Source organism: Streptomyces sp. NPDC020801 (assembly GCF_044334385.1).
In the GTDB taxonomy this organism is placed as follows: domain Bacteria; phylum Actinomycetota; class Actinomycetes; order Streptomycetales; family Streptomycetaceae; genus Streptomyces.
Genome location: NZ_JBIRST010000032.1, coordinates 1 through 56,017 on the forward strand (window position 1 = coordinate 1; position 56,017 = coordinate 56,017).

The 56,017-nt window shown below is 69.3% G+C and carries 60 protein-coding genes (1 of these 60 cut by a window edge); 11 read left to right on the forward strand and 49 right to left on the reverse strand.

Features of this window, described 5'->3' with window-relative positions:
* Positions 1-230 precede the first annotated feature (230 nt).
* The 5 genes from ACH4UM_RS37695 to ACH4UM_RS37715 all read right to left on the reverse strand — a co-directional run bounded on the left by ACH4UM_RS37695 (position 231) and on the right by ACH4UM_RS37715 (position 3,330).
* Positions 231-608, reverse strand: a complete 378-nt coding sequence (locus tag ACH4UM_RS37695) for a PIN domain-containing protein (RefSeq protein ID WP_398189873.1) — start codon at positions 606-608, stop codon at positions 231-233.
* Positions 605-868, reverse strand: a complete 264-nt coding sequence (locus ACH4UM_RS37700) for a hypothetical protein (RefSeq protein ID WP_398189876.1) — start codon at positions 866-868, stop codon at positions 605-607. The genes ACH4UM_RS37695 and ACH4UM_RS37700 overlap by 4 nt, the downstream gene beginning before the upstream one ends.
* A 177-nt stretch (positions 869-1,045) precedes the next feature.
* Positions 1,046-1,843: a hypothetical protein gene (locus ACH4UM_RS37705; protein WP_398189879.1), complete on the reverse strand. Its 798-nt coding sequence runs from the start codon at positions 1,841-1,843 to the stop codon at positions 1,046-1,048.
* A gap of 924 nt (positions 1,844-2,767) precedes the next feature.
* Positions 2,768-3,034, reverse strand: a complete 267-nt coding sequence (locus ACH4UM_RS37710; protein WP_398189881.1) for a hypothetical protein — start codon at positions 3,032-3,034, stop codon at positions 2,768-2,770.
* On the reverse strand, positions 3,031-3,330 hold the full coding sequence (locus ACH4UM_RS37715; RefSeq protein ID WP_398189884.1) for a hypothetical protein: 300 nt from the start codon (positions 3,328-3,330) through the stop codon (positions 3,031-3,033). Before ACH4UM_RS37715 ends, ACH4UM_RS37710 begins: the two co-directional genes overlap by 4 nt.
* A gap of 729 nt (positions 3,331-4,059) precedes the next feature.
* On the opposite strand from ACH4UM_RS37715, the gene ACH4UM_RS37720 reads away from it, so the two are divergent.
* Complete coding sequence (locus ACH4UM_RS37720) at positions 4,060-5,517, forward strand: hypothetical protein (protein WP_398189887.1); 1,458 nt, start codon at positions 4,060-4,062, stop codon at positions 5,515-5,517.
* A 4-nt stretch (positions 5,518-5,521) separates the two neighbouring features.
* Here the strand turns inward: ACH4UM_RS37720 and ACH4UM_RS37725 are convergent, their stop codons facing one another.
* From ACH4UM_RS37725 to ACH4UM_RS37775, 11 genes are all read right to left on the reverse strand, one after another.
* Positions 5,522-6,532, reverse strand: a complete 1,011-nt coding sequence (locus ACH4UM_RS37725) for an NAD(P)H-dependent glycerol-3-phosphate dehydrogenase (RefSeq protein ID WP_398190076.1) — start codon at positions 6,530-6,532, stop codon at positions 5,522-5,524.
* Between the two features lie 62 nt (positions 6,533-6,594).
* The gene (locus tag ACH4UM_RS37730; RefSeq protein ID WP_398189891.1) at positions 6,595-7,380 is read right to left on the reverse strand and encodes a class I SAM-dependent methyltransferase; all 786 of its coding nucleotides are present in this window, start codon (positions 7,378-7,380) and stop codon (positions 6,595-6,597) included.
* Entirely contained in the window at positions 7,373-8,518 is a 1,146-nt protein-coding gene (locus tag ACH4UM_RS37735; RefSeq protein ID WP_398189894.1) for a YcaO-like family protein, read from the reverse strand. Before ACH4UM_RS37735 ends, ACH4UM_RS37730 begins: the two co-directional genes overlap by 8 nt.
* Positions 8,515-9,699: a TfuA-like protein gene (locus ACH4UM_RS37740; RefSeq protein ID WP_398189897.1), complete on the reverse strand. Its 1,185-nt coding sequence runs from the start codon at positions 9,697-9,699 to the stop codon at positions 8,515-8,517. The genes ACH4UM_RS37735 and ACH4UM_RS37740 overlap by 4 nt, the downstream gene beginning before the upstream one ends.
* A gap of 76 nt (positions 9,700-9,775) precedes the next feature.
* Positions 9,776-9,907: a hypothetical protein gene (locus ACH4UM_RS37745; protein WP_398189900.1), complete on the reverse strand. Its 132-nt coding sequence runs from the start codon at positions 9,905-9,907 to the stop codon at positions 9,776-9,778.
* A 411-nt stretch (positions 9,908-10,318) separates the two neighbouring features.
* Positions 10,319-10,774, reverse strand: coding sequence for a hypothetical protein (locus ACH4UM_RS37750; RefSeq protein WP_398189903.1), 456 nt, complete (start codon positions 10,772-10,774; stop codon positions 10,319-10,321).
* Entirely contained in the window at positions 10,752-11,336 is a 585-nt protein-coding gene (locus ACH4UM_RS37755) for a hypothetical protein (RefSeq protein WP_398189906.1), read from the reverse strand. Before ACH4UM_RS37755 ends, ACH4UM_RS37750 begins: the two co-directional genes overlap by 23 nt.
* Positions 11,333-11,992, reverse strand: a complete 660-nt coding sequence (locus tag ACH4UM_RS37760; protein WP_398189908.1) for an ATP-binding protein — start codon at positions 11,990-11,992, stop codon at positions 11,333-11,335. The genes ACH4UM_RS37755 and ACH4UM_RS37760 overlap by 4 nt, the downstream gene beginning before the upstream one ends.
* 142 nt (positions 11,993-12,134) lie before the next feature.
* The gene (locus ACH4UM_RS37765) at positions 12,135-12,263 is read right to left on the reverse strand and encodes a hypothetical protein (protein ID WP_398189911.1); all 129 of its coding nucleotides are present in this window, start codon (positions 12,261-12,263) and stop codon (positions 12,135-12,137) included.
* Positions 12,260-12,631 (reverse strand): recombinase family protein, encoded by a 372-nt coding sequence (locus ACH4UM_RS37770; protein WP_398189914.1) that lies wholly within the window; start codon positions 12,629-12,631, stop codon positions 12,260-12,262. The genes ACH4UM_RS37765 and ACH4UM_RS37770 overlap by 4 nt, the downstream gene beginning before the upstream one ends.
* Positions 12,632-12,923: 292 nt before the next feature.
* A complete protein-coding gene (locus ACH4UM_RS37775) occupies positions 12,924-13,805 on the reverse strand; it encodes an ATP-binding protein (RefSeq protein WP_398189917.1) in 882 nt (293 codons plus the stop codon).
* A 301-nt stretch (positions 13,806-14,106) separates the two neighbouring features.
* Between ACH4UM_RS37775 and ACH4UM_RS37780 the strand changes: the two genes are divergently transcribed.
* The 3 genes from ACH4UM_RS37780 (at position 14,107) to ACH4UM_RS37790 (ending at position 15,494) form a co-directional block, all read left to right on the forward strand.
* Positions 14,107-14,967 (forward strand): helix-turn-helix domain-containing protein, encoded by an 861-nt coding sequence (locus tag ACH4UM_RS37780; protein WP_398189920.1) that lies wholly within the window; start codon positions 14,107-14,109, stop codon positions 14,965-14,967.
* Between the two features lie 2 nt (positions 14,968-14,969).
* Entirely contained in the window at positions 14,970-15,185 is a 216-nt protein-coding gene (locus ACH4UM_RS37785) for a DUF397 domain-containing protein (protein ID WP_398189923.1), read from the forward strand.
* A gap of 105 nt (positions 15,186-15,290) precedes the next feature.
* Entirely contained in the window at positions 15,291-15,494 is a 204-nt protein-coding gene (locus ACH4UM_RS37790; RefSeq protein WP_398189925.1) for a DUF397 domain-containing protein, read from the forward strand.
* A 27-nt stretch (positions 15,495-15,521) separates the two neighbouring features.
* Here ACH4UM_RS37790 and ACH4UM_RS37795 read toward each other — a convergent pair whose 3' ends face one another.
* Entirely contained in the window at positions 15,522-16,253 is a 732-nt protein-coding gene (locus ACH4UM_RS37795; RefSeq protein WP_398189928.1) for a prepilin peptidase, read from the reverse strand.
* 301 nt (positions 16,254-16,554) lie between these two features.
* On the opposite strand from ACH4UM_RS37795, the gene ACH4UM_RS37800 reads away from it, so the two are divergent.
* Positions 16,555-17,451 (forward strand): hypothetical protein, encoded by an 897-nt coding sequence (locus ACH4UM_RS37800; RefSeq protein WP_398189931.1) that lies wholly within the window; start codon positions 16,555-16,557, stop codon positions 17,449-17,451.
* A 340-nt stretch (positions 17,452-17,791) separates the two neighbouring features.
* Here ACH4UM_RS37800 and ACH4UM_RS37805 read toward each other — a convergent pair whose 3' ends face one another.
* From ACH4UM_RS37805 to ACH4UM_RS37910, 22 genes are all read right to left on the reverse strand, one after another.
* Positions 17,792-21,142: a LysM peptidoglycan-binding domain-containing protein gene (locus ACH4UM_RS37805; RefSeq protein WP_398189934.1), complete on the reverse strand. Its 3,351-nt coding sequence runs from the start codon at positions 21,140-21,142 to the stop codon at positions 17,792-17,794.
* Between the two features lie 7 nt (positions 21,143-21,149).
* Positions 21,150-21,593: a pilus assembly protein TadG-related protein gene (locus tag ACH4UM_RS37810; RefSeq protein WP_398189938.1), complete on the reverse strand. Its 444-nt coding sequence runs from the start codon at positions 21,591-21,593 to the stop codon at positions 21,150-21,152.
* Positions 21,590-22,033 carry a TadE/TadG family type IV pilus assembly protein gene (locus tag ACH4UM_RS37815; RefSeq protein WP_398189941.1) on the reverse strand — a complete coding sequence of 148 codons (444 nt, stop codon included), beginning with the start codon at positions 22,031-22,033 and terminating at the stop codon, positions 21,590-21,592. The genes ACH4UM_RS37810 and ACH4UM_RS37815 overlap by 4 nt, the downstream gene beginning before the upstream one ends.
* Complete coding sequence (locus tag ACH4UM_RS37820) at positions 22,033-22,446, reverse strand: TadE family protein (protein ID WP_398189944.1); 414 nt, start codon at positions 22,444-22,446, stop codon at positions 22,033-22,035. The genes ACH4UM_RS37815 and ACH4UM_RS37820 overlap by 1 nt, the downstream gene beginning before the upstream one ends.
* Positions 22,447-22,457: 11 nt before the next feature.
* Positions 22,458-22,697 carry a hypothetical protein gene (locus ACH4UM_RS37825; RefSeq protein WP_398189947.1) on the reverse strand — a complete coding sequence of 80 codons (240 nt, stop codon included), beginning with the start codon at positions 22,695-22,697 and terminating at the stop codon, positions 22,458-22,460.
* A gap of 52 nt (positions 22,698-22,749) precedes the next feature.
* Complete coding sequence (locus ACH4UM_RS37830) at positions 22,750-23,622, reverse strand: type II secretion system F family protein (protein WP_398189950.1); 873 nt, start codon at positions 23,620-23,622, stop codon at positions 22,750-22,752.
* 2 nt (positions 23,623-23,624) lie between these two features.
* Positions 23,625-24,542, reverse strand: coding sequence for a type II secretion system F family protein (locus ACH4UM_RS37835; RefSeq protein WP_398189953.1), 918 nt, complete (start codon positions 24,540-24,542; stop codon positions 23,625-23,627).
* Positions 24,539-25,972: a CpaF family protein gene (locus tag ACH4UM_RS37840; protein ID WP_398189954.1), complete on the reverse strand. Its 1,434-nt coding sequence runs from the start codon at positions 25,970-25,972 to the stop codon at positions 24,539-24,541. Before ACH4UM_RS37840 ends, ACH4UM_RS37835 begins: the two co-directional genes overlap by 4 nt.
* 49 nt (positions 25,973-26,021) lie before the next feature.
* On the reverse strand, positions 26,022-26,879 hold the full coding sequence (locus ACH4UM_RS37845; RefSeq protein WP_398189957.1) for a hypothetical protein: 858 nt from the start codon (positions 26,877-26,879) through the stop codon (positions 26,022-26,024).
* Entirely contained in the window at positions 26,879-27,598 is a 720-nt protein-coding gene (locus ACH4UM_RS37850; RefSeq protein ID WP_398189960.1) for an SAF domain-containing protein, read from the reverse strand. The genes ACH4UM_RS37845 and ACH4UM_RS37850 overlap by 1 nt, the downstream gene beginning before the upstream one ends.
* A gap of 36 nt (positions 27,599-27,634) precedes the next feature.
* Complete coding sequence (locus tag ACH4UM_RS37855; RefSeq protein WP_398189962.1) at positions 27,635-28,564, reverse strand: ATP/GTP-binding protein; 930 nt, start codon at positions 28,562-28,564, stop codon at positions 27,635-27,637.
* Positions 28,513-29,136 (reverse strand): hypothetical protein, encoded by a 624-nt coding sequence (locus tag ACH4UM_RS37860; protein WP_398189965.1) that lies wholly within the window; start codon positions 29,134-29,136, stop codon positions 28,513-28,515. The genes ACH4UM_RS37855 and ACH4UM_RS37860 overlap by 52 nt, the downstream gene beginning before the upstream one ends.
* A gap of 426 nt (positions 29,137-29,562) precedes the next feature.
* The gene (locus tag ACH4UM_RS37865; RefSeq protein ID WP_398189968.1) at positions 29,563-29,928 is read right to left on the reverse strand and encodes a hypothetical protein; all 366 of its coding nucleotides are present in this window, start codon (positions 29,926-29,928) and stop codon (positions 29,563-29,565) included.
* A gap of 275 nt (positions 29,929-30,203) precedes the next feature.
* On the reverse strand, positions 30,204-31,289 hold the full coding sequence (locus ACH4UM_RS37870; RefSeq protein ID WP_398189971.1) for an NlpC/P60 family protein: 1,086 nt from the start codon (positions 31,287-31,289) through the stop codon (positions 30,204-30,206).
* Complete coding sequence (locus ACH4UM_RS37875) at positions 31,286-33,574, reverse strand: hypothetical protein (RefSeq protein ID WP_398189974.1); 2,289 nt, start codon at positions 33,572-33,574, stop codon at positions 31,286-31,288. Before ACH4UM_RS37875 ends, ACH4UM_RS37870 begins: the two co-directional genes overlap by 4 nt.
* Positions 33,571-34,053: a hypothetical protein gene (locus tag ACH4UM_RS37880; protein ID WP_398189975.1), complete on the reverse strand. Its 483-nt coding sequence runs from the start codon at positions 34,051-34,053 to the stop codon at positions 33,571-33,573. The genes ACH4UM_RS37875 and ACH4UM_RS37880 overlap by 4 nt, the downstream gene beginning before the upstream one ends.
* Positions 34,054-34,255: 202 nt before the next feature.
* On the reverse strand, positions 34,256-36,880 hold the full coding sequence (locus ACH4UM_RS37885) for an ATP-binding protein (RefSeq protein ID WP_398189978.1): 2,625 nt from the start codon (positions 36,878-36,880) through the stop codon (positions 34,256-34,258).
* On the reverse strand, positions 36,877-37,479 hold the full coding sequence (locus tag ACH4UM_RS37890; protein WP_398189981.1) for a hypothetical protein: 603 nt from the start codon (positions 37,477-37,479) through the stop codon (positions 36,877-36,879). Before ACH4UM_RS37890 ends, ACH4UM_RS37885 begins: the two co-directional genes overlap by 4 nt.
* A complete protein-coding gene (locus ACH4UM_RS37895; protein WP_398189984.1) occupies positions 37,476-37,808 on the reverse strand; it encodes a hypothetical protein in 333 nt (110 codons plus the stop codon). Before ACH4UM_RS37895 ends, ACH4UM_RS37890 begins: the two co-directional genes overlap by 4 nt.
* The gene (locus tag ACH4UM_RS37900; protein ID WP_398189987.1) at positions 37,805-38,905 is read right to left on the reverse strand and encodes a conjugal transfer protein; all 1,101 of its coding nucleotides are present in this window, start codon (positions 38,903-38,905) and stop codon (positions 37,805-37,807) included. The genes ACH4UM_RS37895 and ACH4UM_RS37900 overlap by 4 nt, the downstream gene beginning before the upstream one ends.
* Before the next feature lie 894 nt (positions 38,906-39,799).
* Positions 39,800-41,299, reverse strand: a complete 1,500-nt coding sequence (locus tag ACH4UM_RS37905; RefSeq protein ID WP_398189989.1) for a DUF2637 domain-containing protein — start codon at positions 41,297-41,299, stop codon at positions 39,800-39,802.
* Positions 41,300-41,429: 130 nt separating this feature from the next.
* On the reverse strand, positions 41,430-43,709 hold the full coding sequence (locus ACH4UM_RS37910; protein ID WP_398189991.1) for a hypothetical protein: 2,280 nt from the start codon (positions 43,707-43,709) through the stop codon (positions 41,430-41,432).
* Positions 43,710-44,134: 425 nt separating this feature from the next.
* Between ACH4UM_RS37910 and ACH4UM_RS37915 the strand changes: the two genes are divergently transcribed.
* Both ACH4UM_RS37915 and ACH4UM_RS37920 read left to right on the forward strand, forming a co-directional pair.
* Positions 44,135-45,289 (forward strand): ParA family protein, encoded by a 1,155-nt coding sequence (locus ACH4UM_RS37915; protein ID WP_398189994.1) that lies wholly within the window; start codon positions 44,135-44,137, stop codon positions 45,287-45,289.
* The gene (locus ACH4UM_RS37920; RefSeq protein ID WP_398189997.1) at positions 45,286-46,578 is read left to right on the forward strand and encodes a ParB/RepB/Spo0J family partition protein; all 1,293 of its coding nucleotides are present in this window, start codon (positions 45,286-45,288) and stop codon (positions 46,576-46,578) included. The genes ACH4UM_RS37915 and ACH4UM_RS37920 overlap by 4 nt, the downstream gene beginning before the upstream one ends.
* A gap of 185 nt (positions 46,579-46,763) precedes the next feature.
* On the opposite strand, the gene ACH4UM_RS37925 is transcribed toward ACH4UM_RS37920, so the two are convergent.
* Both ACH4UM_RS37925 and ACH4UM_RS37930 read right to left on the reverse strand, forming a co-directional pair.
* Positions 46,764-47,231 (reverse strand): hypothetical protein, encoded by a 468-nt coding sequence (locus tag ACH4UM_RS37925; protein WP_398190000.1) that lies wholly within the window; start codon positions 47,229-47,231, stop codon positions 46,764-46,766.
* A gap of 80 nt (positions 47,232-47,311) precedes the next feature.
* Positions 47,312-47,554 carry a hypothetical protein gene (locus ACH4UM_RS37930; protein WP_398190002.1) on the reverse strand — a complete coding sequence of 81 codons (243 nt, stop codon included), beginning with the start codon at positions 47,552-47,554 and terminating at the stop codon, positions 47,312-47,314.
* Positions 47,555-48,061: 507 nt separating this feature from the next.
* On the opposite strand from ACH4UM_RS37930, the gene ACH4UM_RS37935 reads away from it, so the two are divergent.
* A complete protein-coding gene (locus ACH4UM_RS37935) occupies positions 48,062-48,223 on the forward strand; it encodes a hypothetical protein (RefSeq protein WP_398190005.1) in 162 nt (53 codons plus the stop codon).
* A 344-nt stretch (positions 48,224-48,567) separates the two neighbouring features.
* Here the strand turns inward: ACH4UM_RS37935 and ACH4UM_RS37940 are convergent, their stop codons facing one another.
* The 7 genes from ACH4UM_RS37940 to ACH4UM_RS37970 all read right to left on the reverse strand — a co-directional run bounded on the left by ACH4UM_RS37940 (position 48,568) and on the right by ACH4UM_RS37970 (position 52,673).
* Positions 48,568-49,038 carry a hypothetical protein gene (locus ACH4UM_RS37940; protein WP_398190008.1) on the reverse strand — a complete coding sequence of 157 codons (471 nt, stop codon included), beginning with the start codon at positions 49,036-49,038 and terminating at the stop codon, positions 48,568-48,570.
* A gap of 14 nt (positions 49,039-49,052) precedes the next feature.
* Positions 49,053-49,688: a hypothetical protein gene (locus tag ACH4UM_RS37945; protein WP_398190014.1), complete on the reverse strand. Its 636-nt coding sequence runs from the start codon at positions 49,686-49,688 to the stop codon at positions 49,053-49,055.
* Between the two features lie 409 nt (positions 49,689-50,097).
* Positions 50,098-51,270, reverse strand: coding sequence for a DUF2637 domain-containing protein (locus tag ACH4UM_RS37950; protein WP_398190017.1), 1,173 nt, complete (start codon positions 51,268-51,270; stop codon positions 50,098-50,100).
* A gap of 30 nt (positions 51,271-51,300) precedes the next feature.
* Positions 51,301-51,729, reverse strand: coding sequence for a hypothetical protein (locus ACH4UM_RS37955; protein WP_398190020.1), 429 nt, complete (start codon positions 51,727-51,729; stop codon positions 51,301-51,303).
* Between the two features lie 127 nt (positions 51,730-51,856).
* Positions 51,857-52,201, reverse strand: a complete 345-nt coding sequence (locus tag ACH4UM_RS37960; protein WP_398190022.1) for a hypothetical protein — start codon at positions 52,199-52,201, stop codon at positions 51,857-51,859.
* Positions 52,202-52,335: 134 nt separating this feature from the next.
* Positions 52,336-52,509 (reverse strand): hypothetical protein, encoded by a 174-nt coding sequence (locus ACH4UM_RS37965; RefSeq protein WP_398190025.1) that lies wholly within the window; start codon positions 52,507-52,509, stop codon positions 52,336-52,338.
* Positions 52,509-52,673 carry a hypothetical protein gene (locus ACH4UM_RS37970; RefSeq protein WP_398190028.1) on the reverse strand — a complete coding sequence of 55 codons (165 nt, stop codon included), beginning with the start codon at positions 52,671-52,673 and terminating at the stop codon, positions 52,509-52,511. The genes ACH4UM_RS37965 and ACH4UM_RS37970 overlap by 1 nt, the downstream gene beginning before the upstream one ends.
* A 319-nt stretch (positions 52,674-52,992) precedes the next feature.
* On the opposite strand from ACH4UM_RS37970, the gene ACH4UM_RS37975 reads away from it, so the two are divergent.
* From ACH4UM_RS37975 to ACH4UM_RS37985, 3 genes are all read left to right on the forward strand, one after another.
* Positions 52,993-53,190: a hypothetical protein gene (locus ACH4UM_RS37975; protein WP_398190030.1), complete on the forward strand. Its 198-nt coding sequence runs from the start codon at positions 52,993-52,995 to the stop codon at positions 53,188-53,190.
* A gap of 478 nt (positions 53,191-53,668) precedes the next feature.
* Entirely contained in the window at positions 53,669-54,712 is a 1,044-nt protein-coding gene (locus tag ACH4UM_RS37980; protein WP_398190032.1) for a hypothetical protein, read from the forward strand.
* Between the two features lie 11 nt (positions 54,713-54,723).
* Entirely contained in the window at positions 54,724-55,377 is a 654-nt protein-coding gene (locus ACH4UM_RS37985) for a hypothetical protein (protein WP_398190035.1), read from the forward strand.
* Between the two features lie 23 nt (positions 55,378-55,400).
* On the opposite strand, the gene ACH4UM_RS37990 is transcribed toward ACH4UM_RS37985, so the two are convergent.
* Positions 55,401-56,017, reverse strand: partial view of a hypothetical protein gene (locus tag ACH4UM_RS37990; protein ID WP_398190037.1) — the 3' portion only. Its footprint extends 241 nt past the window's final position; the window shows 617 of its 858 coding nt (coding positions 242-858); its start codon lies beyond the right edge, outside the window — the gene reads right to left on this strand; it ends in the stop codon at positions 55,401-55,403.

Sequence of the window (56,017 nt, forward strand, 5' to 3'; positions counted from 1 at the left end):
TGAGTCGCTGACCTGCGGTGATCAAACTCCGATGACACAAACTCGCGTCCGTCAAAGTCCGATGGCAAACGGTCAAGATCCAGTGGCACGGGACATCCATAGTCTGCGCCTGATTCTGATCATCTTCGCCTCAAGGGCATCGAAACGGTCGTTGACCTTGGCAAACCCCTCGCGAACCTCACAGTGCAACACCGTCTGGCCCTCGCTGATCCGCGCGAGATTCCAGCCCGTCATGAGCCCATCGGGTTCAGCGGGCTGACCCCGGTACCCGCGTACAAGTCGGGGTCCAGGGACAGCAGGGTGGCGTCCTCCCCCGCCTGCCGTGCGACGATCACCGCGGCTGCGGGATGCAGCACGCGCCAGTCCGACTGGCGCCATGCGCCGGCCACCAGGGCGTGTGCTGGGGTGAAGTCGGCGGCCGTGGTGAAGCGGCGCTGCAGGATGTGCTGGCCGGCGCCGGGGCGTTCACGCTCGGCGACCGTGGCGGACAGGGCGGGAATCACGATCTCGGCGTATCCGTAGCTGGCCTCGACGTACAGGCCGTTGAGGAATTCGTCGCCTTCGGCGAGCGCCTTGATACAGGTGTGGTCGAGCAGGACTCGGATCACGCGGCGTGGTGCTCCTGTCCGAGGCTCTGCAGGAAGGCACGAGCCCTGGTCCGCGCGCTGTCAGAAACGGTCACTCCGGTCGTCTGCCTGATTTCCTCAAGGGCCTGCTGCGCGCGCTGCTCCTTCTCCTCCTCGGTCAGCTCGCGCGCCACCAGCTCCGCCAGCAGGTCGTTCATGGTGGTGCCGCGTTCGCTGGCCAGGATCCTCAGGCGGTCGCGGACGTCCCTGGTCGTCTTGATGCTGGTGTCCTTCTCTCCCATGCGTCCACTCTACCGTCAGTAGAACAGCAGTGGGGCGGGGAGCGTCAGGCTCGGGTCGAGCCGCCTGCGCCAGCCAGGTAGTCACCGACGGCAGCACCAGTCGACGGATCCCGGAAAGGGCGATCTAGACAACGCGGCCCAGCCATCTGGCCAGCGGTGAAGTCGGGACGGGCATGGTCACCGGCGGAGGCGCAGCCGATGCGGGCGGGCACCGCGGACGGCGGGCAGGGGCTGGCGCAGTCGATCCGGTCGCTGCTGGCCGATGAGCGCTCCGGGATGCGGGAGTCGGCGGCTGCGGCTACCGCGACCGGAAGGATCGATCAGGTCCAGCTCGTGGACGACCTCGTGCCGGGCGTTGAAAAACGGCTGATGGCCCTTGAGTATCGCGTCATTCAGGTCCGGGTCGCTCTTTAGGCCGAGGGCGTTGCGGCAGCGGATCAGGTCGGCGCCGCCCTGGATACTGGAGCCGGTCAGGTCCTGGACGTAGAGGTCGATCAGGGCGGAGCGCGGGTCGATGTCGACGACGGCCTTCTTCGTGGCGTTGGTCATCTCGCCGGCGAGGCGGTTGGCCATGAAGTGGGCGACGAAGGCGCCGTGTGCGTCACCGGCGGTTGACAACAGGGTGGGCAGGGCGTCGCGCAAGAGCGTGCGCAGGCAGGCATCGATGCCGGCTGCGGTAAAGACGATGGCAGCGCGGGCCTGGTCGCGGTGGGTCTCGGACACGGCTCCGCGCATGTCATCCTGCGCGGCCCGAAGCTCGTTGAGCGTGGTGAACAGCCCGGCCACGGACTTGTGGGTGGCCACCAGCCGGGCCCAACTCCGTTCCACCTCCGGGGGGCAGCCATGCGGCTTACGGGGAAGAGCACTCAGCTCGACGAGGGTCAATCGCGACAACGTCTCTCCTTTGCAGAATCCGCGCGGTGCCTGCGGCGCGGCGGGCCGCGTCCGGGCCAGCTCGCGGACGATCACCGGCACGGGTGACTGCCGGGGACGCAAGGGCGATCTCGCAGGGCGCACCGTAGCGCGGGCGGGGCCTCTTGGGGGTCAGTTCGGAGCCTCCAGTGTCGGGCGGAGGCCCCGAACCGGTGGAGCTACGCAGCGGACTGTCTCGGGAGTTGGGGGGCGGGGAGAGCCACGGTTGCGTTGGTAGGACGGTCTGGCCGCGGGCGTTCGACTCGCTGGAGGACTTCGATCCGCGGCTTGCGCGGCTTTGCCCGCCTCCGTGTATGACAGGGGTTGGCTTGCTCCTAGCAGAAGCGCGAGGCCGGTTCAAGCACTCGCGAAAACACGCTCCCATAGCGGGACCGCGCGCCCCATTCAAGGGCCAGGGCTCACAAACTCGCAGGTCAGAACACGTGAATGAACGCCGCGAGCGGTAGAAGCTGGGAGCACGCCAGCGGGCCACTGCCGAAATTCGCGAGATCTCGCATCGGCACGAACCGCGGTGCACTCTCCTCCCTGTCCGGGCGGCGCCCCCGGACAGACCAGGGCTTGCGGAGCTAACACCTCCGCGGCCCAGGGTTCGACCGTTCGTTCATCCACACGTGGCTCCGCCACACCCAAGACAAGGAAGTGTCATGCCTGCAACGCGGGTGGCAAAGAAGCCTCCGACGACTCGACGGCACGCTCCCCGGTTCCTGCTCCCGGCGACCGGTGCGATCGGCGGCGCCTCCGCCGCCGGCGGCCTCGCCTACGCCGGAGCCCCCTGGTGGGTGGTCTTGCTGTGCTCCATGCTGTGTGCAGCGATCGCCAGCCTCCCCGCCCTACTCCCGCAAGAGTCCGAGCACCGGCGAGACGTGCTGCGGGACTTGTTCCGCCACCGCGAGCGCATGTACGAGCTACGACGTGAGCCGCCCCAGCAGCAAGCAAAGGACGCTCGCGCCCGACATGAGCGCGACGTCAGGGACCGGCGATCAGCCAAAGGATCAGGGCGGCGTCGAGATCCTGGGAGTATCGGTACACCACGCTGATCCCGCAGCCGCCGGTCTGCTCGGGCAGCAGCTCGACGACGCGCGACTCGCTGCGCGGGTCGGCGTCCGGGAGGCGGCGCCCCTGCTTGGGGTCTTCTTCGAGTGCTCGGCGGACGGACTCGACGGCCAGCTGCTCGGACCGGCTCAGCTCCTGGCAGACCTTCGCCGCCGCGTCGGAGTAGAAGGCGTGAGTCACCGGAGGCCGGCCTCCGTGATCTTCTGCCGCAGCTCGGCGTCGACGTCGGCGGTCGTCCGGGCGAGTGCGGCCATGCCCTGGGCGTCGTAGCGGAGCAAGACCCGGTGCCGGTACGCCTGGGTGAGTTCGCGGACGGCAGTGAGGTCGTCGAGGTCGAGGGCGTCCAACTCCTCCTCGAAAGCATGCCGGTCGCCGGGGAAGCCCCACGTCGACAGGGCCTCGCGCAGCTCGGCGAGCGTGCCCATGGGCGGCCTGAAGCCGGGCTGGTCGGCCGGGTGGTCGGGCTGTGCGGTCACGGTGACCTCCTCCTTGCTCTGGTCTCGACGCTACCGCCTACCGCCCCGACGCGGCACGGCGGAATCCGCACGCCCTTGTACCCGGGGCCGAGGCCACGGCGGACGCGTCCCCGCCGGACCGGGACCGGCGGAGCAATGACCTCCTGGTCCTCGGCGGCGGGGGCGGCCTGCTCATCGCGCGGCGGAAGGCCGAGTTCCTATCGGAGCTGGGCCAGGCCCTGGCGCAGAGTGCGCGCCGCGGTGGCGGCGACGGAGTGGGCGGTGGCCGGGGCAAGCAGCGTGGTCTCGATCGCCTCGATGGCGTCCTCGGCTGCATCGGCGCAGCCTCCCGGAGTGCTGGCGGCGTCGTGCAGTGCGACGCGGTGTCTGCCAGGGCCTCGGCCCTGTCGGCGACGCCCGGTGCCGCAACCGTGGGCATCTCCATGACCTGTCGACGATCACGGAATTACGTGATCGTTCACAACCTGATCAACGACTTCAGGGGACGAGGGAACGACTCCATGTAGGGGCCCTGGGGGCGGGCGCATCGGCTGGGCGCCGCCCCCAGGGCACTGGGCCAGTCTCCCCTACGCGGCGACGTCGCCCACAGCTGCCAGGATGCTGGCCGAGTGGTTGCGGCTGTGGCGCGGTACCGAACTGCTGCTTGGCCGTCCCCTGGGGACGGCAGCGCTCGGTCGTGGACGGAAAGGGACTGTCGGGACACGCACCGTACAGGCATGATCACATGCCATGAGTGACACCGCCCTGGACCGCAAGACCCGCCGGATCATCGAACTGCCCGGTCCGACGGCTGGTTTGGAATCCGGGCTGGCCCGCGGCGTGTACGACGACTCAGGGAGGGTGCAGGGCCGTTATCGGTGCGAGGCCTGTCACCAGGACCTGATCCTGCGCGCGGTGAAGCCCACCGCGAAGCAGCAACCACACTTCCGGCATCAGAACACCCAGGAATGCCCCGCCGCCCCGGAGCGGCGTCGCCAGATCGACCAGGACCTCAAGGTCGTCATCGACCTGCGCGACCAGATCATCCGGGCCTGGCCCGGCGTCACGGTCACCATCGAGCAACCCGACGGCGACGACACCGACGCGCCCGGCGGCACGAGTGCACCCACGAGCTGGATGCCACCAGCCATCGTCGCGTGCGGCCCCGGCGAGACCGTCGTCATCGAACGCCCCCGCACCCTGCCCGGCCCCGAGCAGATCCAGCAGCGCACCCGTGCGGTCCGGGCCCGCTACGGCCAAGGCGCCAACCACGTGTGGTTCCTTGCCAAGGACCCGATGCAGTTCGCTAAGTGCGGGCGCCTGGAAGTCAAACCCCGCGGCGGTGAGAAGGACCACCACCTCACCATCGCCCCCACCGAGCAGCAGCTCGCTGTCATCGCCGCCGGCGGCGGGGTGTACTTCCTCGACGGCCAGCAAGTCCTCATCCCTTACGGCGTCCACGATTTCACCCACCAGGCGTGCCAAGAGACCTGTCACGCATCAGGCGACAGCGAGGACTGGAACTTCACCGACTGGCGCCGGACCAAGAACTGGCGGCGCGACTGGCGTATCAGCCACCCCATCCCCGACCCGGCCGCCACCCGGTGGGGCCTGGTAGCCACCTCCCTCAACCTCATCGGAGCCACCAAGGCCACCTTTGACCTCTCTGAATCCCGCGACCTCATGCAACGCCTAGCCGACGTCCAAAAGGCACGCTGGCGACGGCGCCACGCCGACGCCCGGGAGCTCTACGCTGCCCGGCACGCTCCACCACCACCGGCCGTGCCACTCCCCGGTCCAACCCAACCTCCGACCCGGCCCACGAACGCTGCCGCGCCTGAGCCCGTTGCCGACAACGACCATGCCGTCGGCCACCTGCCCGAGCCGAAACCGCCCAAGCAGCCCTCCACTGAACCCGAGGCCGTCGTTCCACCCCCCGCCTCGCCGAGTCCGGACAATGTCGCCACCGCAGCCGCTTCCGAGTCCAGGCCGACGCCGCCCACACCGCCGCAGGCCACCGCTGCACCGCAGCCTCTTGCCCCGCGCGGCCTCAAGCCCGAACCGCCCGCCCGGCCGCCAGCCGGGCCAGTGGTGCCGCCGCCTCCCCAGTACCCACCGCGCGTGCCAACTGCTCAGACTCCGCCGGTGACCGCGCCTCGGCAAGGAGGCCTGCGCAGCGTGCTGCGGCGCATCTTCGGCAACCGATAACGGGTCAGCGGTAAGGAGTTTCGCGCTTGGTAGCGCGGGCCATCAGCTCCCGCACGGCGTTCTTGGGGTCTTGGCCGTTGTGGATGATGTCGACCACGGTGTCGGCGATGGGCAGCTCGACTCCATAGCGCTGTCCGAGACCGCTAATGGCTTTGCAGGAAGCGACGCCTTCGGCGGTCTGCTTGGTCTGCGCTTGGGCCTCTTGGACGCTTAGGCCCCGGCCGAGGTGGGCGCCGAAGGTGTGGTTCCGCGACAGCCTCGACGAGCAGGTGGCAACCAGGTCGCCCATGCCGGCCAGCCCGGAGAGGGTGAGCGGGTCGGCACCCATCGCGACACCGAGCCGGGTCGCCTCGGCAAGTCCCCGGGTCATCAGCGCCGCCTTAGCGTTGTCGCCGAGCCCCATGCCGTCAGTGACGCCGACAGCCAGGGCGACGACGTTCTTGATGGCGCCGCCGAGCTCGCAGCCGATCACGTCGGTATTCGTGTACGGCCGGAAATACGGGGTGTGGCAGGCGGCCTGGACCAGCGCGGCTGTGTCCTCGTTGGTGCAGGCGGCGACACTCGCGGCCGGATTCCGGGCGACAATCTCCCCGGCGAGGTTGGGCCCGGACACTACGGCGATCCGCTCGGGCCCCGCGCCCGTCGTCTCGGCGATGACCTCGCTCATCGTCCTGCTGGTGCCCAGTTCGATGCCCTTCATCAGCGACACGAACACGGTGCGCGGCTCCCACAGCGCCTGCCAGGTTTCCAGCAGCGGGCGGGCGCTCTGGGCGGAGACCGCGAGGACGACGATGTCGGCGCCGCACGCGGCTTCGGCCGGGTCGGACGTGGCCGTCACGCTTACCGGCAGCTTCACCTCCGGCAGGTAATCGGGATTGCTGCGGGTCTCATTGATCGTCTCGGTCAGGGCGGGGCGCCGGCCCCAGAGCGTGACCTCGCATCCGGCGTCGGCGAGGACGAGGGAGAACGCGGTTCCCCAGGAGCCGGCTCCGTAGACGGCGACACGACGGGACATGCGATGGATCTCCTTGCAGGTCGGCCCGTAGAGCGGGCGCTGCGTCCTGGTCACGGGGAGGTTCACTCCTCGGGGCGCTTCAATGTAACGGTGAGTGAGCAGCGGTCATCGAGCGTGGCGCCGCGCGTGCGGGCCTCGATGAGCATGCTGTCGGTCGGCTCGTCGCCGAGCTGCTTGCGCAGGTCGGTCTCGTGCTCGATCCACAGCCAGTAGAGGCGCTGCCACAGCAGCGGCTCGTGAGGGCGTTCCTCCTCCGATTCACAGATCAGACCGGCGTAGGCGGCCTGCTCGGGCCACGGCGGCAGTACCGGGTGCGTGCGTCGGCGGCCGGAAGTGACGACGGCCCGGGCACCGGGCCGCAGGATGCGGTAGATCTCGCGCAGCGCGGCCGTCCGGTCGAGTTCGAAGCCCAGCGCATCGACGCATACCAGGCCATTGGCGTGCCGGTCCGGGAGGCCGGTCGCGCGGAGCGAGCCCACCGTGAACCTGGCGCGCCCTGCGGGGAGGAACCCCCGAGCGCGGCCGGTGGCGATACGCACGGCTGTGGCGGATATGTCGATGCCGGTCACGTGCGTGGCGAGTGCGCGGGCCAGCCACAGGCCGATGCCTCCCGTGCCGCAGCCGAGGTCTACAAGCTGGTGTCCGGGTTCCAGGCGCAGGGCGCCGACGATCGTTCCGATCAGTGGCCAGTCGACTACGCCGGCCGCGTTGATCTCGTGCGGGTAGGTGTCGCCCATGGCCTGGGCGTACAGGTCGCTGACGATGGTGGCGGTTTCTCGGGCCGCGTGCAGTTTGTCGTACACGGCGGCGAGCCGCTGCTCCCGCTCGGTGAAGTCCGGGCTAGCCACGGCGGCTCCCGGGACGCGGGATGGAACGGATGATGCGCATCTCCAGACCAGGACTGACGACCTTGACGGCCGCGTACGCGGGCGAGTTGTGCAGCGGGAAGGCGATCGGCTCGTGCCCGATGGTGGCGGCGACGTCGGCGGCGATGGCGGCCAGGTTCAGGCCTAGGTCGTCGTCCTGTTCCAGGTGGTGGATCAGGTTGTTCCAGTCGCCGACCGGGAGGTCCGCCGGTGCGGGACGCTCGGGGTCGGCGTCGAAGGCGTTCTCGTAGATGTCGAGATCGTCACGGGTGCCGGCGATACACGTCAGCCGGGACTGCGCGGCCTCGGTGAGTGCGCGGGACAGCGCAATCTGTGGGGCGAAGTGGCAGCCGGACCCGGCGAAGACGACCGGATAGTCCTCCGACCAGATGTAGGCGGCGCACACCGGCACGCCGTAGGCGTTGTCGACCCACGCGATCTCCAGCCACATCCCGGCACCGAGGAATCGCCCGATCAGGTCACGGCAGTACGGGTCGGTCACGGTGGCCGGTTCAACGAGCGTCCTGAACCGGCTGCCGCTGACGTAGTCGTCGTGCAGCACATCGCGCTCGACTGTCTCCAACAGCGCGTGCAGTGTGGCCTCGGGCAGCGTGTTGCCGCAGGCCAGTCCGTTGCTGGTGACATGGAAGACTTCCGGTTCCGCCGTGCTGGGGTGGGCCCTGCGTCGTACGACGTCGGCCGGGATGAGTACCGGTTCTCCGGTGACCAGCCCATGGCCGGTGACCCAGTCCAGTGGGATGTCCGCGAGCGAGGGGTGGTCGATCTTCACGGGCAGCGCGTGCATCGGGTATGGCAGGTCCAGGTCGCGGTGTGTCGCGCGAATGTCCGCATTCAACGGCTGCTCGGCGTGCCAGAGTTCGGCGGATTCCAGGACTGCGGAGATCTTGGCGAGAGTGTCGGTGGCGCCCTTGCCCTGGGAGGTGACCAGCGTGTGGGCATCGGGCCGTACGGCTGTCCACACGGGGATGCCGAGGTGGTCGAGACCCGTGAGCCGTGCGACGCGGCTGATGCCAAGCCGTGCGATCTGCGGCTTCAGCGCGTCCCAGGTGTCCTCGGGGGCGCGGACGCGGACGGTGCCAGTCAGGGTGATCGAGGTCATCGACGGGCCGCCTCCTGATCCTTGAGAAAGCCGAGGACGAACGGCCGCGCCGCGTCGACGGCTTCACGGGCGCCGTGCAGGCCGCGCACCCACGCCTCCTCTTCCACCCCGTCCGGGCCCGTGCCCCACACTGCGGCCAGCATGTCGCGCACCACGCTCTCCTTGATCGCCTCCGGGAAAAAGCCGCGGTTTGCCTCGCGGGCCTGGTCGTTGACGGCCGAGTACCGGGCGACGTCGGTGCGATCGGCTGGCGTCTCTCGGATCAGCAGCCGGGCGGCGGTCTGTTCGTCGGACAGGTCCACGCGGGGGTTGATCACTGCGCAGGCGACGGTCGAGGGCAGGTCGGTCGTGCCGAGGCTGATGAGGTACTCCCACCACACCTGCTGGAACCGCGGGTCGAAGATCTGCTGGAAGGTCACCCGCTCCAGCGTGCGGAGCGGGCCGTGTTCTGTGTCGAGCGCGGCGAAGGAGTTGGCCCACTGCCGGAAGCAGCGCGTCGACCATGTCAGGCCCTCGACCGGTTCGGCCGGGGTCTTGGCCATCTCGCACGCCAGGTCGAGGGCGTCGAGGGCGTCCTGCCGCTTCACGTCACCGAAGTGCACGTCGGCGGCCAGCTCGCGCGTGAGCCAGTCGGCGAGACCGGGCAGGTTCTCGCGTCGGCTGACCTGCATGACCGCATCCAGCGACCGGTGCGCGTAGTACACCTCGGCGAGAGATCCGACCAGCCGGTCGGCCTGGGCGGTGTCGACGACGCGCTTGCGGAGGGCGCGGCTGAGGACCTGGCGCACCCGGACCAACGGCCATGTGCAGGCCCGCGGGTCACCGCCGGCCAACTGGGCGACGGCCACCTCGTCGTCGCCGTCGAGCTGACCCGTGGTGTAGTCGTGCCAGACGGAGCCGATGCCGATCATGCCGCAGTCGGCCAGTTCGGCCGCCCGAAGGGCGCCGATGCTGGCCGCGCCGATGACGCGGACGCCCCGGGCGAGCGTCCAGATGATCTCCTTGTGCCGGACGGCCGGCGCATGGTGGTAGACGCCGTCGATGATGACGACCGTGTCACCGGTCATGATCTGCGGATCGAACAGGTCGCCATGGCGGATCTGTGGCCGCAGCCGTAAGTCCGGTTTCTTCAGGGCTGGTTCGTCCGGGCTCAGCGTGGGCCCGGTGAAGACGTGGATCACGTGATCTCCAGAATGGGACGCGCATGAGAGGCGGGCGTCCGGCCACCGCAGCGGCCGGACGCCCTTCGAACCTGGATCAGAAGGTGTAGCACTCGTCCTGCTCGACGTCCTCGGACCGCACAACGGCCGAGCTGTCCACCAGGTCCTCGATGTCGGCCGAGTCAGCGACGACCACGGTCGACTGCGCGGCTTCCTGTGCCTTGGACATGTACCTCCCCTCCCTTCGCTGATAGTCGGGTCCGCCCGGAGGACACGTCGTCTTCCGGGTCTTGCACCCGGCGCTGGCCTTTTTCGCGTCGGCGCCGGGGTCCTGCCCGCTTCCCGATGGCCGGCCCGTCATGGGTGTGCGGCCCGAAAGCGGTGTTCATGGCCGTCCCCTGTGGACATCCGGTGAGCCCGGGGAACGGGATGAGTCAGTGTGTACGGAGTGCGCTGCCGGCTCCTCCGCGAGGCGAGCGATGGCCGACAGGCTGTATTCGCAGAATTCGTCGTCGTTGCACGGCGCAGAGTCGCCCGGGGCACGAGCGAGGGAAGGGGAGTCCCGGTGACTGCCGCCCGTCTACGCGCCCGGCCAGCCAGGGCTCCTGGCCCTCAGGCCGGGTCTGATGTCTCGGGCAGTTCAGGTCACCAGGCGGGCCACCACCGTGACGGCGAGACCTACCACCAGCGCGTAGGCGGTGGTGACGGCGCAGGTGAGGCGCGGGTGCCGACGGCGCATGATCCGCCACGCCTCCCGGCCGGTCCGGCCATCAGCGTGCGCCCGGATTCCGAGGCCGGTGAGAACGATCGACACGTACTGAACACGCGAAGGCGAAGACGGTTCCATCGGGCTCCTCATCAGGATGATGGGGTCAGTGGGCGGTTCGTGATGGCGCAGGGTGACCAGGGCGCCGGAGGGCTGGAACGTACGGCGCGCGAAGTGGGCCTGGGCCTTGCGCTCTATCGCGGTCAGGCATGGCTCGCACAGCCGGACCGGGGCGTGCTCGCCGTCCCACTGGACGGGGCCCACCCACGTCACGGGCACGCCCGGCGCATCGCAGCGCCAGCACTCGTCAACGGTCCACGCGACCAGCACGGGGGCTCCCTGGGTCCGCGAGACGGGCAGCGTCCGCAGCGGCCTGGACCGCCGCGAGGTACGGCCGGAGGAGGTCATCGCCGCAGGGCAACCCGTCCCCCGGCGGGGTGCTCGCCGCCCGTTGCGCCGGCGGTATGAGCCAGCCGCGGGCGGCCATCATCTTTGGTGCACGGACGGTTGGAGGCGGCAGGAGAAGCAGGGCGCCGCGCCGCAGGAGCAGGGAGTCCGGCGCACACCAGGCGGGTGCGGAGCCCAGACGGATGATGACCTCGGCGCCGGACGGTCCGAGGATGACTGGGCCGGGCTGGATTCGCGCCGCTCGCACACGGTCGAGGACGTCCCGGGCCAGGGCACTGGGCACGAGGAGGACGTCGAAGGACAGGCCCACGGGGACTTCGGCCAACTGCCCGCGGCCCCATGCAGTCAGAACGCGGTCCCGGCGCCCGGTGGGCTCCAGCCAGTTGTAGGGCACGGGCCCCACGGCGGCGGCCGTCAACTCCTGAGCAGGAGCAGAGCGCGGCCCCGGAAGCGCCGGCGCGTACATCACCGTACGGGTGCTCACCGGATGCCCCCTTCCGTCTGGTGGCCGTGCACGATGAGGATCACGAGCGCACCCATCACGGCCAGGAGGACCAGGAGATAGAGAGCCTGGGCACGGTGGGTATGCCATATACGCACCTCACCGGGCCGCCAGTGCGGCTGGCTCTGCTCTGAAGACTCCGCCGCTTCCAGGTCGGCCCAGACGCGCTTGCCCCATCCCAGAGCGTCAGTCCCCCACTCGTGGGCGACTGTGGCAACCAGAGCCAGCCCCCGGCCCTCTTCAGCCTCGTCGTCCATGGGGCGTAGCGCCGGCTCAGCGGTGCTCTTGTCGATCACAGCCAGTCGTACGCGGCCGTCGTGGCCGCGCTGCACCTTCACGCGGAACACCGGGTACCGAGTGTGCTGAACGGCGTTGGTGCTCAGCTCGGAGATGATCAGCTCGGCCGCGTCCGTGAGATGCGTCAGCTCCCAGACCGCCAGAGCCTCCCTCACGAGCTGGCGGGCCTTCGGCACGGAGCTGGGCGCACGCGGCAGCACCTCGGTGACCACCGGCGTGCCGTCGTCCGCCTCCAGCACCCGAATGGCACGGCGATGACGGTTCCTGAGCATGGCGTCACTCACTGAGCGCCCTTTCGCGGTGCGCGAGCTTGAAGCAACGAGCGGGGTCTGCGGGTGCATGGGGGTGAATCCAGGTCGTCGGCGTGCGCTTGTGCGCATGGCACGACCTCCTCTGTGAGGGGTATTGGCGAGCGAGCGTCAGAATCGGACCTCGCGGTGCGTGAGCACCGGTTCGGCGACAGCGGAAGGTCACGGTGTGCGCCTAGCCCCAGTGGCTCCGAAGCGTGTGGACCAGCGCGATGCCGAAGGCGAGGGCCACGAGGCTGGCCAGCGCGATCGTGATGACCGCTCCGGTGATCCGGGTCCGCAGCGGCGGCTTCGGTGAGGTCATGGGCGGTGCCCTCCGTGGTCGTTGGTGACGTTGCCGGGGTTCTGGCGCCACTGAGTTCTCCCTGTGGTCGGCTGGAGGAAGGCGATGAAGGCGTAGTGGCGGCGCAGCCAGTGCAGGTACGCCTCGTACGCCTCGTCAGTGCTGGGCATGGCGTCGCGGCCCATCGCGAGGACGCCGTCGACGAAGCCCGACCCGGCACGGCGGACCGCAAGGTTGAACTGAGGACGGGCGGAGGCCGGGCCGCCCGTTGGTTCGTCGGTGAACCGCTCTCGATCGATGACCCACCCACGGTCGCGCGCATGCTCCGCCAGGAAGGCGTGCGTGCCGTCGGTGTCCACTCCCAGGCCCGCGCAGACGTAGGTGGTCACCTTGACGGGCCGCCCAGGTTTGATGGCGGCTAGAGCGTCTTCAAAGACGCTGCGTCGTAAGGCAGTCAACCTGCCGCCAGAGGTCGGACGGAACCGGGGCTCCCCAGGCCTCCACCTCAACCACGACTCGTCGAGCTCGTCGGCCGGAACGGGCTGAAGCCTCATGACGCCCTCCTGCACAACTCGGCGAAGCGTCGGCCTTCTTCGTTCGATAGCCGCGCCATGAGGACCGGGTGGTGCACGAGGTGCACGGGGTACACGAGAGCGGCGTCGGCGAGGCCGAGAGGGCTGGTCATGCGGGCACCTCCCCCGGCACCATGCGGGCTCGGACCGTCTTGCTGCGCCCGTCCCCGGCCAAGCTCCAGGTCGCCTCCGCCCCAAGCAGGCGCGCCTCCAACAGGCCGCGCCCCTTCTCACCGTTGAGCGCCGCGGCACTGTCGCGGAACCCGGGAGACGGGTCCTGAACGTCGATGCGTAGTTCGTCGCCCTCCGTCACCGCCAGGACCACGGTCATCTGCGCGTCGGTCCTGCGGCCGGGCGTGGCGTGGACGACGGCATTGGCCGTGAGAATCGCGAGGACGCGGACCGCCGTCAGGATGTTCCCCGGCCAGCCCAGGACGGTGAGATGGGTGATGGCGTCCGTCCTCACCTGGCGCAGGCTGGCCGGGTTGAGTCGATACGAGCGGGACAGCTGGCGGTCGACGGACGCGCTGGCACCGGAAGGCAGCGCGCCGGCCCCTGCCGTGTCGGGTGTGCGCAGGCAGACTCCGGCCTGCGGATACACGGCGAACGCCGGGATGCCCAGCAGCCAGGCCCGTAAGGCGATGCGGTCCCCGGGGTACCAGGCGATCTCCTGCTCGGCGGGGGCTACGACTCCCGTCGCGGCGCCGCTGGTCAACTCGTGTTCGACGGTGTGCCAGCCGGTGCGATGTTGGCGCGGGGTGTCGAGCGGGGCCAGGTCGTACAGTTCGTGCGCGACGGTCCAGCCCCTCTGGGCGGCGAAGTCGTGGAGGACCGCCAGCGCACGGTTCGCTATCTGCGAGTTGAACGCGCACGTGTAGAGCACGACGCTCGCGCTGTTGCTGGAGGTCTCGCCAAGAGGCGGTACAGGCAGCTCTCCCCAGACGACGGCGGGCGCATCGCTCTGAAGGCCGGATGCGAGCTGTGCGGTCATGGCTGCCGTCATCGACAACGGGTCGAAAGCGCACGCGTGTAGGTCGGCGGCCGCGGGCCGGTTCGTGGACAAAGCTCCGCCCCTTTCGATCAACCCAGTGACATCGCAGCGCTACATTGCGTAGTGCAAGCCCACTTAGAATCCTCCATTCAATCCCATGAGGCAAGCCCAGCTGAGAAATCGTCCCCTGACGTGGGACCTCCGAGAAGGGTGATGGGGCGTGACTGACGGTCGTCCACACGATGAGGCACACTTGCACCGGGCAAACCCACGACGACAACGCAGGCGGGGAGGGCGAGGGGTGAGCGATCCGAACGGGCCCACCGTGCGACGGCGGCGCCTGGGCAGCGAACTGCGACGACTGCGCGAGCGCGCAGGCCTCGACCAGCTCGCGGCAGCCAACCACCTGGAGTGCTCCACTTCGAAGATCTCTCGTCTGGAGCGGGGCCAGGGCTTGGCCAAGCAAATGGAGATGCGCAGCCTGCTCGATCTGTACGGCGTCACCGACGACGAGGAACGGACGGCGATCCTTACCCTGCACAAGACGGCCGCCGAAGTCGGCTGGTGGGAACAGGCCGAGTACGAAGAGGTCTTGCCGAGCGGTCTGGGGGTTTACGTCGGGCTGGAGTACGACGCCCGCGCCCTGCAATGCTGGGAACTCGGTTTCGTGCCTGGCCTTCTACAGACCGCGGACTACGCGCGAGCGGTCGTCTCGTCGCTGCCCCGCCTCTCATCTGACGAGGTTGACCGGCTCGTCAAGGCACGTATGCAGCGCCAAACCCGCCTCACGCAGGAGAAGGACCCCCTCGACCTCTGGGCCGTGATCGACGAGTCGGTGTTGCATCGGCCGTTGGGAGGCGCCGACGTCATGCGGGCCCAGCTCAGCGCTCTCGTCGAGTGGACTGCGCGCACGAACGTCACTGTGCAGGTCTACCGCCCCAAGGACGTGCACCCTGGCCTGCGCGGTTCGTTCAGCTTGCTGGAATTCGGCCCTGCCGACCCACGGATCGGCTACGTGGATTCGCCCGGTGGGAACGCCTTCCTGGAGAAGGACAAACAAGTCCGCGTCCTTGCCGACACCTTCGACCGCCTCCGGGCGGGTGCGCTCGATCCCGAGGAGTCCGCGGCGCTCGTGAGATCTCTAGCCGCAGAGGAGAAATGATCATGAACCATCCCACCCAGAGCGCGCACGGCGCCAGCACCTTGGCCTGGTGGAAGAGCTCGTATAGCTCCGAGCAAGGTGCCTGCGTCGAAGTCGCGTACGCGCCGCAGGGTCGGATGGCTGTGCGGGACTCCAAGGTGCATGCGGGCCCGCACCTGGTCGTAGACACACACGCCTTCACCGCGCTCGTCGCCGGGCTGGTCGCCGGGGCTGTCTGAAACGAGCGTGCAAGGGGCTGCCCCAATCGGGGCAGCCCCTTTGTCGTGCGCAGATGCCGTGCAACCCTGGTCGCCCATTCTTGGCGTTGGAAAGGGAATTCTCCCATGGGCAACTCTGACCAACACCCGCGCGAACTGCCCTGGTTCAAGTCCTCAGCGAGCTCCGGATCCGGCGGCTGCGTCGAAGTCGCCGTGGTCGCAGCTTCGGTCGCCGTCCGGGACTCCAAGGTCGCAGACGGCCCTCGCTTCTATGTCGGCGCGGATGCCTTCGCGGCGCTCATCTCTGGCGTGGTCGGTGGAACTATCTGACAGGCCCTTGGCACACAAGGTGCTTGTTCACCGGAAAGCGGAGCCTGTAAGCAGCCCCAGGAGCGCGCCGCCGAGGAGGAATGGGCCGAAGGGGATGGTGGTCTGTCGGCCGGCCCGGCGCGTGATGAGAAGGATGGCGCCGTACACCGCGCCGAGCAGGTATCCGGCGAAGGTGCCGATGAGGAGGATTGCCCAGCCGTACCAGCCCAGGATGGCGCCAAGGGCGAGGCTGAGTTTCACGTCGCCGAAGCCGATGCCGCTGGGTAGCAGGAAGATTGCGAAGTGGCAGGCGGCCAGGGCGAGGGAGCCGAGCACGGCGGTGGTCCAGCGGCCGCCCGTGTGCGGGAGTGCTGAGGCCGCGCCGAGCAGGGCCAGTGCGGTCGCGGCGAGCGGCAGCGTCAGGATGTCCGGCAGCCGGTGCATGGCGAGGTCGACGGCGGCGAGGAGGACGGCGACCGGTACGAGCAGGAGCCAGACGGCGAGTTCGGGCCGGTTGCCGCTCGTGAATGCGAGGGCGGCACAGGTGAGTGCGGTGATCATGGCCAAGAGCGGGGCGTTCGGACCGTAGGAGGTTCCGTCGGGGCACTGGGCGCGTCCGATCCATCCCCGGGCAGGGCCGGCGATCGGATGCCCGGCGGGACACACTGCGCGCCACGGCTCGTCGGGCGTAACGGAGAGCCGGTAGGCGGCCCTTGGTATGAGCAGGCCGGTGCCCCCGCCCCACAGGGCAGCGGCACCGGTGATCAGCTGGTTTCCCACCGGGCTGACCTTAATACGTGCCGTTGAGGTACCTGGTCTTGGAACGCATGGCAAGGCGCAGAGGAGCTCGTGCCGGGAATACCGCCGAGCCGACCCGGTTCACGCGCCGTTCATCTCTCCCTTGATGAGAGTGGACAACCGACGGAATGCGCTGACCTGCTGAAACGCGACTGCCGCCAGGTGAAGATCACGCGTAGAGGTGTAGAGATTCCCGGTAAATCGCCGTACGCCGATGTCGTCGGTACGGGTGGTCGTGGCCGGTTCCCAGATTGGGAACCGGCTGGTGGCGAAGACTTCGAGCGTGACGAGGAAGACCGCGAAGGGCGCCGAGGCACCCCGATCGAAGCGCCCGCCGATCCGCCTCGGGGAGATCAAGACCGGTCCAATCGTCAACCGACTGCGGGAGCTGCACGAGCTGGGCGGGGATCCGGCGTTCGAGCGGTTCCCGGCCTCGGAGGAACTGTTTCTCGTGCTGGAGCACGCGCAGACGTGGGCCAGCAAGCTGAAGCAGCCGAAGGACAGCCTGGTGAACGTGGTGGGTGAGGCCGCGGTGCTGCGCGCGAAGCTGTGGCAGTACCTGCGCGAGCAGGCCGATGCCGGACAGCTGAAGGCGATCGAGGACGGCCGGGGCGTCGGCGTGCCGTGGGATCACTTCACCGAAGCGCTGTGCGTGACCTCCAAACAGGGCGCCTACCAGAAGGCTCGCCGACTAATGGCCGAGCAGGTCCGAGACCCGGGCGAGCGTCGCAGTCCCGAGATCGCCCGCGAGCACGAGCAGCGCGCAGCCGCCGAACAGCGGGCCGAGCGGGCCCTGATGCTCGTGCAGGAACGCCGTTTCCCCATCGCCCGACGGATCGGCCGACTGCTCCTGGAGCACCGGGACGGCATCGCCCTCGACAACTGGGCAACGTACTGGCTCGGCGAGATCATCGAAACCATCGACGACCGTGACACCCCGGCCGAGCGCGCGCGGTTCACCGGGTGGGTGGAGAGCTTCGTCCGAGCCGTCCACCGCCACGCTCGGCAGCGCAATCAGCCCTCCACCACCACCGAGGAGGCCCGCCGGGCCCTGGCGCTGGCCACCGAGTTCACCTTCCAGGAACAGCCCAAGATCCCCGAGCAGATCCGGTGTTCCCAATCTGGGAACCCAGTGCGACGTGAACGCCGACGAACACGCGGCGGCCGGCGGGCTGGCTGACTTGCCCAGGTATTCCGTCACCTCACGAACCGCATTTCGTCGGTTCCTCAGAGTCAGGGGCGGGGCTTCCCGGACAAAGTCACCTCCTTCCAAGGCAGCGTCCGTCCAGGCGCCAGCCAGTCCGAGGAGCCGGTCGAGGCTGCGGTCATAGAGCGGCGCCGTGCCGGGCACGAGTGGCTGAAGGATGGCCGCGGCGAAGCGTACGGCGTGCATCGCGGCGGTGGCATGGGCTTCGACGGCGCCGTCTTCCAGGCGCCGTCGAGTGTCCAGGGCCACCGCCAGTGCGAGCAGGGTGCGGTACGTCTCGTTGTAGGAGCGGGTCATGGCGGTGTCGTCCCGGTCACGCGCTCCGGCTCATGATCGAGTCGAAGATGCGTTCCGTTTCGGGTTCCATGCTGACAGCCAAGCCCTTGTTGACGGCGAGGAGGGTGTTGTAGGCGCTGGTGACGCCGTCGCGGTTGCCGGCCTGGTCTTCGATCAGCATCCAGTCCTGGTAGAGGAGTTCGGCGCTGTCGTCGACGTCGAGGCCGATGCAGATCGCGCGGCGGGCGGCGTCGAGGTCGGGCCGGGGGGCACCGCGGTGCCAGGTGGCCAGGGTGTGGGCGACGTCGGTGATGCGTACGAGCATCTCCTGGATGCGAGCGGCCGCCCACATGGGTTCGGTGTCCGCGAAGGGCCGCCCGCGGACCATGCCGAGGGCCGCTTCGAGGTCGGCGATGCCGGCGGTGGGGCCTTTGGCGAGGCCGCGTTCCGCGCGCTGCTGGAAGGTGGTCCAGTCGCAGCGGACCTTGGGTGAGAGGCGGTAGATGCCGCTGCGGTCGCGTGGGAGGTAGAGGTTGCTGTCGGCGTCGTGGCCGAGGCGGTTGCGCAGCTCGCTGATGCGGGCCTGGACCGTGGGTTTCGACCAGGGTTTGCGCGGGTCCATGGCCTCGCGCACGGCGTCGCTGCTGGTGCCGGGCTTGAAGTACAGCAGGGCGGCGAGCAGGGCGAGTTTGAAGCCGTGGCCGGAGGCTTCGATGCCGGTGACGGTGACCGGTCCGAGGACCTTGATCTCCGGTGTGTGCAGGTCGACGGCATCCGCGGGTTCCTCCTCGGTGACGGCCGTGGCGGGCTCGTCGGAGGCGGAAGGAGCGGGTTCCGCGACGCCGTCGCTGTCGGAGGCCTGGGCTGGCACGGCGGTCAGGACGCGGACGGAGTCGTCGGCCGGTCGCGCCTCGCCGGCTCCGGCCAGTGCGACGAAGGGAGTGTCGGGTACGGCGGTCGGTCCGGCGAAGGCGACCATGGGCGTCTCGGGCTTGTCCAGCGAGACGGGCGGCACGAGGGTCCAGGGTCCCTCGGCGGGGCGGGCCGGTTCCTGTGCTGTGTGGAGTACGTCGAGGAACTCGCGGTACTCCTCTTCGGTCAGGGACTGGGTGATCAGATCGCTGTCCAGGACGTCGAGGTGCTGGGGGGTGTCGGTCCCGACGGTCAGGCGTACGGCGTCGGGAAAGGCGCCGTTGGCGTCCTTGGCCGGGAGCACCAGGGCGACGGGAACGTTGTGGGCCATGGCGAGCGCGTCGGCGAGCTGGTGGGCGTCGGTTTCGCGTGCCTGGGCGGCGCAGATCAGGAGCCAGGGCAGCGGGGGCATGTCCTCGTCCTCGTCGCGCTGGTGGTGTTCGAGGAGGAGTTCGCCGAGGTCGCTCTGGGCGGCGCCCAGGTGGGGGACGACGCGTAGGCGGCCTTGGGGCAGGAGGGCGGGCAGTTCGTCACCCAGGCCGATGGTGAGGATCTCCGCGTGGTCGCTCCAGGTGCTGGTGGCGGCCTCCAGCGCGATGACGCGGGCGGTGTCACGCACAGCGTCGTCGTCTCCGTCGAGCAGCAGGACGCGCACGGCAGGCAGGTTCAGCAGCAGGTGGTTGCCGTCGAGGTCGGTGCCGAGGGTGACCAGGCCGGGACAGGGGGCCAGCAGGCTGGGAAGCGTCTCGTCGTCGAGGAAGTCGCGGGTGGCGAGCGTCCATCGTCCGGCGCCGGCTGCGGTGAAGGGGGCCAGGGCTTGATCGCCGGTGTCGGTGGCGAGGAGGAGTTCGACGGTGTGAGCGGTGACGCGGGCACCGCGGATCGCGGGCAAAGGGCGGCCCTGCTGCTCGGCCTGGCGGGCCAGGGCTCGCAGGGCGCCGTCGAGCAGGTCGACGCTGGCCGGCTCGGCGCTCGCGTCCAACGCCTTCTCGACGCTGGTGGGTTCATCCGCGATGGCGATCGTCTCGCCGGGGCGCCGACGGCGGCGCTGGAGCAGGCGTTTGACGCTCACGGTGACGAGCAGGCAGCCCGCGAGCAGCATCCCGATTCCGGCTCCTTCCCGTACGCCGATGACCGGACTGTCGCTTCCACCGTCGGCGGGTTCGGCCGTGGGCGAGGGCGGGGTCTCGGTGGTCTTGGAAGGTGCTGAGGAGGAGGCCGTCGGGGCCGGTTCCTGTTGCTGGGCGGAGGCCGAAGGCGAGGCTGAAGGAGCCGTGGGCGTGGCCGTGGGGGTGCTGGAGGGGGCGGGCACCGCCGGCGCGGTCGCGCCTCGGTCGTGCTCGGGCTTGGCACTCGGGCCGGGGTCGGCGGTATGCGTGCCCGCGCTGGAGGCCGGTGCGGGCGTGTCCGTCTTCCCGTCGTGATCAGCGTGGTCGGAGGAGTGCTCGTGCTGGCCCGCGCCGCTGGCCGGTGGCTTGGAGCCGTGGTGGTCCGGGTCGGCGGGCGCCGGGGCGGAGGGGGCACTCGCGTGGGGGATGTCGAGTTTCAGGCCCGGGCGGATCTCGTCCGGGTCGGTGAGGGTGGTACCGCCGGGCTGTGGAGCGCCGCGGTTCTCCTCGAAGATCTGCGTGTACTTGCTGCCGTCGCCCAGCTGGTTCTCGGCGATGTCCCAGAGGTTGTCGCCGGTACGCACGGTGTAGGAGGTGGTGGCGGAGTCGGCCGGGTGGGTGTGGGTGGTCTGAGCGGTGGGCCCGGTGGTCGGTTCGTCGGGCAGGCGCAGGATCCATCCCGGCTGGATCGGGGCGTTGGCGTGGAAGATCGTGCCGTCGGCCATGGTGTGGCCCTCGTTGGCGTCAGCGATCTTCGTGTAGAGCTCGCCGTGGCCGTAGAGCTTCTCGGCGATGCTCCACAGGCTCTCCGCGGGACGGGTGTCGCGGACGGTGTAGGTCCGCTGCGTCTGGTCAGTGCCGGTGGTCTGCTGGGCGGGGGGCGTCTGCTGGGCCGGCGTCTGGACGGTGGCCTGGGTCGGGGTGCCGGGGACGTGGCCGGCCGAGGCGGTGACGCTGGCGGAGGCCGGGGCGGCGGAGGCGAGGGTGCCGGTGGTGAACAGCAGCATGATGCCGCCGACCAGGATGGCGGCGGCGCGTTGGCTGACGCCGAGGCCAGGCAGGCTCGGGGCGCTGCGGCCGCGGAGCTGGGCGGGGATCTCCAGCACGAGGGACAGCATGAAAGTGGCCCAGGCGGCCCATCCGACGAGGCAGAGGGCCAGCATGAAGGCGCTGCCGGTGTCCTGGCGGGTGAGCAGGTGGGTGAAGGCGTCGACGCCCGAGTCCCAGACCGCCGTGGTGGCCGCGAGAAGCAGCCAGGGCAGGCCGGCCACCAGGGCGCACAGGACGAGGGCAGATGCCAGGGCGCGCAGGACGCGCAGCGGGCGTGGTCCGGCGGACGCGGTGGAGCGGGATCGGGTGGTGGGCATCCGGTGTTCAGTCCTTCTCGGGTTGGGTGATCCCGTGCAGCAGTGAGGCGGAACTGGTGGCGTGGACGGTCCACGTCTTGGGGACGAAGCGTCCGGTGTAGGTGTCGGTGACCTGCACGGTGATCCGGTGGCCGTCGCCGCTGACGGTCACGGTGCCGGTGACGCCGGCCTTGTTGAGGTAGGTGCGGGCGGCTGCGGCGGCATCCTGGGGGTCGGCAACGACCGCCTGGCCGGTGATGGCCTTGGCGGGGTCGATGGCCTGGGCTGCTGCGCGGGCGGCTTCGGTGGCGATGCCGTCGGCGCGTTCGTGGGCGCGGGTGACGCCGAAGCTGTCGACAGCGAACAGGCCGCCGACGAAGAGCAGGGGTACGGCGATGATGGCGACGAAGATGGAGATGCCGCCGCGGTCGTCGCCCCAGTTCCGCCGTGGGGTGCGCTGTGTGCTGGTCATCCGCGTGTCCTAAAGGCGTCAACGACCGAGGTGAAGGAACTGGTCACGGTGCGTACTCCGGGGCCGCCGTCGAGGAAGAACAGGTCGCCGAGGGGGACGGTGCAGGAGACGCGCACGGTGACGGAGGAGATCTGTCCGATCGGTGCGGCGAGCCCGCTGGTGTTGGCGCTGACGCTGGTGGCGGAGCAGCTCTGGTTCTGGGAGGTGAGCGAGTCCGCGGCCGCCTGCTGGGCGGCGGCCTGTCCTGCGCCGGGGTTGCGTTCGAGTGAGGCGGCGCGGGCTGCTGCCTGGGCGGCGGCGTCGGTCTTCTGTCCGGCTATGGACAGCCGCGCGCCGGCGATGAACACGAGGGCGAGCGCGAGCAGGAGGGGCATGACGATGACCGCCTCGATGGCGATGTCGCCGCGGTCTCGGTCGGGGCCGGTGAGGAGCGTGCGCATCAGCGGCCTCCCTGGGCGGCGGTGGTCCAGCGTTCGACCGGCCCGGACACGGTGGCGCTGACGTTCCACCCGGACATGCCGGGGATCAGGGAGATGGCCTGTCCCTGGACGCGGATACGGATGCGCTGTGGGGTGCTGCCGTCGGTGGAGATGTGCGGGCCGGTGAGGATGTTGCCGCCCAGGGCGTCCACTGCGGCCTGCGCCTTGGTGGCACCGTCCGACGGGCCCGCCTCGTACATCCGGCCGGCCGATACGCCTTCCCGGGCAGCAGTGAGGGCGACGTTGCGGGCGTACGCCCACAGGAAGCCCTGCACGGCTGCGAGCATCAGCAGGATGACGAACGGGAAGATGATGGCCACCTGGACCGGGGAGGAGCCCCGGTCGTGTTCGTGGCGCGGCAGCACTCTGTTCATGGGTGTGGTGGTCAGCCGCCGAGGTTGACGCTGCCGAGCTTGTCGTTAGCCTTGGCGTACAGAGCTGCCAGGCCGCCGGCGATGAGCAGGGCGCCCACGATCATGGCGACGACGATGATGACGGTCGGGACCGGGCCGTCGCCGCGGTCGCCGCGCTCCTTGATCTCCTCCTTGGCCTCCTCCAGGCGGGCCAGAAGTGCAGCAGTGTGCAGAGTCGCGGCCGTGTGGGCCTTCACCAGCGGGTTCTTCATGAGGGTCCCCCCTTGGGAGTTTCGGGGTGCGCGCCGGGTCGGTGCGCGGTGGTCAGATGGAGAAGACATTCAAGATCGCCGGGAAGGCGAGCGCGATCATGACGATCACGGCGAGGAGGGCCGCGGGGATGTGCAGCTTCTCGCTGTCGGCGTTGGCCTTGGAGGCTTCCTGCGTGAGCAGCTCGTTGGTCAGGCTCTTGGCGCGGTTGCGGAGGGTGTCGTAAACGCTGGCGCCGTCGTCAGCCGACAGGCGCATGATGTCGGCGACGTCATTCAGAACGGTCAGGTTGAGCTGGGTGCCCAGGTCGTCCAGGGCCTCCCAGGGCGAGGACTTCTCCGTGCGGGCGCGCAGAAGGGCGTCCTGGATGCGGACGAAGGCCCAGCCGCGGCCGATGCGGGCGGCGTCCTCCAGTGCCTGGTCGGCTGCCTTGCCGGAGGCCATGCGAGTGGCGACCAGGCGCATCCAGGCGGCTGCTCCGTAGGCGAACTCGGTGCGGGCCTTGGCCGCTTCGCTGACGGCCCACCAGTCGGGCACGAACCACAGCACCACGGCGAAGACGACGCCCAGGCCGGTGGGGATGAGCAGCGGCACGGACAGACCCATCAGCGTCCAGCCCACCACGAGGGCGACGGGGGCGAGCAGGCCGAGCAGGGCGAGGGCCACTTTGTTGACGACGAACTGCTCTACCGTCTGGCCCAGCAGGTCAAGGTCGGTGCGCGGCATGGTGCCGGGCAGTCGCTCCGCCAGACGTCCGGCCCACGCCGTGGAAGGGTTCGGCCGCTGCGAGCGGTCTCCCGGGCGCGGAGCGGGCGGGTCCAGGCGGCGCAGTGTGGGGCCGAGTTTGGGAGCGGAGGGCACCAGCTCGCGCACCACCAGCGCCACGCCGGCCCCCGCAAGGCCGCCGCAGACAACCAGCGCGGTCATGCTCATCCGACGAACTCCTCGAAAGCCGGCTCGGGTTGCTTGACCCGGCTGCGCGGGTCGGTGATCAAAAAGCGGGGCACCGGGCGGTGGCTGGCCAGGCGGCGGGTCCACCACAGCACCCCGGCGAACGCGGCGCCCAGGAGCGCGAGGACGAGCTGGCCGAGCAGGGTGCCGTAGGGGGCGGTGTAGGGCACGAGGAACCCGCCCAGGACCAGGCACAGGCTGATGATCGTCATGGTCCGCACGGCGCTGCGGGACTTGGCCCGGTCAGACTCGATCTTGCGGCGCTGGACGACCTCTTCCCGGATGGAAGCGGACACGTCCTCAAGGTCCGCGGCCAGGCCCGGGCCCGGGTCCACCGCGCACATCATCAGGGCGGCGACCACCTTGTCGGCGGTGACGTCGTCGAGCCGGTCCGCGAAGTCTCTGAGCGCGTCGATAGGCAGCCAGCCGGCCTTCAGCTTGTCAGCGAGCTCGGCGACTTCGTCCTCGATCGCGGCGGGCGGGTTCTTCCGGCTGGTGGTCAAGGCCTGCTCCAGGGCAAGCCCGAGGCGCAGGATCTCCGACAGGCGCTGGGTCCAGTCGGCCAGCGCCTCCAGCTTGGCGATCCGTCCCTTGACCGTGGCGGCCGGGGACACCAGCCACGGCACGCCGATCACCGCCGCCCCGAGCAGGAGCGCAGCCACGAACACTCCGCTGACCAGCCACACCACGGCCGTGGTGACCACGGCGGCGATGGCGAACATCCGGCGGCGGGCGATGCGCTTTTGGGCGTCCGGTCCGCCCGACCACTGCGCCTGCCAGCGGGCGATGCGCCCCTGCCCGGCGGGAGCGGTGGTGCCGATGGTGGCCGTGATCGCGGCGACCAGCCCGCCGGCGATCAGGGCGCCGCACAGCGTCCACCACAGCGCGGACGTCATGCGCCCACCCCCTGCCAGGCGGCCGGCTGGTCCAGCAGATGGCTGGAGAATCCTGCGAGTTCGAGGCGTCGCCGCGACCGGGGGGACAGTGGCGCGGCGGGCACCGCACGCAGATCCCACTCGGAAGCGGGCTTGAAGATCTCGTTGTAGGCGGGCCGGCCGTTCTCCCCGATTCCGGTGATCTCCCACACGTGGCTGACCATGCGGCGCGGGACCGGGCCGGATTCGTCGACCGACATGAAAACGATGAAATGGAGGCCGTTGGCGATCTGCCGGTAGGCGAGTTGCTCGGAGAAGTTGCCGCGCGCGAGCAGGTACAGCTCGGCGATGCGGTCGAAGACGACGTGGGGTTCGCTGGCGTGCATCGTGCACATGCTGCCGGGCCGGTCGCTGGTGAGTGCCTGCATCATCGCGGTGACCTCGGGCCCGCGGACCTCGCCGACCACGACCCGCTTGAGCGACATGCGCTTGGCCCGGTACATCAGGTCGAGCAGGGTGATCTCGCCGACCGAGCGTCCGTCAACGCGCTCGCCGTTGGATTCGCGAGCTTCCATCGGCACTACCTGGGTGTGGTAGCCGTTCTGGTGGGCCCACAGTTCGAACTCGGTCTCGATGGTGCCGAACCGCTCGTGCTGCGGGATCTGCTTCATCAGCGCACGCAGCATGGTGGTCTTCCCGCTCGACTGCTCCCCCACGACCATGACATTGCGGCGGGCGCGGACACATGCCCCGAGCAGGGCCGCGACCACCGGGTCCATGGCGCCGATCTTGACGAGGTCGTCCAGGGAGGCGTCTTGCAAGCGGTGACGGCGGATCGTGACGAAGGTACGCTCGCCCGTGATTTCCGGGTGGAGGGCCTGGAGACGGGAGCCGTCCGGCAAGCGCAGCGCGACGTCCGGGCTGGCAGTGGAGAACGTGCGGCCGCTCTGGCCGCTGTTGCGGATCAGGTCACGGACGAGTTCCTGGAGCTCCTCCTCGGAGTCGGCCACCGGGTCGACCGCGACGGACTCGCCATCGCCGCTGTACTTGAGGAAGACCCTGTCGTGGCCGTTGATCCAGATGTCCTCGACCTGATCGTCGTCCAGGTAGCGCTGGAGCCGGCCGGCGCGGAAGAGCATGTCGAAGACCAACGCGGCCATCTGCTGCTCGTCAACCTGCGTGACGGCACCGGAGACGCGGGTGGCGTCCCCCCATACCGCGACCCGCTCATTGATCAGGGCACGGGCTCGCTGCTCACGGGCCGGGCCCACCAAGTTGGGGTTGGACTTGGCCTCGGCCAGGAGCTGGTTGTTGACCTGCCGCTTGATCTCGCCGGCCGCCTTGCCGTCGATATGCACCCGGGGCACGGCGGCCGCGTTGACCATCGTCGGAGAGGTGGCTTGCCCGACCGTGCGCGGGTCGTAGGCCGGCGCCTGTGCGGGCACGGGCATGGGCTGGGGAACAGGCGCAGGCTGGGGAACAGGTGCGGGGTACATACGCTCAGCGCGCACCGGTCGCTCCCTTCATCAGGCGCTGGTGCAGCGGCGAGGCGAGCCGTGCCCGGCGAGTTGCCACTCGCTGCCGGATAGGGGTCGTCGCGTCCCGCGCGGCGCTCATCAGCTTGCCCTGGAGGAAGCCACGCCCTTCGGGTGCGCCGTCGGACAGAACGGCGGCTTCCTCGGGCCGGTACGGCAGCGTCGCCAAGACAGGGGTACCGATGCCTCGCCGGTCGAGTTCGGCTTCGACTTCCCGTGCGCTGTAGGGGCCCTGCTTGATCAGCACGATGCCCAAAGAGCCGGATCCGCGGCCGTGTTCACCGTCCAGGAGTGCACGGAGCTGGGCAATGCGGGACTGCGCGAAGTGCAGGCTACGGACCGTGCCGCGCATGACCACCAATACGGCGTCCGCGCGCAGGGCCAGGACGCCTGAGGGGCCGAACGCGCCCGAGCGTCCGAGGTCGACCAGCACGTCGTGGCCGTGCGCCTCGATTCCGGCGAACAGGTCCGTGAGCTGCCCCCAGACCGGGGCCAGGCTCGCGGCCTGCGACATCGACGTCAGCCCAGGCAGCAACAGACGGTTGCGCTCGCTGCGCCGCTCGTCGTTCTCCAGGGCGATCAGCTGCGGCCAGAACGCCTGAACCAGTTCCTGCGTCCGCGACGACTCGGTCAGGTTGCGCAGACCGCGGTCGGCCTCGACCCGGCCCTCCAGCGCGCCGGACAGGACGGAGCCGCCGTCGGGGTCGCACTCGGCCAGCACCATGCGCCGGCCGTCGTCCAGCGGCCATGCGCGCAGCAGCGCCAGCGCCGTACTCGTCACTCCGGGCGCGCCCGGCAGCCCGACCAGCGAGATCACCGCCATCACGAGCCTCCGGATGCGTCCACGACGAGCGCCACGTTTCCCGTCGCGGCCTGGGCTGCGAGCGAGGGGCCCTCCTCAGCGGGCACGGCGACGTCGACCACTTGGTCGTTGGTGGTCTGCTGCTTGTCCCCCACCCGTACGACCCGCGCAGAGATCGTCTTGGGCGACGCAGAGTCCCCGGCGGCCTTGCCGGTGGCAGTGCTGGTGGCCGAGCCGTCAGACGGCGTGAACACGACCAGGACCTTGTCACCAGGCGAGAGCCGGGTGGCCGGCATCTGCGTTGACTTCAACCCGATGCCCACCAGCCGCTCCCCTGCCTTCACCAGGGTGTGGGTGGTGACCTCCCCCTGGGAAAGCAGGGCGCCGGGCACCAGGGCCACAGCCGCCCGCTTGCCCACCACCTCGCTGCGCTGTGAGGCGGGGATGGGCTTGAGCGCCGAGTCCAGCGACACGGAGGCCTCGACGAGGTCGGCGTCCTGAATCACGTCACCGACCTGCACGTCATGGGCGACCGCAAGGACCGGCGTCCGCTCTCCTGTGGCCTGAAAGGCGAGGAACCCGCCTCCGCCGCCCGCAGCGATCAGGGCAACTGCCAGGGCATACATGCCAGGCCGCCGCCGGCGCGCACGGAACCCGACCGCCGCGCTGGGCACCTGACTGTGCGCCGCCTGCGCGGGCAACTGGCCCGGCATGCCGGCCGGAGCCTCCGTCTTGCTCACGATGTCCTTCTTCCTTCTGGAACACGCGTCCTGCGATCAGCTGCCCACAGCCTGCAACTCGCCCACCGCGACCTGGACCTGAGACTGACGTACCTCAGTCAACTGGCCCGTCTCCCCACCGCCGTTCACCTGCCAGTCGATCGCCCAGGTCGACGTCGCCGTCAGCTGGAACGTGCCTCCTGCGGCTGAGGTAATGGTGTACCGGTGGCCGCAGGTCGGCGACTCGGCCATCCCGTCCGACGCCTGGTACGGGGTTCCCGGTCCGGTGCACGTGACTGTGCTGCCGTCGCCGAGCTGCCACACGATCTTTGACACTCGGGCGGTGGCCGTGACGGTGATTCCGCCGGCGCTCGCGCTTGCCTGGTTGGGGCCGTAGGTGGTGGCGCTCTTGTTGACCCACAGCCACACGGGGACACCGACGGTGTACTTTCCGCCAGCCCGCGGGCTGGCGATGTCCGGTCCCTTCAAGAGCATCTTGTCCACGGCCTGTTGTGCCAGGACCCGCGGGTCGACCGCTGCGGTGGGAACAGTGGCTGACCAGAACGTCTCGAACGGCAGCACACCCGTACCGACGATGCTCGCTGCCACAGCACCAGCCGGGCAGATCCGTGTGTAGACCGCGCCATCGCCGGGTTTGTGTCCCTGCCACAGGTCGCTGCCAGGCGGGGGTTGCGGCGACATCTCCTGTACGACACACGGCGACGGGACATACTTCGCGTCGGACTTCTTGCCGGAACTACCGGAGTGCCCGGACGAACCCGGCTGCTGGGTGCTGTCCTGCGCGCACACGGAGACCCATGAGTCGGAGTTCTGGCCGCACACACCGCCTCCGCCAGAGGGTTCAGCGGAAGCGGGCAGAGCCAGCCCGGAAATAGCCATCAGTGAAGCGACGCCGGCCACGATGGCGGCCCGCGTCAGGCGGACTGGCAGGCCTTCTGTTCCGGTGTTGCGCTGAGAATCTTCCACTGCTTCCCCCACTTCTCGGCTTTGGCCACGGTCAGGTAGCGATTGATGCGCCCCTGTGGTGCGGGCACCTCTTTGCCGGTCGAGCGATACAGGCGCTTCCAGGTAGAGATGTCGAGGCAGTCCGAGAGCGTCGCCTTGGCAGGCTGGGACTGTAGGTCCAAGTCCGTCACGCGGGCCGCGCTGCGGGGTGCTCCGTCCGCGATGACGCCGTTCTGCTTCATCGTCATCAAGTCGCTCTCGACCCGGGCAACGGCGTCACCCACGGCGTACTTCTTCAGGTCGGTTCCCTCGATGGTCCCGGTCTTGTACGCCTTGGCCTGCTCTTTCCAGTAGTTGCTGTAGGCATCCAGGACGGCCTGCCGCTCGGCAGCTTGGGGGTCCGCCGAGGACGTCGTGGGGGCGGGCGTCGAGGCGACCGGCGCGGACCCGCTGCCCTTGTCCTTTCCGTCCGACGACGAACCGCACGCGGACAGGGCGAAGGCTGCACAGCCGACAATCATCAAACCGATAAGTCGATTTTGCTCATTCCGGATGCGAAGCGCGCTGCGCCTCGGTCGTACGGCTTCTGACATTGCGCCTCCCCGATTCATTCCTCAGCACCGTTCAACCCGGGGCGTGGTCGGCAGGGTGACGCGACCACCACGCTCGCTCAGATCTCGGGCGCATGCCGTAGCCACATACGTTACGCAAAGAACTGCCATGACCACACTCCGGTTCTGCCTGCTCAGGCCCACGACGCAGGCAGAAACCGCCACATTCCCGCACGGAGGGAGAAACAGGCCTGCGATTCGGCTGCTCCTTCCCGTCACAAGGGACTCGAAAGGCCCACTGAACACGGGGTGCGTTCTGGTAACGATGCTGCGCGTGAAACATCAACCCGGCTCGGGCTCAAACCCCATATGAGTCTCCGCTGTTCACTTCCCGGGCGCTATGTTGTGCCTCCGCCAGCGGAGGCGCCGCGGTCGTAGGCAGCGCGCGGTGGAGGTGGATTGTGGTCGTCATCGATTCGGCTGCCAGGCCGAGTTGTGCCGGATGAGGAGGACCTGGGCCGGGCGTCCGTCCTCGGCCTCGCCAGCGGGGTCCTCCCCTGCCCACACAAGTCGTACTCGGACGCGGCTGGGGCTTCCGCCTAGGCTGCGGGCGATGCCCGCTTGGATCCGTACGTTGCGGTACGGGATGCGCAGCAGCTCGTTGCCGAAGTAGGCCGGCCATTGGTCGCGGCCGGTGCCCGTGACCTCGGCGAGCCAGATGTGGGAGCCGAGGGCGACGAGTTGCTTCTCTTCGGCGCGGGGCAGATCGGCGGGTGAGCTGCTTTCGAGGACCTGTTGGATGGCGTAGTCACCGCCGGGGCCGTCCCCGGTCACGGGTACAACCCCGGCTGACGGCGTGGCGGCCCTGCTGCGGTGCGGCAGTGATGCGGATGCCTTCGGTGAAGGCAATGGCGCCGGGGAGATGCGGCTCGGTGATGGCGCGGTGCGTGCAGCAGTGGGCAGCGCAGCCGAAGAAAAGGGCGCTGAGACGTCCTGTCCCGTGCGGGCGTGTGCCGGTCTGAGCAAGGTGAGGCCGAGCACGGTGCACACGGTTCCCAGGAGTAGCGGCCAGGCGATGGATGTCAGGCGTGGGATGCGGGTGTTGGTGTTCACAGCAGTCGGGCACCTCCGGCGTAGCCCTGGTCCCAGACCTGCTCGGTCCGTACGACCGTTCCGGGCCTTGGGGCGTTGATCATCATAGAATTGCCCAGGTAGATGCCGACGTGGTGGATGGTGCTGTCGGATCCGGGGTCGTAGGCGAAGAAGACGAGGTCTCCGGGCTGAAGGGCGCCCACCCCGGCGCTGGCGGGGATGCGCTTGCCCACGCCGGCCTGCTCGGCTGCGGTCTCGGGCAGGTTGATGCCGACCTGGGCGTAGGCGTAGAGGGTCAGGCCCGAGCAGTCGAATCCGGTGATGCTCGTGCCGGACTTGCCGCTCGGTGAGCAGCAGGTGCCTTTGGTGGGTCCGTGGGAGTCTCCTCCGCCCCAGGAGTAGGGGACGCCGAGCTGTGTGAAGGCGGCGTTGATGACGGTGGCAGCTGTTCCGGTGGCGTGGGTGTTGGTGCGGATCGTGCCGTCGCCGAGCTGGTTGTAGCGGTCGATCCAGGACGTGACGTCGTCGAGGTACGCCTGGGAGTGGTTGTACTGGAGGATGGCCGCGTCGAGTTGGGAGCGGTCGGTGAGGTTGCGGCCGTTGCCGCACAGGTAGACGGCGGCGCCGAGCGCGGCGTCGTCCGCGTTGTCGGGGTCTTTGGTGCCGTCGCCGTTGCCGTCGCGGCCGGTGCTCTCCCAGGTGGAAGGCAGGAACTGGAAAGGGCCTACGGCCCGGTTGTTGCCCTCGGGGTAGGCGGTGGTGTTGCCGCCGACGCCGGAGCCGTCGAGGAGCGGGCCGCGGATGTGCGGGGTGATGTCCCCGTTGTCGGCGATCTTGTGTCCGGCCGCATGGTTGGACTCGATCTTGGCGATGCCCGCGAGGACCGCCCACGTCATCCCCTTGCAGGCAGGGACCTGCGACGGCAGCTGTGCAGCCGCCGACTCGTAGGCCTGGAGCATGCGTGGAGGGATGCCGGAGACGTCTCCGACGGTCTGCATGGACGGAGCGGCCATCTGCTGCTGACGGACGCCGACCACCAGGGCGAAGAAGACGGGGATGACGAGCAGGCCGAGGAGGATCACAGCGCAGCCGATCCGTTTCACGCTCCCTCCCCTGGATCAGGCGTCCCGGGCCGGGGCGGAGCGGCCTGGTAGCGGGGGCGGCCGTGTTCGTCGAGCCAGGTCTGCTGCCAGGTGCGCATCCGGTTGGCTCGCTGGATGGGGCCGGCGACGGCCTGGTAGCCGCGGCGGACGGGGGTGGTGGCTTCGTGTACCCCTTCGCGGGTGTCGGTCCGCCACTCGGCGGCGGCCCGCCGGTAGTGGGCACTCTGGCGGCCGAATTCCTGGTTGAGTTCGGTACTGAGCTCGCTGGTGGCCCGGCGTGCCCGGGTCCAGGTGGCGGGCAGGCCGACGGTGGAGTAGTAGCCGAGCTTGGAGGCGCGGACCAGGATGCGGCCGCCGCGGGTGCGGCGCAGTCCGGCTTCGAGCCGGGCGCCGTAGGGGATGACGCCCTGGTCGCTGTTGTCGATGACCCGGCCGGTGCGGCCGTCGATTAGTCGGGGCAGCGGGCGCCCGTCCGGGCCGACAGGGGTGATCTCCTGCCGGGGTCGCTTCGGTCCGATCAATGCGGCGTGCGCGGTGCGCAGGCCGAGGGCGACCGGTGCCAGGGCACGGCGGCCCTCGGCGCCGGCCTCGGCGAGGAAGGCGCCGGGGTGGCCGACGAGTCCGGTGCTGTCGCCCAGCGAGCGCAGGCTGGAGGCGAGGCCAGCGTGGCGGTTCATGAAGGACAGGTGGGCGCCTGATCCGCCGCCGGTGCCGCCGTAGTTGAGGGAGGACAGGGCGGCCGCGGTGGCGGCGGCGTTGGAGTCCATGGTGGTGCTGCCGCCGATGCGGGCGTAGCGCATGCGGTCGGCGATGCGCTGGCCCAGGTCCCTGCCCTTGCGGAGCATGACGCGGTGGCCAGCCAGGGCGGTGACGGCGAGTCCGTCGAGGGTGACCAGCCGTTCGAGCAAGGGGGTTTGGCTGTCGGCGAGCATGGCGCGTGCGGCGATACCGAAGGCGGGGATGAACACGGCGATGCCGAACAGGACAACGGCGGCGGAGGCGAAGGTCCCCAGCCACTTCCACAGCACAGCGCGGTTGGGGCCGGGCAGCAGCGACCAGGCCAACACGGCGCCTGCGCACACGGCCGCGATGACACAGCCGAACTGCGCGGCGAACAGGGCCAGGACCATCGAGATGACGACCAGGCAGAGGATGAGGGTGGCGATGAGCACCGCGACGGCGCCGATGAACCGGCTCCACGTGGGCTTGCTCATGTAGTCGGAAACGGCCTTGCCCTCGTCGCCGAGCTTGCTGAACTGCTGCTCGGGGGGCGCGGACTGCTTGCCGCTCTTGAGGCAGTACTTCTTCGCCTCGCCGTCGATCAGCGAGCAGGTCTTGACGACCTCGGGGCTGGCCGTTTCCCAGGACCGCGTGAGGATCACTTTGTGGACCTTGTAGAGCGGGCTGTCCTTGTCGATCACCTCGCCGTACTCCAGGAGCATGTAGGGCTGGACGACCAGGGTGTCGGTCAGGGTCCGGGTGATGGGCCCCGAGACGGCGGCGGAGGTCAGGTAGCGCGTGCCGCTCAGACAGGCGTCCTTCGCCGGCCCCTGGATGACGGCGCACTGCTGTTTGCGCTGCTTGGCCTCGTCCTTGGGCGAGGTCGTTTCGGCGCTCTTACGGCAGGCGTCCTGTGCGGGGCCGGTGATCAGGTTGCAGGGGTCGTTGGCCTTGCTGGTGTCGCTGCCGTTGGCGGTGATGTCGGCGGCCTCCAGCGCGGCGCGCTGCGTCTGCTGGACAGGGCCGTTGTAGCCGAGCAGCATGGCTGGGCGCACCGTGGTGGTCGCGGCGAGCGCGGCGATGAGCAGGGTGAGCAGGATTTCCCCGGCGCCGCGCGCGGACCGCCCTCGCATGATCATGATCAGGCCGAAGACGAAGGCCCAGGTGGTGAACAGGCCTGCGATCCCCAAGGGGCCGATGATCTGCCGCTGGTAGGAGTCGGCGACGGTCTGGGCGGGCCCGGTCAGTTTGTCCAGGACGGGGAACTTGTACGCCCAGTCGACGAGCCAGCAGGCGAAGCCGGTGATGGTGCGGGAGATGGCGAAGGTGCCGCTGGTGAGGAAGTTGAGGACGGTGCCGGTGACGCTGTCGTCGCCGTGGCCGGTCAGTTCGTAGTGGTCGAGCGTTGCACCCTCACTCGTCTTGACGTTGAGCGGGTCCAGCAAGCCGCCCGAGGAGCCGGAGTTGTCGGCGGCGAAGGAGGGCACGCTCGCGACTACGAGCAGGAGGGCGGTTATGGCGATGACGGTGCCGGCGGCCCGCCAGCGGTGCGAGGGAGCGTTCACCGCTGGCCTCGCCGGCGCAGCCGGAGGGCGATGACGATCAGGGTGAGGACCGCCGCGGCGAAGGCCAGTCGCTCGTACTGGCGCGGGCCGGGGAGTTCGCGTCCGGGGTTGCGCCGGCAGTAGGCCTTGGCGGGGCCGACGATGAGATCGCAGGGGTCGCTGTGCGCGGGGGTGGTGGGGTGCGGGGTGAAGGCGTTTCCGGTGTGGGGCCACCAGATGTCGGGGACGCCGTGGCACAGCGGCAGCAAGGCGGCCACGGCGGCCACGGCCAGGAGCACGAGCGTCCAGGCGAGGAGAGCGCGAGCCGGCCGGCCGGGGGCGAAGATGCCGCCGCTCGCAGCCTGCGGCACAGACACGTCGTACTCGTAGGGGGTGTGTGCGAGGTGCTGCTGGGGGGTGATCGTGACGGTCCCGGTGTGGTGGCCGGCCTCGACCGTGTGGGTGTCGGGGGTGCGTCGGTGCAGCAGGCGGGCGGTCATGATGGCTCCCTCATGTGGGGCGGTGGGGTGACGCTCTTAGAGTTCGTCGCGCCGCTTACCGCCTCGCTTGCCAGCGGGAGCCCTGCGGCGTCACAGGGCCATAACTCCTGCTCAGGCCGGGCGTGGTAAGTGCAGGTGACGCGGTTGGTAGGCGCCGCTCACAGGGCAGTGCGCAACGTGGTCGGGGCGGGCTGCTGCTGGCTCACTGGTCTCTTCCGGCGCTGGCCGAGAAGTCGGCGGGGGCCTCGGGAAGGGCCGTTTCGTCCGGGGTGGTGAAGATCTCCGCGAGCAGCCGGTCGACGGTGGGCACGAGGGCCTTGAAGCGGCCGATCTGCATGCGCGGGTCGCGGGAGAGGAACTCTCCGGCCCGGTCGCTCTGGCCGAACGGTGACAGGTCAGTGGTGACCATGCGCAGCAGGGCCTCGTCTTCGCCGGGCAGTCCGAGCCATTCCAGTCCGCGTGCGGCCAGGACGGGGTCGGCGGTGCGGGACAGGAACCGGTAGGCGAGCAGACCGCGTGCGGTGGAGGTGCCGAGTTCGAGGACGTCGTGGCAGCCGAGTCCGACGCCGGCGCCGTGCTTGCGGCCGTCGAAGACGATCTCGTCGACCAGGGCCTGGCCCTCGGCGGAGGAGGTGAGCCAGTACGCCTCATCGAGGGGCAGCAGGCAGAACCTCGCGTCGGCGAAGGCCACTTCGCGGGCGATCGCCGCGATCAGGTACAGCACGGCGCGGCCGATGATGGCCTCCAGAGGCTGGGTGCGCATCAGTTCCGGTTTGGTGACCGCTTCCCTGGGCGGCAGGCTCAGGCCACTGGTGGTGATGACCACGAAGTCGCTGGTGACGTCGGAGACCAGGTCCAAGGGCGGGAGCTCGGGGTCGAAGACGGCAGCGGCCAGCGGTTCGTCGGCGGCGACCTGGAGCCACTCGACGAGTGAGGCGGCGCGCTCGGCGCGGGGCCCCTCACCGTCGGCCATCTCCTCCAGCGCGACCAGGACTTGGGCCATGCACGGGAACGGGGCGTCGGCGGCCTGCTTGACGGCCTTCTTCAGCAGGGCGCCGTGTTCGGTCATCGGCCCCACTCCGAGTTGCACGGTGAGGTAGCTGAGCGCGTAGCGGGCGCCGACGGCCGGGTCGTCGAACACGCGCAGCGGGTCGATGGACAGTTCGGCTTTCGCGGCGTCGACGACCTGGCAGCGGCCGGCCGCGGCTGTGGAGGCGAAGCGGGCCCATTCCCGCTTCTTGGTGCGGTCGATGGCGATGACGCGGCCGCCGCGGTCGACGACGGCGGACGAGATCAGCTTGAGCAGGACGCTCTTGCCGCCGCCGAGGTCGCCGGCGACGCCGAACGACGCGGAGGCATTCCGGATCGGCGCATCAGCGATGTCGAGGAGTGTGGGGGTGACGGTGCCGACGTCCTGGGAGAAACCGATCATGGCACCGGTGGGGTCGCCGAAGGCGTGCCCGTTCAAGGCGCCGTGCATGGCCCAGTCCTCGCCGAGTTCGTACTGGGCGTACTGGCGGGTGGCTCCGGGAGCGGTGGTGGCCGGCAGGGTGAGGGTGAACAGCTCGCCCTGGCCGCCGCGAGGCCGTTGCAAGCGGAAGTTGGCGCCGCGCAGGCGGGAGTGCAGGCGTCCGGCGCGCTCGTCGCATTCTGCTGTGGTGTCGCCCCAGACGGTCATGACGGTGACGGACTGGACCTCGACCTCGACGCTGTTGCGGCCGGCCCGTGCTCCGAGGTCGCCCAGGTCCTCGGCGGCGTCGTGCATGTCCTCGGGCAGCCCGGTCTCGTGCTGCGCCGCGTACTGGTCGGCCTGCTCGACCAGGTCCCTCTTCTTCTTGCGGACCTCCTCCACGACCTTCTCCGTGGGGACCAGCCGCATGTCGACCACCCAGTCGACGGGGAAAGGCAGGCCATCCAGCCAGGTGAAGAAGTCCCCGCCGGCGGTGGTGAACTTCCGGGGCATCTCCGCCAGCGCCAGCTGGGCCTGATACGAGCAGCCGGCCTCGGATTCCACCTGGAGCCACCGGCGTCCGGTCATGCCGTTCTGGCTCCGGCGACGGGTACGGCGGGCGGACTTCCTCGCTGTGCCGGGGTCGGCGGCGGTCTCCGACTCGTCGTCGAAGCCGCCTTCGAGGAGCCGGACGTCGCCGAGGTCCGCATGCGAGGGAGCGCGCAGGGTTCCGCTGACCAGGCGACTGCCCCGCATGCCAGAGCGCTCGGCCTCGGCGAGCAGCGGCTCCTCCAGGCCGCGCGCGACGGCGTGCTGATGCATCCACACGATCTCCGCGGGACGGGCAGGGCGCAGGCCGAGCCCTCCACTGAGTTCGGCGGCCAGCTGGCGGGCTCGCTGCTGGAAGTCGGCGACTTCGTCGGCCGGCACGGGCGCCGGGGGAAGGCCCAGTGTGTCGGCGAGTTCCGCCCACGCCGTGGCGAAGGCGGCCGACAGCTCCGCGCGAGCGCCGGGCCTCTCCAGCGGAACGGCCAGCCACAGGGTGCGCCGGTGCATCTCCACCGGTGTCGTGAGGTCCTCCCCCGCGAGCAGTCGCAGCTGGGCGTCGGCGACCTCGGCCCAGTGCGGGTGCCTGCGGTAGTCGACTCCCTCGACGGTGCGGGCGACGACCTCGCCGGGGTCGACACGGGCGCACAGCCCGTACAGGCGGGCGCCGCCGGGCAGGGAGCGCACCAGGGCGGTGACCCGGTACTGCAACTCGTCGCGGGCCCGCTCGTCCATGTACCGGGAGCCCTGCGGAGTCAGCGACCAGATCGCCCACACGGTGCCGGAGGACCACACCAGGTTGTCGACGATGTGACGGATGGCGAGTTTCACTGTCCGGCCTCCTGCCGGGCACGCAGCATCTGCTGCAAGGGCGTGGGCACCGGCCGGACCACCGGCGAGGCGGAGTGTGTGGCCGCCGTGCGGGGGCGGCTGAAGCGGCGCCGTCGGCTGGCGGCAGCAGTCGCCGGCGGGCGTACGCGGCCGGTGCTGGGCTTCGCCGCCCGGATAGGCCGGGCGGCGGAGGCATCGTGGTCGGCGTCGAGCGTGGTGTCCTCGATCAGGAAGGTGCCGTGCATGAGGCGGGTGCCCCGCTCACGGGCGGGTCGGCCGGCGATGCGGCCGTTCTTCGGCTGAAGGACGTACTGCACCCACCCGTAGGCGATCCACATCGGAGAACGGCCGCCGATGCGGGTGGCACGGGCCATCCACACCAGGACACCGAGGCCGACGACGGGCGCCGGCCCCATGAACGACCACCACGAGAACGTCTTGATCAGTACGAAGACACCGACGGCGCCGATCACCATCTGGGCCGGGGTATAGGGGCCGAGCGGCAGCACCCAGTCCCCGACCTTGCCCAGAACCCAGGGGTGACGGCGGGCACGGGTGTAGCTACGCCCGACGCGCACCGTAGCTGCGGTGGTGCTCACGCGCGCTCACCGTCCGTCGGCTGCTGGTGGATCGGGGCGGCGCCTCCCGGGATCAGCGGGGCGTGCGTGGCCGGGGCGCCCTTGATGTTGGTGACCTCGTCCTTGAACGCGTTGGAGATGTCCGCGCGGCCGTTGTAGACGGCGGTGGCGACGACCAGGCCGAGGAGAGCTCCGATACCCGCCTTGATGGAGAGCTTCTTGATCACGGTGATGACGACGATGGCCAGCAGACCCAACTTGAGCGTGCCGTCCGCCCAGCCGTTGCCCACCTGGAGCAGGTGGTCGCCGATGTTCGCAAACTCACCGGCCAGGATCACGTTGTGCGTCATCGGGTCACCTCCACGCCGGCGACAGGGGCGCTGGCATCGATCCGGGTCTCAAAGGCTGAAGTGGTCTGCGCCGTGGATGAGGGCGCGGTCGAACTCGTGCGGGTGCCACCCGTCTTCGCCGCGGTGCTCTCCAGGCCGGACTGCAAAGTGACGACCTCCCACCTGCCGCCGCGCACCCTGAGTTCCAGCGCGTAGGCCAGCGGCCACTGCCCGCCATCGGCGTCCTTGGCGGTGATCTGTGCCTGGACCCGCGCGGTGTCACCGTCGTGGCCGGCCGTGCCGTCCGTGGAGCTGACCGCCTTCAGCTCATCCACCGACACGGTGGTGAACGCGGCCGCTGGCAGCGCGGGCAGGGTGGTGCCCGGGGCCAGGTAGCGCTCGGCGCCGTCCTCGGCCCCCAGGTAGGCGCTCAGGAACTGGCCCACGGTGGAGGCCAGGGCCGACCCGGTGGGCACCTGCGCGCCGTACGGGTCGTCGGGCTCGTGCAGCACAGCCGGGCCGGCGATCTCAGCGGGCGCGCCGGTGACGGCGAAGGCCTGCTGCGAGCCGGGCGAACCGCTGGCGGCGTCTGTGGCAACGACGGGCAGCGCGAAGTAGCGGACGAGGTCCTGGCCGTTGGAACCGGCGGCGTCCTTGAGTTCGACGGCGACAGTGACCGACCAGGCGCCGTCGCCCTGCCGGGCGGTGCGCACAGCGGTCAGGCGCTCCACGCCGGGGGCGCGCTCACCCCACGTCGGGGGCTGCACAGACGGCGCCATCACGTGCAGCTGCCGCGCGGCCGGGGAGTCCTGGCCGGTGCCGCTGCGCAGCCACAGGCCGAGGAACAGCTCGGCGAACCCGGCCGGGTCGGCGGCAGCCTCGGTGTGGTCGTCGGCCCGGGTCACGGGAGCCAGCCGAGGAGCGGCTGCCGACTGCCCGTGTGCGCAGCTGGCGATCAGCGCGAGCGGGCCGGCGGCCACGGCGGCCCAGACTGCGAGACGCACCAGCCGGGTCCGGCGTACGGGCAGTGTCCGTGTCCGGTGTGCCGCTGCACTCACATCGGTCGGCCCGTTGGTCTGGGGGCCGCTGCGGGAGCGGCGGGGGACGGAGGGGGGCATGGACTGCTCCTCATCAGGAGGGGTTTCTGTGCCCACACCTTTCGTTCTGGCCCTTACCGCCCCGCTTGCCGCCAGGGCCTCAGTGGCGTCACAAGGCCATAACTCCCGGCCTGAGCAGCCGTGGTAAGCGGCCTCTGATCTGGTGGTAAGCGAGGTGGTAAGTGGTTGCGGCCGTGGTAAGCGAGCCGTGCTTCACTCACCACCGCAGGCCAGCGGGCGGTTCAGGGGCTCTCGGGCGGGCTGTGTTCGCTGACCATCGCCCCGCCGGTCGTCATTTCCTGCGGGCCGTCGGGGAACCGAGTCCGCGGCCGGCAGGGGCGCACGAGATTCCACGCTTTCGACACCACGCCGCGGGACGTGATCGACGGGGTCGATCACTCGGCAGGGGCGCACAAGATTCCACACTTTCGACATGGCGCGGACCTGCCAGCAGCGGTCGAGGCTGAGGGCCGGGCGCCATTGGAACCGGCGGCGGTGAATTCCAACGTGACCTCCGCGTACGGCCGGCGGCATTCCAACCCGGCCCGGGCTGGCCGTTCCAACGCCCTGCGGTCCGTGCTGCTCGGGACACTGCACTGGCATTCCACAGGACCCGCGCCACCCGCTGCGCAGCCCCTGGCTTGCCTGGTGGGCAAGCCGCGAACCGGTGCCTACACCGGGCACCTTCCTGTCGCCCTCTCATTGGAAAGGTTGGAAAAATGCAGGTCAGAGAGTTTTCCAAGAGAAGCGCCGACGTCAGGGCTTCCCGTCACGTCCATGCGCGTGCTGCGGCTTCGCCGGGGTCCCTGGCCGCGAGTGATGGTGGCCGGGCCGTCCGAACGAGGCGCGTCCCAGCGGCTTGTGGCCGGGGTGGATCAAGGGCATTCCACCCCGGGACGACAGCGGATTCCAATGTCACGCCTCTGCGGCCTGCGCGGCGCGGGCGTCAGCCTTGCGGATGTCCCCGATGTACTTGCGGACCGTGCTCTGCTTGTAGCCGGTCATCTCAACCAGCTGGGGAGCAAGCACGTTCGCCGACAGCCCCCGCTTGTCCTCGGGCAGGTGGCGGTAGTGCCACTCCACCAACTCGACTCCCTTAATGCCATCCGGAGTCACCGGAGGCGCCGCCTCTTCGTGAGGCTGATCGCCGTCTGCAGCTGGCTGGTCCTCGACCTCGTGAGAGGGCGTCTGCGGCGTCGCAGGCTCCGGCTCGCTCGGTTCGTCGGGGATCCGCATCTGCACGATGTGCCGAGTGGGACCGCCGGTCCGATCAGCGGCCACGCCAGCCCGCCCGTCCTGGAGGACGTCGTGGAACTCGGGGCTGGAATCCTCTCGTTCCAGGTCTGGTGCAGTGTCCGAGGACGCATTCCAGCGACTACTGGAATCCAGCTCGGCGTCGTCGTGATGCTGTTCGCGCTCCAATGGCGACACCACCGCCTCGCTCGTCGCGCGGTCGATGTCGATGTGGAGGGCCTCCTCGTCTCCGCTCTCTCCCGGGGCATCTCCCCCACCCCAGGCCGATGCATCACCCTCACGGGCCGGATGAGGCATCTGCTCGGACTGCGGTACGTCCGGCGGGCTCGGCACCGAGTGGTGCGGCGTGGACCACAGAGTGTCCTGCTCCGTCACCTGCTCGAAGGTGTGCGCGTGGAGGCCGGCGAGCGCCAGGGCCTCGTGCTGCACGGGAGGCTCGGGCTGCGGCCGCGGCACCTTGATTCCTGCGGCGGCCAAGCCCGCCTGCGCCGTGTCAGCGAGCGGTACGCCATAGCGCGCGAGGCGCAGCGGCATGAGCGACTCCACCGGAGCCTTCCTGCGCCATGCGCGGCCGAAGCGGGAGTGGAGGCGGGCCTGGTAGACGAGGCGCTCCTGCTCCAGCTTGATGACCTGGTCGTAGGAGCGCAGCTCCCACAGCTTCATCCGGCGCCACAGGAGGAACGTCGGCACCGGGGAGAGCAGCCAGCGGGTGATGCGGACGCCCTCCATGTGCTTGTCGGCCGTGATGTCGGCGATACGGCCGATCGCGTGCCGGGCCGCTTCGACGGCGACCACGAACAGGATCGGGATCACCGCGTGCATGCCCACGCCCAGCGGGTCCGGCCAGGCGGCCGCGCCGTTGAAGGCGATCGTCGCCGCCGTCAGCAGCCACGCCGTCTGCCGCAGCAGCGGGAAGGGAATGCGTATCCAGGTCAGCAGCAGGTCCAGGGCGAGCAGCACACAGATGCCCGCGTCGATGCCGACCGGGAACACGTAGGAGAAGTTCCCGAAGCCCTTCTTGACGGCCAGCTCGCGGACGGCCGCGTACGAGCCGGCGAAGCCGATGCCTGCGATGGTCACCGCGCCGGTAACCACCACCCCGATCAGGGCACGCTGAGCCCTGGTGAGTGTCGCTGCCTTGGACTCCTTTGCCGCAGCCACGCTGCTGCCCCTCCCATATCTGTAATGAACAGGTTTCACATTGTCATGCGCGCACTGGTCGCGTGACGTCGGTGCGCGATCGATACCGCGTTGGGAGGGAGTGGCCCCGGCTTGCGCCGGGGCCGTCGCCCTACGCAGTGGCCTTGGCCGTGTTCCAAGCTGCTAGCCAGGTCTCCAGCTCGGCTCGGGTGTAGTAGGTGACCCTGCCGTCCGTGACCCCTTCGGGCACCGCGACGCCGCGGTCCTTGGACCGCTGGAGCAGGTACTTGCGGGCGGTCTCATACCTCCAGGGCAGGATCCCTTCCTTGCAGGCGTCGGCAACGGAGAACGTGTCGGGCAAGGACGCGTCCTCGGCCTGCTCGGCCGCGAGCGCCGTATCCGGATCGGCTGTCCCGATCTTTGTCCCGCCACCGGTCCCAACGAGCACTGTCCCGAGGTCTGACCTGGGAGAACCCCCTCCAACCCCCCTGTTGCTCCGCACCGGGACAACCGGCCGCGACAACGGAGCGAACTTGCCGCCGGGCAGGAAGTTGGCGGCCGCCGCCTCTTCCTGGGCCTGGGCGAGCGCCTCAGGGGTGATCCACGGCGCCATCTCCCCCGAGTCGAACCATGCCGGCGCTTGGGGGGCGTTGGTAAGCAGCTCCTGGACGTGCGGCGTGATGTATGCAGCCTGGAACTCGCGCACCCAGGCGTAGTCACCGTCCGGATCGGTCTGGTTGTCGGCGTACGCGCCCCGCCCCTTGATGGTGGTGTCGTACCCGAAGCGCGGAGCGTTCTGCCCGTAGGCGACACCCCAGCTCACCATGTCCTGCTTGCCGATGACGATCTTCGTGCCGATCTGCTTGCGGCCGATGGTGCCGCCGAACAACGAGTTGTCGAACTGCTGGGCGCCGACCACGACGCGGTGATCGGAGGATCGGCCCATCATCAAGATGATGGTGAACCAGTCGATGAACGGCGGCGTGCCCTTCTGCTTGATCCCGTGCTTCCACCACGTGTAAGCGAACCGGATCAGAGTGGGCAGCTCGTCGATGACCAGCAGACGCGGAACGAGCTGCGTGCGCAGCTGCGGGTCTCCGTCCAGGCCGAGGGACTTCTCCGCCGCGATCATCGAGGTCATGAACTCGGCGAAGGCACCCATGCAAGCGCGGGTCGTCTTGTGGATCCGGATCCCGGAGTGCCCCTCCGCCTCGATCATGGAGTTTTCCTTGTTGTCGAGGATGTCAACGACCCAGCCGTTCTGCCGGCCGTGCACGACGGGGATGTAGAGCATCGACGACTTGCCGGCGCCAGTGTCGCCTGCCACGCCCCAGTGCGGTGTCTCCGATTCGGTGGCCACCACCACGTCGACGATGCGATCGCCCTCGACGGCCTGGCCGACGAACACCTTGTAGGGGTTGCCGGTTGACCTCCACGGCACCGAAGTGGCCAGCTGCGGGCGGGGCTTGGGCGCCGGCTTCGGAGTGAACTCCACGTACGGGTTGCGGCCGCGCTGAGTGTAGGAGGCGACCCACTCGCCGGGCAGCCGGGAGTGGAGGATGTGCGCGAGCAGCGCGCGTTCCTTCTCGGCCCCAAGCCACTGCAAGGGCAGGCGGATCACGATGCGTGCGTCGCCGTCGGACAGGTCGGCTGGCAGGAGCATCCAGTAGGCCTCGCCGCGTTCCTGGTCCTCGGCGGACAGCCGCAGCACCTGGATCAGAGCCGCCCACAGGCCAGGCCCGTACGTCTGCGCGTCATTGCGGGAACGGCTGCCGCGCGGCACGACCAGGATGGCGACCGCGGCCGCGACGGGCACGGTGATGACGAGGATCACGGCTGTCCACTCGGGCGCCCGCCACAATCCGGCGACAGCCGCCACGGTTCCCATCCGAACCGCAGAGCGGGCCGCTCCAGGCCACCGGTGCCAGGTCTCACCCATCCGCGTCAGTGCACGAGGAGAGGTGAGAAAGGCGGTCCGGGAGCGGCGAGGTTGCGGGGTTTTCACGTCCATAGCTGTGTCAGGACGGGCGAGGTCGCCGGCCAAGGCGCGGTCGAGTCGCTCCCCTGGCCTGAGATAGGTGGAGTCGGTCTTGGGCTCGCCCCATAGGGGCTGGCCCGCTACGAACCGCCAGGCGCCGCCGAGCAGTCCGCCGGCCGTGGCCGCGAGGCCTTCGCCGAGGGTGTCGGCGGCTCCGTCGAGTCCGGCGCGTTCCTTCTTGCCCTGCGCTGCCACGCGGCGCGTTCCGATCCCGTACAGGGCGGCGATCACCAGGACTCCGCAGATGCCCCAGAGCTGGAGTTCGGCGGCGCTGTCGGGCAGGACGGAGATCAGCCAGGAGGTAGGCCGGTCGATGTCCGAGCCGTGCCCGGCGGTGGTGGTGAGGGGGGAGGCGATCGTGTGGACCATCGCGTGATCCGTCGTGCTCCGCACCAGTTCCCCTTTCGAGTGAAGGGGGACTCGCGCGTCCGGCAGGTAGGCGTCGGGAAGACGTGAATCCCTGCTGGCCGGAGCGAATCCCGGTCGACCAGCCGCGTTGAGCGGCTGTGGGTCCCACGTTGAAGCCGACGGCCTGGGGACAGAGAACGGCAGCGTGGACCTGTGCGGATGGTGTCGGGGCGCCCTCACCACCACGCTCACCGTCATTGCCCCTCCATGGCCACGAACAGGTCTCAATCCCCTCGGTAAGTACGGCGGTCAGACCATTCGACGACCGTGTGCACTTACCACCGCAGGTCAGAAGCCATCCGCGACGCAGGAGGCGCTCGCAAGCCGGGGACATCTGCTATCTCCGTCGATCCCCCGCGCACAACCGTGTCTGCCGCAACCATGCTTGACCCAGTGAGTAAGGTAACCGCATGACCACCCCTTACCCCCCCGAGGATCGGGAAAAGGTAGTAACCAAGCTTCCCACCGAGCTGCGTCGAGAACTCAAGGTTCGTGCTGCCGAGCTGGGCACCGACATCCAGACCGCTGTCGCTGAGGGCGTTGAGGCCTGGCGTGAGGCCAAGGACCGCCCAGTGGTCGACACTGCTGGCGGCACCTCCTTCGCCACCTATCTCCCGACCGGTCTGTACGGCAAGCTCAAGAAGGACTGCACAGTCCAAAAGATCACCTACAACCAAGGGCTGGCTCAGTCGATCCGGCTGTGGCTCGACACGCATCCCTCCCCGGCACCGCGGCCGCCCCGCACCACCGGGGCGCGTCGAATCGTCTACGGCAACCAAAAGGGCGGCGTGGGCAAGACGTCAACCTCGGCCGGCACGTCACAGGCCATCGGCGAGATGGGCCACCGCACCGTGCTGATCGACTTCGACCCGCAAGGCCACCTAACCAAGCAGCTCGGCTACCAGATGCTCGACATCGACGCCCCGAGTCTGGCCAAGCACATGCTCGGAGAGGCCAAGGGTGAGCTGCGAGACCTCCTGGTCCCCATAAAGGGCGGCGACTTCGAGGACCGGCTCTGGCTCCTGCCGGCCTGCAAGGACGCCTTCCTGCTGGATGCCAAGCTCGCCACCAGCCGGACAGTCCGTATCAAGGAGACGGCGCTGGAGAAGGCGCTCGAACCTCTGGAGCAGGACTTCGATTACATCGTGATCGACTGCCCGCCGAGCCTCGGCTACACCATGGACACCGCTCTGTACTACGGCCGCACCCGCGAGGGCGAAGAGCCCAATACCTCAGGTGTCGTCATCCCGGTCCTGGCAGAGGACACCTCCGCCGACGCGTACGACATGCTGTACGACCAGATCCAGGACCTCATCGAAGACATGGGCATCGACATCGCCCTGCTTGGGTTCGTCGTCAACATGTACGACAGCCGCAAGGGCTACGTCGCAACGTCCTCCCTGGAGGAATGGCAGAACATCGGCGATCCGCCCGTCCTCGCCGTCATCCCCGAACTCAAGGAACAGCGCGAAGCTGTCCGCATGAAGCAACCGCTGCTGGCCTACGAGCCTGACTGCGAGCAGTCCATGGTCATGCGCACCATCGCTCGGAAGGTCATCGGATGAGCGTCGCCGACAAGCTCGGTAAGGGAACGTCGTTCGGCAGCGTTCCACGCGGCCGCAGTGCTCGAGGACGCGCCAAGGCCGTCACCCAAGGCGATGTCCCCGCTTACGAACTGGTCCGCCTCCAGTTGGACGAGGTCTCCCCCACCCCTCTCAACCCACGCCGGAATTTCGGCACGGACGAGCAGCTCACGCGCTTCGGGGAGGAACTACGCCGCGTCCAGCTCGCGGCCTGCGTGGTAGTGACCCGGGCCGCATACCTCAACCTGTGGGCGGACCACGAAGAACAGATCGGCACTGCCGCACACGTCTTGGTGAACGGCGAGCGACGGTACCGGAGCGCGGTCCACGTGGGTATGGATGCCCTGGACTTCGTCGTCCGGGACGACCTGGCCACCACCCGTGAAGACTTCATCGAGAACCTGCTGCAGGAGAACCTCGACCGCGAGGACTTCGACGTCATTGAACGCGCCCGGGGCGTCCAGGAGCTCGTGGCCGTCTGCGCGGAGGAAAACGAGGCCGGCGCTCAGACCCGCGCCGCCGAGCGGCTTGGCAAGTCCAAGGCGTGGGTGACCAACCACCTTGCTCTGCTGACCCTTCCGGGTGAGCTTCAGGTCATGCTGAGTTCGGGGGCCCTCGCGGAACGAGACGGGCGGTTGCTCGCCCGCCATTACAAGAAGCAACCCGAGCTGAGCGCAGCCCAGCTTCTGGAGCACCTGAAGAAGGTCAAGGAGGAGGAAGCTCGGGCCAAGCAGGAGGTACGAACCCTCCTTCAGGCCGCCAAGAGCCAGCAGGCGTTGACCGCGGTCAACGCTTCCCATGACACCCCCGAGGGCACGGCGAGCGACGACACCATGGCCTCGGGAGCGTTGACCGCGGTCAACACCCCAGAACCGCCGGCATCCGAGGACGGGCACAACCCTCCGGAGACGGCCGAGTCCGCGAACCCGTCACCGCAGCCGGTGTTGACCGCGGTCAACACCACAGAAGCGCCGAGCCCTGAGACCGATGCCTCTGCAACTGTCGTCGCGGAACCTGCCATGCATATCCCGGCCGCGTTGACCGCGGTCAACGCCGACCCTGCTCCCGACGCAGTGGGTCAGGTTCCGAACCAGGCTTCGGGCGGCCACTCCGGTCCTTCCGCGGACGCTCTCTGGGACGACCCGGACGCGGTGTACGAGGTCTTGATCGAGAAGATGGCGCCGGAGCACCGAGTGCATCTAGCGAAACGTCTACTGGACTCCAGTGGCTCGCCGGTTCGTGTTGACCGCGGTCAACACGAAATCCGGTAGGCGCCCTCTAACCCCAACTGAAAACGATCATGCGGCGAGGCCTTCGCACCCAACCTGGTGGATGGGTGGGCGGAGGCCTCGCCGCATGTCTCCTCCGGTGAGGATGCCAAGCGCGTCACGGGCGAGTCACCGACGGCGTGTTGCATCGCAGCTGCGTCGATAGGGAAGGCGCCGAGGTCGGGGGCTCATCGGTCCTTCTCCTCGTCGACCTGGTCCTGCTGCTCGTCGTCGCTGGGCTTCACCAGATGCGGGGCTTGGATACCCGCGGGCGGTACGAGATCGATCAGCTTGTAATCCGCGTACTCGTCACTCAGGTCGTCCGGCCAGTCGACCGTCACCGGATGCGCGTTCCGCTCACTCGTGATGATCCAGGAGAGCACGGGGAGGACGATCACGCCCTCGGGGTCGTCCGCGTTGCCAGTGATGGAGTAGCGGGCCGTCCATCCATCCGCCGGCAGGACTCCGAGGACCCGGCCGCACGTCCCTATCCCCAAGACTGAGCCGAACTCTTGGGCCTTCTTCAACCGCCCGTCGCCATAGGACGGGATCAGGGGGAAGCCGTCGGGGCTCCAGCCCTCAACAGGCCGGCTGGACTTCTTGTCATGGAAGTACACGTAATAGCCGGTCGTGCTGTAGCTCACTTCGTTTGTCATAGTTCTCCTTCGTCGGCGTCAGGGGCCAGGTGGCCGCGCCAGTCACCAGGTGCACCTTGGTGGCCAGCGTGGCGACCTGGTCAGAGGTGGGCGCGTATGAAGCCGATGAGGGCCAGGACGGCGCACCCTGCGAAGAACAGGCCGATTGTGGAGAGCCTGATGAACTGGCCGCCGTCGTCGGTGGAGGTGATCTCTTCGCCGTCAGGGATGTGGCCGCCATGCACGAGATTGCGGTGCCGGTTGCATTCGTCCTCTGCTGAGCGGCGGTTGGGGGCGGCGGGCGAGGTGGTGCGGCAGGTTCCGCAGCGGTACGCGTAGGCCACGGTCGGCTCCTCAAGGAGATTGGGTCTCCCTGAGGATGCCCGATCGGCGGCGGCTGTGGATCTCTTTTCAGACTGGTAGACGGGGTAGACGGGGTGAGTAGCCGATGTAGGCAGCTGATAGTTCTTGCAGGTCAGAGCGTTGTAGCTGGGGTAGGTAGGCGGATTCGGGGACACGTGGGGCGGGGGAGGGGGGAAGGTTTTGCAACCGGCGCCGGGGCCCTGTCGGTGGCCCTCTGGGCCGGTTGACGGGCGGGCCGGTGTGGGGGGTCAGGAGAGGGGGAGGTCCGCCCTCTCGGCGGGGCGATGAGTGAGGGTCAGGTCAGGCACCAGAGGGGCGGGCAGACGGGGGGCTCTGCCGAGGTGGTCTCGGAGTTGATCCCAGCGCACTCCAGGGCGGTTGCGCCCGCCCATGTTGATGCCTCGTGAGACGGGGATATTGCGGGTCTCCAACTCCTTCCGGAGGCGGGCCACGTCCCACTCGTGTGTGAGTGCCCATCGAGGGTTGCGGTGGAGAGCGGCGAGGAGTTCCGCGAGGTGCTCGCCAGCGCGCTGTTCTTGGTGGGCTGCTGCTACGGCGTACTCGACGAAACGGGGAAGCTGCTGTTCGAGTTCGGCCGCAGTGAGGGGCTGCAGCTCATGCGGTTCCTCGTCCTCCTCTCCCTCCCCTGACGTTTCGTGATCATTTTCGGGAGATCCTTCTTTGCGCAGGCCGGCCTTTCCCTCGCCCTCTCCCCCGTCTGAGTCGATCTTGGAGGGGTGCGGGGCTCCGGCTCTCCATGCCGCGACGCCCGCAACCACGGCGCCCGCAGTGCCGGACACCATCGGGAACTGGGTGGCCACGCTCCCGATGATGCCCGCGCCGATCAGCACTCCCACGGCCCGTTCCGGGATCTCGCCGGGCACGGCGATGACCCAGCCCAGGCCGTCGCCGACCAGGCGGACACCGCCGCGTGCGAGGCGTTTTGCTGGTTCGGCGGATCCCTGGAACGGGATCTTCAGTTCGTTGCGCAGGCTCATCCCGCCAGCCCGATCTGTCGGGCGCCCATGTGGATCAGCCAGCCGGGCCAGTTCCACCAGCCGCCGGCGGCAGCGTAGAGGGTGGCGGCGGTGAAGCCGACGACCACGGCGCGGCCCTTCTTGTGCCTGCGCAGGAGGGCGAACGCCGTGACGATGATGGCGCAAGCGCCCCACCCCCAGCTTGCGGCAGGTGCGGCGGCGATGGAGCGGATCATGTTGCCGGGGCCGCCCCATCCGGCAGACTCGAAGAACGCCGACGCGCAGAAGCCCATGACCAGCATCACTTCTGGCGTGAACTTGCTCGCGTACTTGTCGTTGCCGCCCTTCTTCAGGACGAGGATGATCACGGCCGAGATGATCGCGGCGAGGCCGGCGGCGGTGATCGCGCCGAGGCCGGTGCCCCCGCCGAGGTCGGTCGGCGGCGGTGCGATGGCCGGGGCCTGCGCGGGAGCGGCGGTGGTGAACACAGGGACGTTCCTTTTCAGTGAGTGAGGGAGGTCGGGGCGTATAGGAGGGCGACGAACAGAGCCGAGGAGAGCGGGGCGCGGCCGGCCCACGCGAGCGGCGGCCACCATCCCCGGGTGCGCCAGTGGATGAGCCCTCCGGCGGTGATGAACACGAGACTCAGGGCGCAGGCGCCGGCAGCGCCTTCGGATCGGCCGCAGTCGTAGAGCCAGCCCGTCAGGGTCGGCAGGAGCCGGAGTCCCCAGCCGAGGAGGGCGGGAGAGGCCCAGTAGATGCACCACTTGACGCGGTTGACGTGCCAACCGGTCGGGCTCAGAGCGGCGTCGACCAGATCGGCGCCCTTCCTACTCCTGGATGCGTCCTGCCGGGGGCCCTCCTTGGTGATCTCGTGGGCCTGCGGAGGAGTGACGGGAGGCGGGGGTGTGGGGCCGGTCCACTCCCATCCGCCGGTGGCAGGCTGCGTCTGGTCGGGCTCGTCGCTGGTGTGGAACGTGTCGCCCTGGGCGGCGTCGTAGACGTTGCCCCACCATTCACCAGCGGGGTCGCGGGGGTCGGGGGTCAGGTCGAGCCGCTCGGGCTCCGCCCCCGGCTGCGCCTCTTCCGGCTCGCTCCGCGGCACCTTGACACGCCACCAGTCGGTCTTGCCGGTCACTGCCCCCTCCCCTCTCCCGCGGGGAGAGGAGCAAAAGGGCTGTCTACCTGGGCATCTACCGGATCTATCGGGGTGCTTCGCTGCCAGGCGCCGGGGCGGCGCATGCAGTTGAGCAGCAGGGTGCGGGCCCAGCGCTCGTCCGCGCCGGGTGCGGATTCGGGCGTGACGTTGTCCGCGGGAGTAGGGGGGTTCCCACGCTCCCGCTCGGCGAGCTGTCCGAGGTCGGCGGACGCGGTGGTGCCCGTGGGCACGCGTGGGTCGATCTCGGATGAGGTCCCCACACGATGGGAACGCATTTTCGATTCTTGTTCCGGCATGATGCTCGGTGCTCCTGACGCTCGTGAGGTTCGGGAGTGGCGGCGCCCGGCCGGGCCTCGACAACTCGGGCCGGGCGTCGCTCTGTTGCTGCTTAGTCGGTGGTCTGGGCGGCGGCGGCCTTGGCCTTCTTTTCCTCGTCCTGAACCGCGTTGCGAAGGCGGATGAGATAGCGGTTCTGTCCGCCGCCGACGGCGTGCTTCACGATGCTGACGGAGAGCTTGTCGGCTCCGCCGAGGGCCTTCGCAGCCCGGCGGACCTTTGCCAGATCCGCCGGCCTGAGCGGCCGTTCGTCGGCGTCGCCCTTCTCCCCCGAAGTGGCCTGCTTCCCTTTACCGACAAGGGTTGTAGCCATGTGGACACGGCGCTTCCGAGAAGACTTGCGGCTGTTGCGTGCCATCGATCGCGCGTTGGCGTCGGCCTCGTCGCAGATGGTGGAGAGGGCGGCGAGCATCTCGTCACGGTCAAGGTCGCGGACGTTTCCGTCGGCGACGTCCTCCCGGTAGGAGCAGACCTCTACCGGCGCCTTGCGGACCCTGCCGTAGCGCTGCTTGATGTACCGGGCGCAGGCGCGGCGGAGACGTTCGAGCTTGAGGGCGTTGCTGTAGGAGGTGATCTCCCACAGGCGCATGCGGCGCCACAGGAGGAAGGTCGGCAGGGGAGCGAGGAGCCAGCGGGAGAGGCGGACGCCGTCCATGCGGGTTCCGTCCTCGATGCCCGCGAGCTGGGCGACGGCGTTACGTCCAGACTCGACGCCGATCACGAACAGGACGGGCAACACGGCGTGGAGGCCGGTGCCGGTCCAGTCGCCTTGGCCCCACGCCCCGGCGGCGTTGAACCACACCGTGGCCGCGGTCAGCAGATGTGCGGCGGGGCGGAGCACCGGGACGGGCAGGCGCATCATGGCGAGCGCGAGATCCAGGGAGAGGAATGCGCCGATGCCGGCGTCCACGCCGATCGGGACCCATCGGGCGATTGCCGGGCTGATGCCGTGGTCGAGGGCGAGATGCTGCACGGCGCTGTAGGAACCGGCGAAGCCGATGAGGCCGACAACAACCGCCCCGAGGACGGAGGTTGCGAGCAGGAGCCACACAGGCCAGCGGCGGGGCCGGCTGGGAGGCTCGGGTGTGTCCGGTGTCTGCTCGGCCGGCTGTTGTGCGGCGGGGCTGGGGTCGACGAGCAGTCCGGCGTCGGTGATGCGCCGGATATCGGTCTCGTACTCGGACAGCGTCTTGTCGATGTGCTCGACGTCCACGGAGAGAGCCATGAGGGGATTCCTTGCTGGTGACGGGGTCGGTCAGGAGCGGTGGGTGATGACGGCTCCGGTGCGGACGCAGGAGGAACAGGCCCAGCCCCATACGGGGTGCGGCTCGCCGCGTCGGCCTCCGCCGCAGACGGGACAGGTGTCCCCGTCGCCGGGGGTGGGCCACAGGGGGCCGTTGCCGGCGCGCGCGGTCTTGATCCGGTCCCAGAAGCCTTCGGCCGCTCCCCTGCCGGTCTGCCTGCGGCCGGCGATCTCGTGGCCGCTTCCCCGCCAGGACTCCACGCGGCGGATCAGGCCGCGTTCGCGGAGGATGGCGCAGGCGCGGGACAAGGTGCGGCGGGACGTGCCGTAGATGTCGTTGAGGTCGTCGTACGACGGGAACGGAGCGCCGGGCGTGGCGTCGGCGATGCGCCGCGCGATGTCGTCGGCGATCTGGAGGGCGCGGGCCTCGAAGTAGGCCAAAGTACCGTTAGTACCGAGGTCAGTACCGGGGGCAGTACCGCCCATTTCTGTTGGTCCTCCTGGATGTTGGGTTACAAGGGCTGGGCCCCCGGCCGGCAGGGCCGGGGGCGTGGTGTTCAGGTGGGGGTCAGCACGGCAGGTTGGGCGGCAGGTTGGCGTACTGCCGGCGCACGAAGCCGGAGTAGGAGGAGCCCCAACCGCCGGGCTCGACCTGATGGACCTTGATCAGGTCGACGCCGTTGACGCGTACGCACTGGCCGAGGAATTCGAAGCGGGTCCCCTCACCGATGCCGCTGTCGGTGGGAGCTCCGGACCCGGTGCGGAGGATGAGGCCGCCGGTCCCGGCCTGGGGGGTGCCGAAGTACTCGGCCGGGTAGGTGGTTTCGGCGGCGGCGCTGGTCGCGGTGCCCAGGGTGACGAGGGCTGCGGTGGTGGTGACCGCTGCGACAGCGGCGGCAATGCGGTTGTCCACGAGCATGGTTCCCGTTCTGTGCTGGACGTTCCCGCCGTGGCGGCGGGGGGCCGGTCGGCCGTGGCCGCCCCGGTCGGTGCGCTTCCGCGTGGTGCGGTGTCGATGCCGGACCGGAGCGACTACGGACCGGCCGGTCAGTCGTCCATGCGTCCGGACCGCCGTGCCTGCTCGGGAACCTCACGCCCCTCGACCGGGGCCGTTCGGGCAGCCTGGAGCCGGGCGTTCAGACCGTCCTGTCCGGTCCTCTGCTTCGGCGTCCAACGGTCGCCGCTCGTGCTGCTGCCGGTGTTCTTGCTGCGTCCGAGCATCAGCGCTCACCCCGCTCGCCCGACGGAGTACCGGAGTTGGTGGACTTCGGCAGGTTGTCGGTGGCGTGGCTGCGGCCGAGCGCGAGCTGGTCACGCGCTGCCCCGGCGAGGGCGGCGCGGCTCTGCTGGTGCTGGCGGTAGGTCTCCAGGTCCTGCTGGCTCACCGAGCACCCCCGGCGGGGGTCCAGGTGCGGGACAGGCGCTCGGCAGCCTGGGCGGAGGACCTGCGATCCACGGGCGGGACGTGCGGCGGTACAGTCTGGCTCACGGCCATAACTCCCTTATCAGCTCTGGTAAGCAGGGATGAGTGGTCCAGGCCCCGGGCCGGTGTTGCAGTCACCGATGTCCGGGGCCGCCGTGTTTTCTGCGGCAGATCGAGACTCACACAAAAGTCGTTGACTTTCAAGTGTCTTGAGATCTTGCGACTCGTGGTGTTCTCTAGATCCTGTGACGCCCCGTACGCTCACCGGCATGGAAGAAGTCATGACGACCGAAGATGTGCGTAAGAACTGGGGGACCGTGCTGACGGAGATCCGCGCCCGCGTCCGGGGCGCGATCGTCCTGCGGCGCTACAAGGACGAAGTCGCCGTCCTGGTCCCGGTCAACTGGTACCGCCAGGCCGTCGACGCCATCGGGCAGCCACCCACGCTGATCGATCCCTCGAAGGCCGAGCAGAAGTGATCCGCGTCAACCCGGCAGCGCGGCGTACCTCCCGGCAACCGCAGCCGGCGCGCGCTCACCCGCGAGCGGTGTCATGACGCACGGCTGCTCCAGCCCCTGCGGCGGGTCTGGAGTCGGCAGCGCCCCTCACCACGAGGCCACTGCGCACTGACCACGGTCGCACCAGGGGGAGTTATCCCTCGGTGACACCGGTGGCCTGCTGGTGGGAAGCGAGGCGGTAAGTGTCCGGCCGAACAGTGGAGATGAGCGTCCGTCGGGACGACGGCTCGCCCCCGCACGCCGTGGACTTCACGCCGCTGATCAGGCGTAGGATCTTCAGAAACTCCAGACACGCAAAAGCCCCGAGCCGGGGACTCCCAGGACGGCAATCCTGGGCCGGACTTCGGGGCTGGAGCGTGACCAGCGCGTAGGTCTGCTGTCGAGTGTAGCGGGGGTGCTGTTCTCCCTCCACCAGGCAGCAGCCAGAAAGAGGCCACCCGTGGCACAGCAGCACCGCGATTGCCCACCGAACGACTGCAAAACGTGTCGCAGAACACTGTCGGCGCGCATTGAGCTGGCCGCCGAGAATCCCGCCGTCGTACCGACGACCGCGGCCGTGATGGAGCGTTCGGGCCTGGGGCGCCGCGCCGTACAGATTCACACCGCTCACCTGGCCCTGTACGGAATGGTGAAGGACGGCATTCCCACGGGCGTACCGCTCGATCCTCCGCTCCCGCAGGCTCCGGAGGAGCCGCCAACCCCACTGATGTGGGCCTCCGCGGTGGCCCTGCCGGAGTCCTGCCGGACATGCAGGTGCATCCTGTGCGAATTGGCGAAAATCGCCCGCGGTGACTGGGCTGGCCAGATCAGCATGCGTTCCCTCGCCGAGCGTCTTGAGCTGAGTGAGTGGACGGTGCGCATGCACCTGCGCACGGGCCACACGGTGGACAAGATCGGGCACAGTCTCGTTGCCGCAGGTGTGGTGACGTTCGACGCCGTGGGCGAGATGACGGGCCGGGACCGCAATGGCAAACCTCTGATCGTCCGCCGTCCGGACCGCTTCGTCCTCGCCCCGGATCAGACCCGTCTGGGCGTCTACCGCATGCCCTACAGCGGGGACGGTTTCAAGGACGGGCTGATGGAGCGTCTGCGCGACCAGACGGAGTGGTTCGACCCGAGCCACAAGGAAGCCGGCTGGATCGTGAATCTGATGGCGTCGCTGATCCGCAGCGGGTGGCCGGAGGAGTTGCTCATGGAGAAGCTGCGGGAGCGTCCGCACCGCGGAGACAGAGAGCTGAAACTGCCTTACCGGTACGCTCGCGTGCGACTGCCCAAGAAGGGCACACCGTACGTGCGGTCACAGTTCGCGGTGCCGAATTCAGGGTTCGACAAGCCTCGATGCGACAGGTGCCGGGTACGGATGGGGGGGCGGACGCCAGATGGTCTGTGCCCGGAGTGCCGTCACGACCAGGCGCTCATGGGCGGCGTGACCGGGACGGTGTCGGCGGCGTACGCGTCGGCAGCACCAGCAATCACGCGGTGAGGTCAGGGGAGATGCAGGACAACGAGATCGAGCTGCTGCCGGACGCGGCGGCCACATCGGTGACATGTCCGACGTGCGGGGCGCCTGCGGGGGAGCTGTGCCCCGGCACGATAGGGGTGCACATGGCCCGGTGGGTGGCGGTCGGCACCCATGACGACCAGCATGGCGCTCACCATCACAGCGGTGGCCTCCAGTACTCCGGCACCGGCGTCGCTCCCGGCACGCTCGTGCGCCTCAAGCAGTCACAGTGGCGGCTGACCGCTGAGCACGAGGACGGAACCCGCTGCCCGCGCACGGGCAAAGGCCGGCACCGCCAGCTCCCCGAGCGCGACCCACGGTGTTCCGGCCGCGCCTTCTACATCGCGCGCTGCCGCAACTGCTCCTGGAAGTGCCGCAAGCGCAAGCGCACCGAGGTGGAGGAGGCGGCCGCGCTGCACGTGCGGTTCTGTTCGGACCAGCAGCCCATCCGCACGCCCGAAACGGCCATCCGGGAGCGGAACGCGAGAGAGTGCCGCGCCTTCACCGTTGACTGCCCGGTCTGCCACGCGCCAGCCGGTCAGCCCTGCATCGACACCAAACTCGCCTCACGGGCGCCGTATACACACGTGGACGGCGCGCCCCGTGCCCACATCAAACGGCGGACGCTGGTGTCACGCAGCCGCTGACATCGAACCCGTGAGCTCGGGAGTCACTCACGGCTCAACGGACGGTGGGACCATCCCTCGACGAAGGCCCTAAGTTGCCTCCGTTGCCGTTCTTCCTCCGCGATGCGATCGCGGAGCACGGCTTGGTCGATGTACGGGGCGACCGCGTCGAGGACCAGGCGCTGAAGCTCGGTCGGATCGAGCGCCTCGACCTCCCACTGCACCGGCCGGCCGGGGTCGAGGCCGTATCGGCTGGCAAAGCCCGCCCAACGGGGATCGCCGGCCTTCCCCACAGCCGCGGGCAGTTCGTACTCGCGCACTTGGTCGTGAGTGAGCAGGACCCGTTCCACGTGGCTCCAGCAATCCGTGCGGGCCACCCAGTCCCGTTCGATGTCAGCGCCCGAAGCGTCGAAGTCACCGATGTAGAGAAGAATGGTCGGGCGCGGGTCGCGGGCCGTGCGCTCGCGTACGACCTGCACGTAGCTCTGGCTGCCGAAGCCCCGCACGACAAGCACGGGGACGCCCGTGCGCTCCAGCCAGCCGGTCAGCTGGGCCCGCAGAGTGTCCTTCTCACAGGCCACGTACAGAGCAGACGTCTGACCAGCTGTCCGGTCCAGAGCGAACCAGTCGGGCACGGCCTGGAGGAACGCACCGGCGTCTG

Coding starts and splice junctions, on each gene's coding strand:
- ACH4UM_RS37830 (WP_398189950.1), bottom strand. CDS start 23,622: ATGACCGCGCTGGTTGTCTGCGGCGGCCTTGCGGGGGCCGGCGTGGCG.
- ACH4UM_RS37785 (WP_398189923.1), top strand. CDS start 14,970: ATGAACCATCCCACCCAGAGCGCGCACGGCGCCAGCACCTTGGCCTGG.
- ACH4UM_RS37805 (WP_398189934.1), bottom strand. CDS start 21,142: ATGCCCACCACCCGATCCCGCTCCACCGCGTCCGCCGGACCACGCCCG.
- ACH4UM_RS37775 (WP_398189917.1), bottom strand. CDS start 13,805: ATGACCGCACAGCTCGCATCCGGCCTTCAGAGCGATGCGCCCGCCGTC.
- ACH4UM_RS37965 (WP_398190025.1), bottom strand. CDS start 52,509: ATGCTCGGACGCAGCAAGAACACCGGCAGCAGCACGAGCGGCGACCGT.
- ACH4UM_RS37975 (WP_398190030.1), top strand. CDS start 52,993: ATGACGACCGAAGATGTGCGTAAGAACTGGGGGACCGTGCTGACGGAG.
- ACH4UM_RS37765 (WP_398189911.1), bottom strand. CDS start 12,263: ATGACCTCACCGAAGCCGCCGCTGCGGACCCGGATCACCGGAGCGGTC.
- ACH4UM_RS37720 (WP_398189887.1), top strand. CDS start 4,060: ATGAGTGACACCGCCCTGGACCGCAAGACCCGCCGGATCATCGAACTG.
- ACH4UM_RS37790 (WP_398189925.1), top strand. CDS start 15,291: ATGGGCAACTCTGACCAACACCCGCGCGAACTGCCCTGGTTCAAGTCC.
- ACH4UM_RS37845 (WP_398189957.1), bottom strand. CDS start 26,879: ATGGCGGTGATCTCGCTGGTCGGGCTGCCGGGCGCGCCCGGAGTGACG.
- ACH4UM_RS37760 (WP_398189908.1), bottom strand. CDS start 11,992: ATGCACCCGCAGACCCCGCTCGTTGCTTCAAGCTCGCGCACCGCGAAA.
- ACH4UM_RS37920 (WP_398189997.1), top strand. CDS start 45,286: ATGAGCGTCGCCGACAAGCTCGGTAAGGGAACGTCGTTCGGCAGCGTT.
- ACH4UM_RS37915 (WP_398189994.1), top strand. CDS start 44,135: ATGACCACCCCTTACCCCCCCGAGGATCGGGAAAAGGTAGTAACCAAG.
- ACH4UM_RS37825 (WP_398189947.1), bottom strand. CDS start 22,697: ATGAAGAACCCGCTGGTGAAGGCCCACACGGCCGCGACTCTGCACACT.
- ACH4UM_RS37815 (WP_398189941.1), bottom strand. CDS start 22,033: ATGCGCACGCTCCTCACCGGCCCCGACCGAGACCGCGGCGACATCGCC.
- ACH4UM_RS37925 (WP_398190000.1), bottom strand. CDS start 47,231: ATGACAAACGAAGTGAGCTACAGCACGACCGGCTATTACGTGTACTTC.
- ACH4UM_RS37880 (WP_398189975.1), bottom strand. CDS start 34,053: ATGACCGCCCGCCTGCTGCACCGACGCACCCCCGACACCCACACGGTC.
- ACH4UM_RS37745 (WP_398189900.1), bottom strand. CDS start 9,907: ATGTCCAAGGCACAGGAAGCCGCGCAGTCGACCGTGGTCGTCGCTGAC.
- ACH4UM_RS37725 (WP_398190076.1), bottom strand. CDS start 6,532: ATGTCCCGTCGTGTCGCCGTCTACGGAGCCGGCTCCTGGGGAACCGCG.
- ACH4UM_RS37895 (WP_398189984.1), bottom strand. CDS start 37,808: ATGACGCACAACGTGATCCTGGCCGGTGAGTTTGCGAACATCGGCGAC.
- ACH4UM_RS37735 (WP_398189894.1), bottom strand. CDS start 8,518: ATGACCTCGATCACCCTGACTGGCACCGTCCGCGTCCGCGCCCCCGAG.
- ACH4UM_RS37860 (WP_398189965.1), bottom strand. CDS start 29,136: ATGTCAGAAGCCGTACGACCGAGGCGCAGCGCGCTTCGCATCCGGAAT.
- ACH4UM_RS37950 (WP_398190017.1), bottom strand. CDS start 51,270: ATGGCTCTCTCCGTGGACGTCGAGCACATCGACAAGACGCTGTCCGAG.
- ACH4UM_RS37900 (WP_398189987.1), bottom strand. CDS start 38,905: ATGCCCCCCTCCGTCCCCCGCCGCTCCCGCAGCGGCCCCCAGACCAAC.
- ACH4UM_RS37835 (WP_398189953.1), bottom strand. CDS start 24,542: ATGACGTCCGCGCTGTGGTGGACGCTGTGCGGCGCCCTGATCGCCGGC.
- ACH4UM_RS37810 (WP_398189938.1), bottom strand. CDS start 21,593: ATGACCAGCACACAGCGCACCCCACGGCGGAACTGGGGCGACGACCGC.
- ACH4UM_RS37985 (WP_398190035.1), top strand. CDS start 54,724: ATGCAGGACAACGAGATCGAGCTGCTGCCGGACGCGGCGGCCACATCG.
- ACH4UM_RS37700 (WP_398189876.1), bottom strand. CDS start 868: ATGGGAGAGAAGGACACCAGCATCAAGACGACCAGGGACGTCCGCGAC.
- ACH4UM_RS37820 (WP_398189944.1), bottom strand. CDS start 22,446: ATGAACAGAGTGCTGCCGCGCCACGAACACGACCGGGGCTCCTCCCCG.
- ACH4UM_RS37840 (WP_398189954.1), bottom strand. CDS start 25,972: ATGCCCGTGCCCGCACAGGCGCCGGCCTACGACCCGCGCACGGTCGGG.